The 45,726-nt window shown below is 56.5% G+C and carries 38 protein-coding genes (1 of these 38 cut by a window edge); 18 read left to right on the forward strand and 20 right to left on the reverse strand.

The annotated features are described in order from the left end of the window. From mtlR to ACF8PE_RS09715, 3 genes are all read right to left on the reverse strand, one after another. Window positions 1-31 carry the beginning of a mannitol operon repressor MtlR gene (gene mtlR / locus ACF8PE_RS09705; RefSeq protein WP_032615761.1) on the reverse strand. Its footprint begins 560 nt before the window's first position, so only the first 31 of its 591 coding nucleotides appear in the window; the start codon lies at window positions 29-31; the stop codon falls past the left edge of the window. Further along, window positions 28-1,176, reverse strand: a complete 1,149-nt coding sequence (gene mtlD / locus ACF8PE_RS09710) for a mannitol-1-phosphate 5-dehydrogenase (RefSeq protein WP_032615763.1) — start codon at window positions 1,174-1,176, stop codon at window positions 28-30. The genes mtlR and mtlD overlap by 4 nt, the downstream gene beginning before the upstream one ends. A 108-nt stretch (window positions 1,177-1,284) precedes the next feature. Next, on the reverse strand, window positions 1,285-3,198 hold the full coding sequence (locus ACF8PE_RS09715) for a PTS mannitol transporter subunit IICBA (RefSeq protein WP_032615765.1): 1,914 nt from the start codon (window positions 3,196-3,198) through the stop codon (window positions 1,285-1,287). Between the two features lie 658 nt (window positions 3,199-3,856). Here ACF8PE_RS09715 and ACF8PE_RS09720 point away from each other — a divergent pair. The 5 genes from ACF8PE_RS09720 to selB all read left to right on the forward strand — a co-directional run bounded on the left by ACF8PE_RS09720 (window position 3,857) and on the right by selB (window position 9,394). Continuing rightward, window positions 3,857-4,213: a DUF3302 domain-containing protein gene (locus ACF8PE_RS09720; RefSeq protein ID WP_144839415.1), complete on the forward strand. Its 357-nt coding sequence runs from the start codon at window positions 3,857-3,859 to the stop codon at window positions 4,211-4,213. Window positions 4,214-4,215: 2 nt separating this feature from the next. Further along, window positions 4,216-5,352, forward strand: a complete 1,137-nt coding sequence (locus ACF8PE_RS09725; RefSeq protein WP_130588010.1) for an HlyD family secretion protein — start codon at window positions 4,216-4,218, stop codon at window positions 5,350-5,352. Window positions 5,353-5,444: 92 nt separating this feature from the next. After that, complete coding sequence (locus ACF8PE_RS09730) at window positions 5,445-6,053, forward strand: glutathione S-transferase (protein ID WP_032615771.1); 609 nt, start codon at window positions 5,445-5,447, stop codon at window positions 6,051-6,053. 102 nt (window positions 6,054-6,155) lie between these two features. Beyond that, a complete protein-coding gene (gene selA, locus ACF8PE_RS09735) occupies window positions 6,156-7,541 on the forward strand; it encodes an L-seryl-tRNA(Sec) selenium transferase (RefSeq protein WP_059308996.1) in 1,386 nt (461 codons plus the stop codon). After that, window positions 7,538-9,394 (forward strand): selenocysteine-specific translation elongation factor, encoded by a 1,857-nt coding sequence (gene selB / locus ACF8PE_RS09740; RefSeq protein WP_392494805.1) that lies wholly within the window; start codon window positions 7,538-7,540, stop codon window positions 9,392-9,394. Before selA ends, selB begins: the two co-directional genes overlap by 4 nt. Here selB and ACF8PE_RS09745 read toward each other — a convergent pair. Further along, complete coding sequence (locus ACF8PE_RS09745; RefSeq protein WP_059308994.1) at window positions 9,391-10,278, reverse strand: ROK family protein; 888 nt, start codon at window positions 10,276-10,278, stop codon at window positions 9,391-9,393. The two genes, selB and ACF8PE_RS09745, sit on opposite strands and share 4 nt — an antisense overlap. 166 nt (window positions 10,279-10,444) lie before the next feature. Here ACF8PE_RS09745 and aldB point away from each other — a divergent pair, with 166 nt between their 5' ends. Further along, on the forward strand, window positions 10,445-11,983 hold the full coding sequence (aldB, locus tag ACF8PE_RS09750; protein WP_032615779.1) for an aldehyde dehydrogenase AldB: 1,539 nt from the start codon (window positions 10,445-10,447) through the stop codon (window positions 11,981-11,983). Here aldB and ACF8PE_RS09755 read toward each other — a convergent pair. After that, the gene (locus tag ACF8PE_RS09755; RefSeq protein WP_191153257.1) at window positions 11,980-12,942 is read right to left on the reverse strand and encodes a LysR family transcriptional regulator; all 963 of its coding nucleotides are present in this window, start codon (window positions 12,940-12,942) and stop codon (window positions 11,980-11,982) included. The genes aldB and ACF8PE_RS09755 overlap by 4 nt on opposite strands. Before the next feature lie 119 nt (window positions 12,943-13,061). Here ACF8PE_RS09755 and ACF8PE_RS09760 point away from each other — a divergent pair, with 119 nt between their 5' ends. Then, window positions 13,062-13,802, forward strand: a complete 741-nt coding sequence (locus tag ACF8PE_RS09760; protein WP_103793353.1) for a MipA/OmpV family protein — start codon at window positions 13,062-13,064, stop codon at window positions 13,800-13,802. Between the two features lie 108 nt (window positions 13,803-13,910). On the opposite strand, the gene ACF8PE_RS09765 is transcribed toward ACF8PE_RS09760, so the two are convergent. Beyond that, window positions 13,911-15,869 (reverse strand): glycoside hydrolase family 127 protein, encoded by a 1,959-nt coding sequence (locus tag ACF8PE_RS09765; RefSeq protein WP_392494806.1) that lies wholly within the window; start codon window positions 15,867-15,869, stop codon window positions 13,911-13,913. A gap of 10 nt (window positions 15,870-15,879) precedes the next feature. Continuing rightward, window positions 15,880-17,280 (reverse strand): MFS transporter, encoded by a 1,401-nt coding sequence (locus ACF8PE_RS09770; protein ID WP_032615784.1) that lies wholly within the window; start codon window positions 17,278-17,280, stop codon window positions 15,880-15,882. 225 nt (window positions 17,281-17,505) lie between these two features. Here ACF8PE_RS09770 and ACF8PE_RS09775 point away from each other — a divergent pair, with 225 nt between their 5' ends. Both ACF8PE_RS09775 and ACF8PE_RS09780 read left to right on the forward strand, forming a co-directional pair. Then, window positions 17,506-18,324: a helix-turn-helix domain-containing protein gene (locus ACF8PE_RS09775; RefSeq protein ID WP_151583428.1), complete on the forward strand. Its 819-nt coding sequence runs from the start codon at window positions 17,506-17,508 to the stop codon at window positions 18,322-18,324. Between the two features lie 125 nt (window positions 18,325-18,449). Further along, the gene (locus ACF8PE_RS09780) at window positions 18,450-18,920 is read left to right on the forward strand and encodes a 4Fe-4S binding protein (RefSeq protein WP_151583429.1); all 471 of its coding nucleotides are present in this window, start codon (window positions 18,450-18,452) and stop codon (window positions 18,918-18,920) included. A gap of 4 nt (window positions 18,921-18,924) precedes the next feature. Here the strand turns inward: ACF8PE_RS09780 and avtA are convergent, their stop codons facing one another. Both avtA and ACF8PE_RS09790 read right to left on the reverse strand, forming a co-directional pair. Further along, window positions 18,925-20,181, reverse strand: a complete 1,257-nt coding sequence (avtA, locus tag ACF8PE_RS09785; protein ID WP_059308989.1) for a valine--pyruvate transaminase — start codon at window positions 20,179-20,181, stop codon at window positions 18,925-18,927. A gap of 225 nt (window positions 20,182-20,406) precedes the next feature. Continuing rightward, window positions 20,407-22,437: an alpha-amylase gene (locus tag ACF8PE_RS09790; RefSeq protein WP_392494807.1), complete on the reverse strand. Its 2,031-nt coding sequence runs from the start codon at window positions 22,435-22,437 to the stop codon at window positions 20,407-20,409. Window positions 22,438-22,750: 313 nt separating this feature from the next. Between ACF8PE_RS09790 and ACF8PE_RS09795 the strand changes: the two genes are divergently transcribed. Further along, on the forward strand, window positions 22,751-23,575 hold the full coding sequence (locus ACF8PE_RS09795; RefSeq protein WP_032615794.1) for a protein bax: 825 nt from the start codon (window positions 22,751-22,753) through the stop codon (window positions 23,573-23,575). 39 nt (window positions 23,576-23,614) lie between these two features. On the opposite strand, the gene xylR is transcribed toward ACF8PE_RS09795, so the two are convergent. The 4 genes from xylR to xylF all read right to left on the reverse strand — a co-directional run bounded on the left by xylR (window position 23,615) and on the right by xylF (window position 28,600). Next, complete coding sequence (gene xylR, locus ACF8PE_RS09800) at window positions 23,615-24,793, reverse strand: D-xylose utilization transcriptional activator XylR (protein ID WP_032615796.1); 1,179 nt, start codon at window positions 24,791-24,793, stop codon at window positions 23,615-23,617. A 42-nt stretch (window positions 24,794-24,835) separates the two neighbouring features. Then, window positions 24,836-26,017, reverse strand: a complete 1,182-nt coding sequence (gene xylH, locus ACF8PE_RS09805; protein WP_032615798.1) for a xylose ABC transporter permease XylH — start codon at window positions 26,015-26,017, stop codon at window positions 24,836-24,838. Then, the gene (locus ACF8PE_RS09810) at window positions 25,995-27,536 is read right to left on the reverse strand and encodes a xylose ABC transporter ATP-binding protein (protein ID WP_392494808.1); all 1,542 of its coding nucleotides are present in this window, start codon (window positions 27,534-27,536) and stop codon (window positions 25,995-25,997) included. Before ACF8PE_RS09810 ends, xylH begins: the two co-directional genes overlap by 23 nt. A gap of 71 nt (window positions 27,537-27,607) precedes the next feature. Beyond that, window positions 27,608-28,600, reverse strand: a complete 993-nt coding sequence (xylF, locus tag ACF8PE_RS09815; RefSeq protein ID WP_032615802.1) for a D-xylose ABC transporter substrate-binding protein — start codon at window positions 28,598-28,600, stop codon at window positions 27,608-27,610. Window positions 28,601-28,970: 370 nt separating this feature from the next. Here xylF and xylA point away from each other — a divergent pair, with 370 nt between their 5' ends. Next, on the forward strand, window positions 28,971-30,293 hold the full coding sequence (gene xylA / locus ACF8PE_RS09820; protein ID WP_098946276.1) for a xylose isomerase: 1,323 nt from the start codon (window positions 28,971-28,973) through the stop codon (window positions 30,291-30,293). A gap of 59 nt (window positions 30,294-30,352) precedes the next feature. After that, window positions 30,353-31,807 carry a xylulokinase gene (xylB, locus tag ACF8PE_RS09825; protein WP_262658475.1) on the forward strand — a complete coding sequence of 485 codons (1,455 nt, stop codon included), beginning with the start codon at window positions 30,353-30,355 and terminating at the stop codon, window positions 31,805-31,807. Window positions 31,808-31,875: 68 nt separating this feature from the next. Here xylB and ACF8PE_RS09830 read toward each other — a convergent pair whose 3' ends face one another. Further along, window positions 31,876-32,871: an acyltransferase gene (locus ACF8PE_RS09830; RefSeq protein WP_336995097.1), complete on the reverse strand. Its 996-nt coding sequence runs from the start codon at window positions 32,869-32,871 to the stop codon at window positions 31,876-31,878. Window positions 32,872-33,054: 183 nt separating this feature from the next. Between ACF8PE_RS09830 and ACF8PE_RS09835 the strand changes: the two genes are divergently transcribed. The 4 genes from ACF8PE_RS09835 (at window position 33,055) to ACF8PE_RS09850 (ending at window position 38,383) form a co-directional block, all read left to right on the forward strand. After that, window positions 33,055-33,357 carry a YsaB family lipoprotein gene (locus ACF8PE_RS09835; RefSeq protein ID WP_032615810.1) on the forward strand — a complete coding sequence of 101 codons (303 nt, stop codon included), beginning with the start codon at window positions 33,055-33,057 and terminating at the stop codon, window positions 33,355-33,357. A gap of 159 nt (window positions 33,358-33,516) precedes the next feature. Next, the gene (gene glyQ / locus ACF8PE_RS09840) at window positions 33,517-34,428 is read left to right on the forward strand and encodes a glycine--tRNA ligase subunit alpha (RefSeq protein WP_338534222.1); all 912 of its coding nucleotides are present in this window, start codon (window positions 33,517-33,519) and stop codon (window positions 34,426-34,428) included. A 9-nt stretch (window positions 34,429-34,437) separates the two neighbouring features. Continuing rightward, the gene (glyS, locus tag ACF8PE_RS09845) at window positions 34,438-36,507 is read left to right on the forward strand and encodes a glycine--tRNA ligase subunit beta (RefSeq protein ID WP_032615812.1); all 2,070 of its coding nucleotides are present in this window, start codon (window positions 34,438-34,440) and stop codon (window positions 36,505-36,507) included. 256 nt (window positions 36,508-36,763) lie between these two features. Next, window positions 36,764-38,383, forward strand: a complete 1,620-nt coding sequence (locus tag ACF8PE_RS09850) for an ATP-binding cassette domain-containing protein (RefSeq protein WP_392494809.1) — start codon at window positions 36,764-36,766, stop codon at window positions 38,381-38,383. Between the two features lie 41 nt (window positions 38,384-38,424). On the opposite strand, the gene ACF8PE_RS09855 is transcribed toward ACF8PE_RS09850, so the two are convergent. Beyond that, complete coding sequence (locus tag ACF8PE_RS09855) at window positions 38,425-38,715, reverse strand: HTH-type transcriptional regulator (RefSeq protein ID WP_032615816.1); 291 nt, start codon at window positions 38,713-38,715, stop codon at window positions 38,425-38,427. A 332-nt stretch (window positions 38,716-39,047) separates the two neighbouring features. Between ACF8PE_RS09855 and ACF8PE_RS09860 the strand changes: the two genes are divergently transcribed. Both ACF8PE_RS09860 and cspA read left to right on the forward strand, forming a co-directional pair. Continuing rightward, entirely contained in the window at window positions 39,048-39,758 is a 711-nt protein-coding gene (locus ACF8PE_RS09860) for a DUF3053 domain-containing protein (RefSeq protein WP_032615819.1), read from the forward strand. A 337-nt stretch (window positions 39,759-40,095) separates the two neighbouring features. Then, complete coding sequence (gene cspA, locus ACF8PE_RS09865; RefSeq protein WP_032615822.1) at window positions 40,096-40,308, forward strand: RNA chaperone/antiterminator CspA; 213 nt, start codon at window positions 40,096-40,098, stop codon at window positions 40,306-40,308. Between the two features lie 55 nt (window positions 40,309-40,363). Here the strand turns inward: cspA and ghrB are convergent, their stop codons facing one another. The 5 genes from ghrB to ACF8PE_RS09890 all read right to left on the reverse strand — a co-directional run bounded on the left by ghrB (window position 40,364) and on the right by ACF8PE_RS09890 (window position 45,565). Further along, complete coding sequence (gene ghrB / locus ACF8PE_RS09870) at window positions 40,364-41,338, reverse strand: glyoxylate/hydroxypyruvate reductase GhrB (protein WP_032615824.1); 975 nt, start codon at window positions 41,336-41,338, stop codon at window positions 40,364-40,366. Between the two features lie 27 nt (window positions 41,339-41,365). Continuing rightward, the gene (locus tag ACF8PE_RS09875) at window positions 41,366-42,646 is read right to left on the reverse strand and encodes an MFS transporter (RefSeq protein ID WP_032615826.1); all 1,281 of its coding nucleotides are present in this window, start codon (window positions 42,644-42,646) and stop codon (window positions 41,366-41,368) included. A 108-nt stretch (window positions 42,647-42,754) separates the two neighbouring features. Beyond that, on the reverse strand, window positions 42,755-43,693 hold the full coding sequence (locus ACF8PE_RS09880) for a sugar kinase (protein ID WP_077226491.1): 939 nt from the start codon (window positions 43,691-43,693) through the stop codon (window positions 42,755-42,757). Window positions 43,694-43,697: 4 nt separating this feature from the next. Continuing rightward, window positions 43,698-44,447, reverse strand: a complete 750-nt coding sequence (locus ACF8PE_RS09885) for a sugar phosphate isomerase/epimerase (protein WP_103793562.1) — start codon at window positions 44,445-44,447, stop codon at window positions 43,698-43,700. 101 nt (window positions 44,448-44,548) lie between these two features. Further along, window positions 44,549-45,565, reverse strand: coding sequence for a LacI family DNA-binding transcriptional regulator (locus ACF8PE_RS09890; protein ID WP_059308976.1), 1,017 nt, complete (start codon window positions 45,563-45,565; stop codon window positions 44,549-44,551). Window positions 45,566-45,726 lie beyond the last annotated feature (161 nt).

Here is a 45,726-nt window from a genome sequence, read left to right on the forward strand (position 1 = left end):
GCAGGATGACCTGCGCCAGTTCCTGCATCATTTGGTTGCGTTATATACGTTAACCGCCTCCACAACCACATCGCTGTTGGCATCCAGACCGGATACCTGCGCCAGCGCGGCCTGTGGACCTTGCTCGTCAATCAGTTGCGCCAGCTCCTGCGCCTGCGGATCTTCTTCGCTGCGGTAGTGCATCGCGGCGGCAATGCCTTTGACCAGACTGGTGTGTGGCAGGTCATATTCCAGGGTGCCGAGCAGCGGCTTGATCAGACGATCGCCCGCACTCAGCTTGCGCAGCGGCTGACGGCCTACACGCTCAACGTCATCTTTCAGATACGGGTTTTCAAAACGACCGAGGATTTTCTGAATATATGCCGCGTGCTTATCGGCATCAAAACCGTAGCGTTTAATCAATACCGCGCCGCTCTCGTCCATTGCACCTTTTACCACGGCGCGAACGTTTTCATCGAGAATAGCGTCACGAATGGTCTGATGACCGGCTAACTTACCGAGGTAGGCGGTTATAGCATGCCCGGTGTTCAGCGTGAAGAGTTTACGTTCGACAAATGCCATCAGGTTATCAGTTAATTCCATGCCCGCGATCTCAGGCAGCGCGCCTTTGAACTGGGTTTTATCGACGATCCACTCACTGAAGGTTTCCACGGTCACTTCCAGCGGGTCATGGGTGGCCGACGCTGACGGCGGAACGATGCGGTCAACGGCAGAATCCACAAAGCCGACGTGCTCTTCAACCCAGGCTTTATCTTCATCAGCCACAGCCGCCATCACATGACCTTTCAGCTGGGTGGTGCCGCGCACCATGTTCTCACAGGCGATGATGTTCAGCGGGGCATCGTTACCCTGGGCCTTGCGTTTTGCCAGCCCTTTGGCGACGGACGGGGCGATACGCTCCAGCACCACCGGACCGACCGCGGTGGTCACCAGGTCAACGCTGGCAATCAGGTCGATAACATCGTCGCCAATGCTGCTGACCGCATTCACGCCGGTCACGGTTTCGACCTGTTCGTTTTCACCCACGACATGCACCTGATAGCTATGACGCGCATTCAGGGCGTCCAGTACCGTCTGATTCACATCCGCAAATGTCAGCGTAATGCCGGCGTCTGCCAGCAGTTTGCCGATAAAACCACGACCGATATTACCTGCGCCGAAATGTAATGCTTTCATCGTATTAACCTTCATCAATGTTGTTACCCGAGAGGGCTGGGGTGAGGAACCACGCGAATTTCCCCTCACCCTAGCCCTCTCCCCAACGGGGAGAGGGAAGGGAAAGACTTACTTGTTCAGCAGCGCCAGGACCTCTTCGACGCTGGTGGTGTTTGCCAGACGTTCGATCACGGTCTCATCGTCCAGCGCATTGGTCAGGCTGGTAATCACCTGGATGTGCTCGTTGTTGCGAGCCGCGATACCAATCACCAGACGGGCAATGTCATCTTCTTCTTCACCGAAGCGCACGCCTGCCGGGTACTGACAGAACACCACGCCAGTTTTCAGGACGCGATCTTTCGCTTCAACCGTACCGTGCGGCACCGCAATGGATTCGCCCAGGTAGGTTGGCGTCAGTTTTTCACGATCCAGCATCGCCTGAACATATTCTGGCTGTACGTAGCCGCCTTTTACCAGCTGCTCACCGGCAAAGCGAATCGCTTCTTCTTTATGGCTCGCGGTACGGCCAAGGAAGATGTTCTCCGCACCCAGACGGAACAGGTGACTGTTGCTCTCGTCGAAGCTGTCCTGCAGGCTGGTACGCACTTTGACTTCGTTATCTTCATGACGCTGTGCCGCAACCAGACGTTCGGTCAGATTGGTGTACAGGCCGCTGTCGAGGAAGTTGGTCAGCGAAATATGCTGCGCCTGCGGAACCTGGCGCATCGCACGCTCGGTCAGGTCGCGGTGGGTGATGACCAGGTCAACATCCGCCGGCAGGCTGTTAATAGCGCTGTTGGTAACGGAGATCTGCGACAGACCGGCATCCGCTACTTTCTTACGCAGTACGCCTGCACCCATGGCGCTGGAACCCATACCGGCATCACAGGCGACGATGATTTTACGCACGTGGCTCAGGTCGTTAGACACATCACCCGCAGCCAGCGGCGTTGCAGCAACACCTTTAGACTGAGATTTCATGTCCTGCATACGACGGGTAGCCGCTTCGATATCGTCTTCTTCTTTCACTTTGCTGGTTTTCAGCAGGATAGCCGACACCACGAAGGAGACCGCCATGGCCGCACAGATCGCTGCGATGTTAGCGAAGTAGGCACCTTTCGGGGTCATCGCCAGTACCGCCAGGATAGAACCTGGGGAAGCAGGGGAGACCAGACCACCGCCCAACACGCTCAGAGTGAACACGCCAGTCATACCGCCGAGGATAACGGCCAGGATCAGACGTGGGTTCATCAGCACGTACGGGAAGTAAATTTCGTGGATACCGCCGAGGAAGTGGATGATAGCCGCACCGCCAGCAGACTGCTTAGCGCTACCGCGACCAAAGAACATGTACGCCAGCAGAACACCCATACCCGGACCCGGGTTCGCTTCGATCAGGAAGAAGATGGATTTGCCGAGGTCGTGAGACTGCTGAATACCCAGCGGTGAGAAGATACCGTGGTTGATGGCGTTGTTGAGGAACAGGATTTTCGCCGGTTCAACAAAAATGGACGCCAGCGGCAGCATGTCGTGGGCAACCATGAAGTTAACGCCCGCTGCCAGCAGTTTGGAGAGCACTTCAACTGCCGGGCCAATGCCGAGGAACGCCAGAATAGCCAGGATCATCCCGATGATGCCGGCAGAGAAGTTGTTCACCAGCATTTCGAAGCCGGATTTGATTTTGCCATCAACCCAGACGTCGAACTTCTTAATGGCCCAGCCGCCCAGAGGACCGGCAATCATTGCGCCGAGGAACATTGGCATATCCGCACCGACGATAACGCCCATGGTGGTGATCGCACCGACCACGCCGCCACGGTCACCGCCCACCAGACGACCACCGGTATAACCGATGAGCAGCGGCAGCAGATAGGTGATCATTGGGCCAACAAGTTTCGCCAGCGTTTCGTTAGGCAACCACCCTGTCGGAATAAATAACGCAGTGATGATACCCCACGCGATAAACGCGCCGATATTTGGCATCACCATGTTGCTAAGGAATCGACCAAAGCTTTGTACTTTGATCTTGAAATCGGATGACATAAAACACCCCTTCTTCTGTTGATGCAGGCCTTAAGCCCGAGGTTTGTTGTTAATGTGGTGGCAGAGGTTGCCCAACCTGTTCTGTTGACGTGAAATTTGGCACTTAATGGTTTAACTGTCCAGACAGGCAAAATTTATGTGATCTGAATCACGTAAATGCAGGGGGTGCAGCCACGATTGAAGTGATGTGCGTCACAAAATTGAAGTGTAAAAAAAATACAACGACCGTTAAAACGGCAGTTTGACCCATAAAATGTGAATCAAATCACATTTTGTTGTCGTGAGTTTGTTTCTGTAGTGTGATCAAAACCACAAAATATTTTTATGCAGAATTCTCTGGATGTGATCAACTGCAACATCTGTTTCACCCATCAACGCCAGGATGTAAGTCAGCAACACGTATTGTCCAAAAAAGAGCATCAATATGTGGTATGGCAAAAAATGCCAGGCTAGTTTAAGCTCATTTTGTAAACAGAACGCTATTATTCTTCAGGCTATATTTTGACACGCTTATAAACTTGCATGGAGATATAAGGAAAAATCATATTTCCCGGCTCTGAAATAGTTAGTACATCTTCGTGTGCTTAATCATAAATTAATTTGGCTGCTTACCATTTAATTATTTTTATGCGTTTGCGATTTACTGAGTGAGGCAAATATGTTTCTCAACTATTTTGCGCTGGGTGTGTTGATTTTTGTCTTCCTGGTTCTTTTTTATGGAATCATCGCCATCCATGATATTCCTTACAATATTGCCAAAAAGCGCAACCATCCGCATGCCGATGCGATCCATACGGCGGGATGGATAAGCTTGTTTACGCTCCATGCTATCTGGCCGTTTCTGTGGATTTGGGCCACCCTCTACCAGCCAGAGCGTGGCTGGGGAATGCAGAACCACATTCAGCCGCCAGAACGCCATCCCGACGTTGATGCGCTTGCAAAGCGCGTCGCCGAGCTGGAACAAAAACTGGCTGCAGTGCCCCCCACTGCTGATAAGAACATGCTGGAGCACTAATCATGGATCTGTTGATCATTTTGACCTATGTCGCCTTTGCATGGACCATTTTTAAAATATTTCGCATTCCGGTAAACCAATGGACCTTAGCGACCGCGACGCTAGGCGGTGTGTTTATTGTGGCCGGGCTTATTTTATTAATGAACTATAACCACCCGTATACCTTTACGGCGCAGAAAGCGGTTATTTCTATTCCCATTACCCCGCAGGTCACAGGGGTGGTGAGTGAAGTGACGAATAAAAATAACCAGCTCATTAAAAAGGGCGAAGTATTATTTAAAATCGATCCGACCCGATATCAGGCACGTGTCGATCGTCTGAAGGCTGACCTGGTCACCGCGACGCACAATATAAAGGTGCTGAAAGCGCAACTTTCGGAAGCACAATCGAATACCACCCGCGTCTCTGCTGAGCGCGATCGTCTGTACAAAGACTATCAGCGTTATTTGAAAGGCAGCCAGGCGAAGGTGAATCCCTTCTCTGAGAGCGATATCGATAATGCGCGACAAAACTACCTGGCGCAGGACGCCATGGTGAAAGGCTCTGTCGCGGAACAAACCCAGATTCAGAGCCAGTTAGACAGCATGTCTAACGGTGAGCAGTCGCAGATTGCCTCGCTGCGCGCCCAGTTGACCGAAGCCACCTATAACCTGGATCAAACCGTTATCCGTGCACCCAGCAACGGCTATGTTACCCAGGTGCTGATTCGCCCGGGAACCTACGCGGCCTCTCTGCCGCTGCGCCCGGTGATGGTGTTTATCCCTGAGCAGAAACGCCAGATCGTGGCGCAGTTCCGCCAGAACTCATTACTGCGTCTGAAGCCTGGTGACGAGGCCGAAGTGGTGTTCAATGCCCTGCCAGGGCAGGTCTTCTCCGGTAAGCTCACCAGCATTCTGCCGGTCGTGCCGGGCGGCTCCTACCAGGCGCAGGGCGTTCTGCAATCTCTGACGGTGATCCCGGGCACCGATGGCGTGCTGGGCACCATCGAGCTGGATCCAAACGCCGACGTGGACGCGTTGCCTGACGGCATTTACGCCCAGGTTGCGGTTTATTCCGACCACTTCTCGCACGTGTCGGTAATGCGTAAAGTCCTGCTGCGGATGACCAGCTGGATGCACTACCTCTATCTCGACCATTAATCCCTTAAAGGCAGGCATGGGATACGCAGAGCCTGCCTTTTTTCTTTGCCTGGGCCATACTTATCCTTTTGTTGGCGAACAAGGAGCAGGCAATGAAACTCATCGGCAGTTATACCAGTCCTTTCGTGCGTAAAATCTCCATTCTCCTGCTGGAGAAAGGCATCACTTTTGAATTTGTGAATGAACAACCCTATCAGGCTGAAAACGGTGTCGCGCACTACAATCCGCTGGGCAAAGTCCCGGCGCTGGTGACCGATGACGGGGAGCACTGGTTCGACTCGCCCATCATTGCCAGCTATATCGAGTTGCTGGATATTGCCCCGGCGATGATCCCCCATGAGCCAAAAGCCGCGCTGGTTATCCGGCAAATCGAGGCGCTGGCGGACGGGATCATGGATGCCGCGCTGGCTTCAGTGCGCGAGCAGGCGCGCCCGGCGGCACAGCAGTCTGAGACCGAGCTGCTGCGTCAGCGCGAGAAAATCACCCGCAGTCTGGATCACTGTGAGGCGCTGATCCGTGAAGGAAAAATTGCCACCGACAGCGTTAACCTGGCGACCATCGCCATTGCCTGCGCTATCGGCTATCTCAATTTCCGTCGCGTCTCGCCGGGCTGGTGCGTTGATCGCCCGCTGCTGGTCAAACTGGCGGAAACCCTGTTCCAGCGTGAAAGCTTCGCCCGCACCGAACCGCCAAAGGCTTGATGTCGTCGATAACACTTCCTTGACGGACGCGGTACAATCGCCCTGACATTGACTCCCTCTCCCGTCGGGAGGGGGGAAGATACCCAACCGTCAGGCGCTTTCATGACTACTCAGCACGCTCTTTATAGCCAACTTCCCGCGACCGATCGTCTGCTTCGCGACGCCCGTCTTACCGCTGTTATTGCCCGGTTTGGCCACAGCCGAACGGTGGATACCTTACGCCTGTTGCAGGATGAAGCCCGCGCCGGGATCCGCGCAGACAACCGTCTGCCGGCCTGGTGTGATGACTGGGCGCAGGAGACCGAAAAACGGCTGGCAATGGCTGACGCTCCGGGTCTGCGGCCGGTGATAAACCTGACGGGCACGGTACTGCATACCAATCTGGGCCGCGCGCTGCTGGCTCAGGAGGCGGTAGAGGCGGTAACCCAGGCGATGCAGACGCCGGTTACCCTGGAGTACGATCTTGACGGCGCCGGGCGCGGCCATCGCGATCGGCCGCTGGCGGCGCTGCTGTGCCAGCTCACCGGTGCGGAAGATGCCTGCATTGTGAATAACAATGCCGCAGCGGTACTGCTGATGCTGGCCGCGACCGCCAGCGGTAAAGAGGTGGTGGTCTCCCGCGGCGAACTGGTGGAGATCGGCGGGGCGTTTCGCATTCCCGACGTGATGGCGCAGGCCGGGTGCCAGCTGCGGGAAGTGGGCACCACCAACCGCACCCACGACCGGGATTACGCGGCGGCGATCAACGACAATACCGCCCTGCTGATGAAGGTCCACACCAGTAATTACCAGATCGAAGGCTTTACCCATGCCGTTGACGAGGCCGGACTGGTACGCATCGGGCAGGAGAGGGGCGTGCCGGTCGTCGTCGATCTGGGCAGCGGTTCGCTGGTGGATCTCAGCCGCTATGGCCTGCCGAAAGAGCCGATGCCGCAGGCGTTAATTGCCGCCGGTGTCAGTCTGGTAAGCTTCTCGGGCGACAAACTGTTGGGTGGCCCGCAGGCCGGGATCATCGTCGGTAAACGCGACCTGATTGCCAGATTGCAACGGCACCCACTGAAACGCGCCCTGCGCGCGGATAAAATGACCCTCGCCGCGCTGGAGGCCACTTTACGCCTCTATCTCCACCCGGAGACGCTGGGTGAACGCTTACCGACGTTGCGCCTGTTGAGCCGCGACGCTGCCGCGATCCATCGTCAGGGGGAGCGCCTGCTGGCGCAGGTCGCGCCGCATTACCCTGATTTTGAGGTTCGCGTGGAAGAGTGCCTGTCACAGCCTGGCAGCGGTTCGCTGCCGGTGGACCGCCTTCCGGGAGCCGCCCTGACCTTCGCCCCACGCGACGGGCGCGGCGCGCAGCTGGAGGCGCTGGCGTTACGCTGGCGAGCCCTGCCCGTGCCGGTACTGGGTCGGATAAAGGACGGACGTTTGTGGCTGGATTTACGCTGTCTGGAAAATGAAGCACAGTTTCTGGAGATGTTGCTGAAATGATTATTGCCACCGCCGGTCATGTTGACCACGGCAAAACCACCCTGCTGCAGGCGATCACCGGCGTCAATGCCGACCGTCTGCCGGAAGAGAAAAAGCGCGGCATGACCATCGATCTGGGTTATGCCTACTGGCCGCAGCCAGATGGCCGGGTACTAGGGTTTATCGACGTCCCCGGGCACGAAAAGTTTTTGTCCAACATGCTGGCGGGTGTCGGCGGGATCGACCATGCCCTGCTGGTGGTGGCCTGTGATGACGGGGTGATGGCGCAGACGCGCGAGCACCTGCAAATCCTCCAGCTGACCGGCAACCCGCAGCTGACGGTAGCCCTGACCAAAGCCGATCGCGTTGACGACGACCGGGTAGAGGCGGTGCGCGAAGAGGTGCTTGCCACCCTGCAGGAGTATGGCTTTGCCGATGCGACGCTGTTTGTCACCGTTGCCACCGAGGGGCGAGGAGTAGATGCTCTGCGCGCCCATCTGCAACAGCTCCCGGCCCGCGCCCACGCGGAACACCATCGCTTCCGTCTGGCCATCGACCGCGCCTTTACCGTAAAAGGGGCCGGTCTGGTGGTCACCGGTACGGCGCTCTCGGGCGAAGTACGGGTGGGCGATAACTTGTGGCTGACCGGGGTTAACAAACCGGTGCGTATTCGTGGGCTGCATGCGCAAAACCAGCCTGTTGAGCAGGCCCATGCCGGGCAACGCATTGCCCTCAACCTGGTGGGCGACACGGAAAAAGCGGCGCTGAACCGCGGGGACTGGCTGCTGGCCGACGCGCCCCCGGAGCCGACCACGCGGGTGATCGTCACCCTGCAAGGCGATGTGCCGCTGGCGCAGTGGCAGCCGCTGCATATTCACCATGCCGCCAGCCACGTTACCGGCCGCGTTTCGCTGCTGGAAGGAACGCTGGCGGAGCTGGTCTTCGATTCTCCGCTGTGGCTGGCCGACAACGATCGGCTGGTGCTGCGCGATATTTCTGCCCGCATGACCCTGGCCGGGGCGCGGGTGGTGACCCTCAATCCGCCGCGTCGCGGGAAGCGTAAACCAGAATACCTTCAATGGCTGGCGATGCTGGCACCGGCAGAAGATGACCACGCCGCACTGCGGGTGCATCTGGAGCGCGGGGCGGTCAATCTGGATGCGTTCGGCTGGGCACGCCAGCTCAGCGGTGAGGGGCTGCGTCAGTTGACCCAACAGCCGGAGTTTATCCAGGCCGGTTCCAGCCTGTTAAACACCGCTGTCGCGGCGCGCTGGCAGCGTAAAATTCTGGAGGTGCTGACGACCTACCATCAGCAGCATCAGGATGAACCTGGCCCTGGACGGGAACGCCTGCGTCGTATGGCGCTGCCGATGGAGGACGAGGCCCTGGTTCTGCTGCTGATCGAGCAGATGCGCGAGAGCGGCGAGCTGCACAGCTACCACGGCTGGCTGCACCTGCCGGATCATAAAGCGGGCTTTACCCCGGCGCAGCAGGCCGTGTGGGAAAAAGCAGACGCCCTGTTTGGTGATGAACCCTGGTGGGTGCGCGACCTCGCCCGCGAAACCGCCACTGACGAGCAAACCATGCGTCAGGTGCTAAAACATGCGGCGCAGCAGGGGCTGATTACCGCCATCGTCAAAGACCGTTATTACCGTCACCATCGGATCGTCACCTTTGCCAACCTGATCCGCGAGCTGGATCGCGAGCGCGGCTCCACCTGCGCGGCGGATTTCCGCGACCGGCTGAACGTCGGGCGTAAGCTGGCGATCCAGATCCTCGAGTACTTCAACCGCATTGGCTTTACCCGCCGCCGCGGTAACGATCACCTTCTGCGGGATGCGCTACTCTTTGCCGACGAGACGCAGCAGCGTTAATCCTTTTTGCTGGCGAGCTTCTGTTTCGCCAGCCATACGGCGCCCAGTCTGCCCGCCTGGTTCCCTAACTGGCAGGGCAGGATGGGCACCTGCAACGCTTCCCACTCTTCAAAGGTTTGCAGGTGTTTATCGAGTAGCCGATAAATTTTCTCCTGCTCGCTGATACCGCCGCCGATCAGGACCACCTGCGGATCGAACATCGAGATGACGCTGTAGACCCCGCGGGCGAGGAACAACGCCCACTCTTCCACCGCTTCGCGCAGGTGCAGATCGTTCTCCATCAGCTCGAACAGCTCTTCGCCTTTCGGCATATCATCCCCGGAGACCCCCAGCGCCCGGCGGCAGGTCTCCATCAGCCCTTTGGCCGAGGCGACCTCATGCATCCCTTCGCCATGCTTACCGACCGGCATCACCCCGAACTCCCCGGCGCGATAGTGTGAGCCGCGATAGAGATCGCCCCCGAGTACGATCCCGCCGCCAATGCCGGTGCCAAGCGTCATGCAGACAAAATTCTCATACTCTCGTCCTGCGCCGCACCAGCGTTCGCCGAGGGCAGCGCAGCTGGCGTCATTATCGGCCACCAGCGGCAGGTCGGTCAGCTCTGCGAAGAGGTCGTACAGGTTGACGTTATCCAGATACTCCAGCGCGCCAGCCTTCGCCGCTTCGCCGGTATGGGTATTGATGTGGCCGGGGATGCTCACCCCGATCGCGGCAATCTCGTGTTCGTTCTGGTAGGCCTCGACCACCTCGCGCCATTGCTGCTTAAAGCTCTCTTCATCCTCCGGCGTATCAAACTGATCGGTGGTGAGTTCGTTTCCGTCCTCGTCGATCACGCCGTGTTTAATGTGGGTTCCGCCCACGTCGAAGCCGATAAAAAGCCGCATTTAACCTTCCCTCTGCCAGTGTTGTGCGCTTTAAGTATGGCTCAGGGCGGAAAACCAAACGTAAAGTAAGGTAATGCGTGAAGAGGCTCGCAAAGCAAGCGATGGCTGGCGAAAAAAACACCGCCGCGGTCTACCTTTGAAGGACACTTCACGCAAGGAGATAGTCATGACGAATAACCCTCCCTCAGCACGTATCCTGCCCGGCGAATATGGTTTCCCCCTTAAACTGAAAGCCCGTTATGACAACTTTATCGGCGGCGACTGGGTTCCTCCGGTCGACGGCGATTATTACCAGAACCTCACCCCGGTCACCGGCCAGCCGCTGTGCGAAATCGCCAGCTCCGGCAAGCGCGATATCGATCTGGCGCTGGATGCTGCCCACAAGATAAAAGAGAAATGGGCGCACACCTCGGTGCAGGATCGCGCCGCGATCCTGTTCAAGATTGCCGATCGCATGGAGCAGAACCTGGAGCTGCTGGCCACGGCTGAGACCTGGGACAACGGCAAACCGATCCGTGAAACCATGGCCGCCGACGTGCCGCTGGCGATTGACCACTTCCGCTATTTCGCCTCCTGTATTCGTGCCCAGGAGGGCGGGATTAGCGAGGTGGATAAAGACACTGTTGCCTATCACTTCCATGAGCCGCTGGGCGTGGTCGGGCAGATCATTCCGTGGAACTTCCCCCTGCTGATGGCGGCCTGGAAAATGGCCCCCGCGCTCGCCGCCGGGAACTGCGTGGTACTGAAACCGGCGCGCTTAACGCCACTGTCGATACTGCTGCTGATGGAAGTGGTGGGCGACCTGCTCCCGCCGGGGGTGGTGAACGTGGTCAACGGCGCCGGGGGCGAAATTGGTGAGTATCTGGCGACCTCCAAAAAGATCGCCAAAGTGGCCTTTACTGGCTCCACCGAAGTGGGCCAGCAGATCATGCAGTACGCCACCCAGAACATCATTCCGGTGACGCTGGAGCTGGGCGGGAAATCCCCGAACATCTTCTTCGCCGACGTGATGGATGAAGAGGATGCCTTTTTTGATAAGGCGCTGGAAGGGTTTGCGCTTTTCGCCTTCAACCAGGGCGAAGTCTGCACCTGCCCAAGCCGGGCGCTGGTGCAGGAGTCGATCTACGAGCGCTTTATGGAGCGCGCCATCCGCCGCGTAGAGGCGATCCGCAGCGGCAACCCGCTGGACAGCGTCACCCAGATGGGTGCCCAGGTATCACACGGGCAGCTTGAGACCATCCTCAACTACATTGATATCGGTAAGAATGAAGGCGCTGAGATCTTAACCGGCGGGCGGCGTAAGCAGCTGGATGGCGAGCTGAAAGAGGGTTACTACCTGGAGCCAACCATTCTATCCGGCAAAAACAACATGCGCGTCTTCCAGGAGGAGATCTTCGGCCCGGTGCTGGCGGTGACCACCTTCAAAACCATGGAGGAGGCGCTGGAGCTGGCCAACGACTCGCAGTATGGCCTGGGAGCGGGGGTCTGGAGCCGTAACGGCAATCTGGCGTATCAGATGGGACGCGGGATCCAGGCCGGACGCGTGTGGACCAACTGTTATCACGCTTACCCGGCCCATGCCGCGTTTGGTGGATATAAGCAGTCGGGCATTGGCCGTGAAACTCACAAGATGATGCTGGAACATTACCAGCAGACCAAATGCCTGCTGGTCAGCTACTCCGATAAGCCATTGGGCCTGTTCTAACCTTTGAGAGCAGACCGCCCCCGGGGGGTCTGCTCAATCTGTTTACGCAGCGTATTCAATACCCCATCCAGAACAAACTGCACCCGCCACGGCTGATAGTCACGTTTACGGAAGATAGCCACCAGATCCAGCCACCACTCCTCCTGCTGAATGAAACAGGGCACCATTGACCCCTCTTCTATCTCCCGTGTCAGGCTCTCTTTTGGCGCAAAGACGATCCCCAGATGGTTGCGGGCCAACTCCAGCGCCGTCTGGGTGTTGTCGCAAATATAATTGCCCGAAACTTTATAATCGAGAACCTGCTCGCTATTATTCACGCGAAAACGCCAGATATTAGCGTCATCAATTATCATTGAGTCGATAAGAATGCAGGAGTGATTAATAAGGTCGTCGGGTTTGCTAATAGGGTGTTTTTTTATATATTCCGGGGTAGCGAAAGCGGTAAGAGAATATTTGGTTAAGGTGGTGGCGACCAGGTTTTCATCTTTGGGTTGGGCATAGGTAATTAAAATGTCGCAATCGTCGGGAAAGGTCACCCCTTCGAAAAATTCATTCCTGTCGAGGTTATAAGTTTTCAGGCTAATACGGATATCGCCAATATCCTTGATCTCATGAATCACCTGGCGGGCAAGGTAAGACATGATCCCCGATGGCCCATAGATAGTGACCTTGCCGCGTTTTTCGTGCTTATAATCAGCAATGAAATTAATCAGTTGCTCATTTTTTTTCAGCGATGCCTCGATGAAAGGCAGTAATGATTCACCGAACTGGGTCAGCGCCAGGTGGCGGGTGGTACGCTCAAAAACCTTCAGCCCGACGCGGGTTTCGAAATCAGCAAGATATTTACTGACGTTGGCCTGGGCCATCCCTAATAACGCGGCAGCATCACCAATACTGTGGGTCGCGGCAATAACGGAAATGATTTTTAATTCTCGTGGCTTGATTTGCATTTTGTTCATTGCCTGACGCCCATCTATATGAATTTATATATAATATTATACAAATAACGGCATTGCATCGCCATTTTTGTAACCATTATTATGCGCCGCGTCGTATGACATTTAATGGATTGCAAACAATGAAGTTTAAAAAGAATTTCCTCATCGCGGCCGCTTTATTTACGGCAACGTCCGCAATGGCCGATGACTTTTCAATTGGCGCTGGCGCATTTTTTAATGAATCACCCTATAAAGGCTATAACGAGAACGTCTCCGCAGTCCCGTTCATGAGCTACGAAGGCCAGTACGTCTACGTGCGCCAGACCACCGGCGGCTGGATCGTCTGGAAAGATGCCAAAAACGAACTGAGCCTGACCGCCTCCTGGATGCCGCTGCACTTCGACCCGGACGATAACGACGACCATGGGATGAAGCAGCTGGATGAGCGTAAAGCCTCTGTGATGCTGGGCGGAGCCTACTACCGCCACGAAAGCTGGGGGAGCCTGAAGTTTGCCCTGGCCGCCGATGCGATGGACGAAAGCGGTGGGGCGATGGGCGAGATGACTTACTTCCGTCCGATCCGCATGGAGCGCCTGACCCTGACGCCGTCGGTGGGCGTCTTCTTCCACGACGAAAGCTTCAATGATTACTACTACGGCGTCTCAGAAAAAGAGTCCCGCCGCAGCGCTCTGCAGTCTTATACCGCGGGCGACACGGTCACCCCGTATATCGGCCTGGCGGCGAAATACCGGCTGACGCAGAACCTCTATTTGAACGCCAGCGCAGTCTATACCGTACTGCCTGACGACGTGAAAAACAGCCCGATGATCGACCGTGACGACAGCTTTATGCTGATGACCGGTCTCTCCTGGAAATTTTAACAGGCCAAAAATCTGCCCTCAGGGATGAAGGCAGCCTCAATTGATCCGGGTGGCGCTGCCCATACCTGACCTGTTTCCCGGGCTGGGTATGTGCAGCGTCGTCCGGCTTTAATTTGCCTCATCTATCCAGATGCGCATTTCCCCTTCGCCGCGGTTCGCCCAGCTAAACCACGGAATAAAGGTCAGCGTCTGCGCCTGCTGCGTGGTCGGGGCGCGATCGTACTGCCACAGCGGCTGGTGCTCCGCGTTCGCGGTGTGGCGGGTGTAACCCTGGGTCTGGAGCAGCACCTTGTGGGCAAAAATCCCTTTGCCTTCCAGGAGCTTAAATTTGCTGTCGGCGGGCAGGATCAGGTTATGCAGCCCGGCACCGTTATCGGCCTCTTCGAGACAGTAGACCAGCGGCCCGCGCTGAATCGCCACTTTCCCGGCCTGCTGGCGCACCTGCGGATTGCCGTATACCCGGCGTACCGGCATCGGCAGGGTTAACTGCAGCCTGTCGCCCTCCTGCCAGCGGCGGGTCAGGTAGAGATACCCCGCGCGCACCTCCCCGGTAACGACTTCGCCATTCAGCGTCAGCTGCGGATTGTCGCACCAGTCCGGCAGACGCAGGGCCAGGGTGTGGTCGATCGCCACCGGCGACGTGATGTCGATAGTGACCTGCTCCTGCCACGGGTAGTTGCCGCTGATCCGCACCTGCAATTCTTTGTCGCCTACCGGGAAGGCCATGCTGTTGCCGATGTAGAGGTTAATAAACAGCGCATCTTCACGGACGGTATAGAGGTAGTGACCGATGGAGGTCAGCACGCGGGCAATATTCGGCGGGCAGCAGGCGCAGCCGAACCAGCGCTGGCGAACCGGCTTCACGTGATCGTAGATATGGTTAAACGTCAGCGATTTCGGATGCACCTCCAGCGGGTTAACGTAGAAGAAGTGCTTCCCGTCCAGCGCCATGCCGCCCAGAACGGTGTTGTACAGCGCCCGCTCCATCACATCGGCGTACTGGCTGTTGGCCTCCATCTCCAGCATCCGCCGGGCAAACATCATCAGGCCGATGGAGGCACAGCTTTCGGCATAGACGGTGTCGTTGGGCAGATCGTAATCGCTGCTGAAGGCTTCGCCGCTGCTCTGGGATCCGATCCCGCCGGTAATGTACAGCTGGCGCTGCGCCATATTGTTCCACAGGCGCAGGCAGTCCTGACGTTTGCCTTCGTCCTGGCTCAGGCGCGCCAGATGCGCCACACCGGTCATCAGATAGACGAAGCGCACCGCATGACCAATCGCCATGGGCTGTTCGGCCAGCGGCTGATGCGCCTGGCTGTAGGCTTTGTCCTGCACCATCCACGCCGGACCGTAGGTGTTCCAGTACGAGGTTTTACCGCGCTTTTCATATTCGATGTCGTAGAAGTGCGGCTGGGTGCCGCGTTCCTCGACAAAATATTTCACCAGCGCCAGATAGCGCGGCTCCTGGGTGACATCGAACAGGCGCATCAGGGCCAGCTCGATCTCGGGATGGCCGGGATAGCCATGTAACTGCTGCTCGCCTGGGCCAAACACGCTGTCGATATGGTCGGCCAGCTTGCAGACCACCTCCAGCAGACGGCGTTTGCCGGTGCCCTGGAAATACGCCACGCCCGCTTCAATCATGTGCCCGGCGCAGTACAGCTCATGGCATTCGGCCAGGTTCGTCCAGCGTTCGTCGGGGGCTTTTACCGTGAAATAGGTGTTCAGGTAGCCATCGTCGCACTGCGCGGCGGCCACCAGTTCGATCACCTCGTCGGCGGTTTTTTCCAGTTCGGCGTCGGGTTTCTGGCACAGCGACCAGGCCACGGCCTCCAGCCATTTGGCTACGTCGCTATCCTGAAAGACCATCCCGTAAAACTCTCCGCTCTGCTGGCCTGCCGCAATGCGGAAGTTGGCGATCGCATGGCTCGGTTCGGCCTCGGTGATGCGATCGTTCAGGGCGTCCCACTGGTAGGGAATAACCACATCGCGCACCAGCTGTTGATACTGGCCCAAAAACGGGTCGCTGATTTTCAGTTTGTGCAGGTCGGGTTCCATTATGGACATCATGTTCTCCTCAGGCGTGAGCGTGACGCTGGCGCAGGTCGGTGGCAATGCGCGCCATCATCGGGTTATTGAGTCGGCACTTGCGGATCGCCAGTGCCAGCAGCAGGTGGAAAAGGGCAGGTAGCAGGGTTTCCATGGTGGTGATGCCCTGCAGCGAGGCGGCTGTCTGGTTGCCCGCCCCCGGCTGATAGGCGACAAAAATGAACACCAGGCTGATGATCCCGGCGCTTGAGGCCCAGGCCAGCTTGATGAAAAACAGGTTAAAGGCGAAGTTCATCCCGGAAGAGCGCACGCCGGTTTTCCACTCGCCGTAGTCGTCGGCAAAGGCCATTAACGCGAAGTGCAGCGGCAGGGTAAAGCCGAGGATCACCCCGTTCGCCAGGATAACGATCAGCCACAGGGTCTGGTGCGCCGGGCCGCCGGGCAGGAACCACATTCCCGCCGCCAGTACCGCCAGCACCAGGTTGGTGTAGTAGTAGAGTTTGACGGTATCGCTGCGGCGCGACAGCAGGTTGACGATCACCGCCCCGAGAATGGCGGCAAAGGTCACCATGGTGAAGAACAGCGAGGTATAGGCGGTGCTGCCTTCCAGCACGTAGGTGATGAAATACATGTAGCCGCCGCCACGGATGTTAAAGACGTTAATCAGCAGGAAGGACATCACCAGCATCAGCAGCAGTTGGTCGTTTTTGCGCAGACCGGCAAGGTGCTCCTTGAGGGTGAACTTGCCCATCAGCGCCAGCGGCACACGCTCGCGCACCCAGAAGAAGCAGCACAGGAACATCACTACCGCAATGGCGCACAGCACTCCCACGCCGAGCTGATACCCCTGCGCCACATTGCCCTGGCCGAGTGCCGAAACCAGCCAAGGCAGGCCGACCGAGACCAGAAAACCGGCTACACCGCACAGTACAAAGCGCCAGGACTGACAGGAGAGCACCTCGCTGTGGCGGGTGGTCATGGTGTTGATGAGCGCGCAGTAAGGCACGTTGATGGCGGTATACCCCACCGAGAGCAGCAGGTAGGTGCCGAATGCCCAGGCGATTTTGACCCCCATCCCGGCATCCGGCACGGTGAAGGTCAGGACGCCAATAATACCAATGGGGACGGCGACCCACAGCTGCCACGGGCGAAAGCGTCCCCAGCGGCTTTGGGTACGGTCGGCAATAATCCCCATCACCGGATCGGAGATGGCGTCAAAAATGCGCAGGGCGATAAACAGCGTGCCGACCAGCGCCGGGGTTAAGCCAAATACATCGGTATAGAAAAAGGTAAGAAAATTCATGATCAGACAGGTGATTACCGTCCCGCCCGCATCACCCAGGCCGTAGCCGATTTTTTCTCGCACCGAGAGGCGATCGTTGATGGCCTGTTGGGCAATCTCTGTCTGTGTAATCGGAGTGGAAGTCATGAGGTAACTCCTCGGGTTATCGGATTTTTTATGTTGTTTTGTCAGGTACCCGATTAATTTTGCACTGTTCCCTGGTGCCAACAAGGGAAGAGAAAAGTATAAAAAGGTGAGGATTCCGACCTTGTTCTCAAAATGTGATTCAGATCGGGCGATTAACAATTAACCGTTAATAATCAAGAGTAAATCGGCAATAAATGTCCATAAATAGCGGGAAAATGAATAGCGATGCTCGAATTATCCATAACACTTCCGATTAAAGTGCAGAACGGGGGATTCTTTATCTCCCGGGGCGTGGGGCGGCACCCGGCGCGTAAGCTCGACTCCTGGGAAATCATCTTTGTCGAAAAGGGGACATTAACGATCCAGGAGGAGGGGACCGTTTTCGAGGTCAATGCCGGGGAGAGTTTACTGCTCTGGCCGCATCGTCGGCATAAAGGAGTGGAGGATTTCCCCGCCAATTTACGCTTTTACTGGCTGCATTTTGAGGTCGAGGAGCAGAGTTCCTCTTCCGCCTGGAGCACCCTGTTGTCAGTACAGCAGCACGGCAAAACCGGCGATCCGCAGGCGATGATTGCGCTGTTCCGGCAATTTATGACCGAGCAGGAGAAGCTTCAGCGCAGCCTGGCGCTGGAATTTATTCTGCTGCTGATCCTGCAACAGCTTTCCCTGGCCGCCGGGCAAGAACTGCCGCCGGATGAGGCGGGGGTGAACCTGGCGTGGAAGGCCCGGCAGCTGATCCGCACCCAGTTTCATCTGCCGCTCTCCACCTCATCGTTGGCCAGAGAGCTGCACTGCAACGCGGATTACCTGGGGCGGGTGTTTCGCCGTGTGTTCCATTTGACCCTGACCGAGGCCATTCACCGCCAGCGCGTCAGGGCCGCCGAAAAGCTCTTACTCAACGATGCCGTATCGTTGAAAGAAGTGGCGACACGTTGCGGTTTTAACGACGTGGGTTACTTCCGGCAGATCTTTCGTAAGCACACCGGGTTAACGCCCGCCGTCTGGAAACGACGCTATTGTAAGGAGCATATTAATTCCGGCTGAGTTCTGGGGCAGATGGCCAGTTTTTACGGCAGAGCGCACAAATCAGGTCTTTTACCCTGTCTGATCAAAGCGCTCGTGTCGGGCACTCTGGCAACCTGACTTTTTGAGTCAGGATGGAGCAGGCGATGAATCCCTTTATTATGGCGGACCCGGCGAAATGTATTGGCTGTCGCACCTGCGAAGTGGCCTGCGTGGTGTCGCATCAGGAAGATCAGAATTGTGCGGCCGTTACGCCTGGCAACTTTACTTCGCGTATCCGGGTGGTGAAGGGCGGCACGTTTACCACGGCGGTCACCTGTCACCAGTGCGAGGATGCGCCCTGCGCCAACGTCTGCCCGACCCAGGCTATTCAGCGGCTGGCGGGTGTCTGGCTGGTAGATCAGGCGCGTTGTATCGGCTGTAAAAGCTGCATGCTGGCCTGTCCGTTCGGGGCGATGCAGGTGACCGGCAGTGCTGAACAGGTTCAGGCGCTGAAATGTGACCGCTGCGCGCACCGTAAAGAGGGGCCGGCCTGTGTCGCGGCCTGCCCAACCTACGCGTTACGCTGCGTCGATCCCGCCAGATTACGCGCCGAACGGCTGCGCTTTCTGGCGTAAAACGTCAGAGACCGTTTTCCTGCCAGGCAAGCTCGACCTCTTCCGCCAGAATTTTCACTCCGGCTTCGATTTTTTCCGGATCCGGGACATAGTTCATGCGCATGCACTGGTGAGTGTGCGGCCAGGGTTTATCCAGCCCCGGGAAGAAGTAATCTCCCGGCACCATCAATACCCCACGTTTTTTCAGGCGCTGATACAGCAGTTCAGTGGTGATCGGCAGATCTTTAAACCACAGCCAGAGGAAAATCGCCCCTTCAGGTTTGTGGATCAGGCAGCGATCTTCCGGTAAATAGCGGCGGATGGTGGCGATCGTCTCTTGTACGCGCTGATAGTAAAACGGCTTAATCACTTCATTGGACAGGCGCAGCAGATCGTTGCGCTTAATCATCTCGCACATCATTGCCGGGCCAATCCCACCCGGAGACAGGCTGATAATGCCGTTCATATTGGTGATGGCGGTGATGATTTTCTCATTGGCGATGATGATCCCGCAGCGACTGCCCGGCAGCCCCAGTTTGGACAGGCTCATGCACAGAACAATGTTCGGGTTCCACAGCGGGCGCGCTTCGCTGAAGATGATGCCCGGGAAGGGCACGCCATAGGCGTTATCAATCACCAGCGGAATGCCGTGCTGGTTAGCCAGCACATCCAGCTTCATCAGCTCTTCGTCAGTGATCACGTTCCCGGTTGGGTTGGTCGGACGCGAGACGCAGATCATCCCCGTCTCTTCACCAATATGCAGATGCTCAAAATCGACGTGATATTTGAACTGGCCTTCCGGTAGCAGCTCAATGTTAGGGCGCGCGGAGACGAAAAGGTCGTCCTCAAGGCCGGAGTCGGCATAACCGATGTATTCCGGCGTCAGCGGGAAGAGCACTTTTTTAGTGGTGCCGTCGGCACGTCGGCCCGCGAAGAGGTTAAATAAGTAGAAAAACGCGCTCTGGCTGCCGTTTGTCAGTGCAATATTCTGTGGTTCAATCTCCCAGCCGAGGGTGTCGCGCAGCATCTCCGCCAGTGCGGCAAGCAGCTCGGTTTTCCCTTGTGGGCCGTCATAATTGCACAGCGCATCAGTGGCTTTGCCATTTTCCAGCATGTCAGCGAGGAGCGTCTGAAAATAGGCGTTCATCTCTGGAATTTGTGCCGGGTTACCGCCGCCGAGCATGATGGCGCCCGGTGTGCGCAGCCCGTCGTTGAGATCCTCCATCAGGCGGGTAATGCCTGAATGGCGGGTGAATTTGTCGCCGAAAAGTGAAAAAGTCATAGCAGGTGTTCTGTCGAGCCTATTCTAAGTGTGGCTCACCATAACCCTACAACTGCCTGGGTGCAAATCAGCGTGGAAACGGAGAAGTGCGGTTTTGTGTTATCAGTTTGCCATCAGGCAGCGAATAATCCTGTGCTTCACTGCCCGCCGGGCTGCGTCATCCCGACAAAACGCTTTCCACGATCGGCCCCCTCTCCCGTGAGGAAGAGGGGACACAGGTAGACGCTAGCGATTACCCGCCCAGACCACCATCACTTTGTCGCCCTGATGTTCACGCACAAAGCCGTAGCCCTGAGGCATCGTCAGCGTGGTTTGCGTGCCTTCCCCTACCGCCGGATGGCGGGCGCGGAACTGTCCGAGCCGCTGCCAGTGGGCAACGGTCGCCGCCTGTGAACCGCTGATATCCTGCCAGTTCATGTCGGAGCGCGTCCCCTGTAGCGGATCGGAGCCGGTTGGGCCAAAGGGCCGCGCGGATTCATCGCCATAAAATATCTGTACGCTGCCCGGAGCCAGTAACAGCAGCTCTGCCGCACGTTGATCGCCCTCGCGGAACAGGCGGGTATCGTGGGAGGAGAGATAGCTCAGGACGTTAAAGCCCTGCAGCTTTTCCGCCATCTGCTGCCAGGTGAGGTCGATGTCGGCCAGGCACTCCACCGCTTTCGCCGCCTGCTCCTGGTAATCAAAATTGATCATCGCATCGAAGCCATGACGATAGTAATCGCTCTGCATCACCCCGTGCCCCCAGGATTCGCCGGTCATCCAGAAAGGCGCATCGTCGAGTTTTTTCTCCGGGTTGGCCTGCTTCCAGGCTGCCAGCGCGGCGCTGGCCTGGTCTTTTAGTTGTTTCCAGCCGGCCAGCTCAACATGCTTGGCGGTATCAACGCGGAAACCGTCGATCCCGTAATCCCGCACCCACTGGCTCAGCCAGTGGGTGAGATAATCCCGGGGCGTGTAGCCATCAACGAGTTGTGCCCCTGTGTCGGGTTTATGGCGATAGAAATTCGGCAAGCCCGACGGAGTGGTGGATTCGGTTTTCAGATCCGGCAGGAAGGCCAGCGACATGGTCAGATCGTCGAAACCGGGGTTGTCGTAATCGCCAATATCGGTGCGTATCCACTTTTTGCCCCACCAGTTTTCCCATGCGGCTTTATCGCTGAAATTAATGTAGTCGTTAAAGCTGTGCCAGCTCTGCCCGGCGGCCGGCTTCCAGTCGGTCCAGCGGTCGCCCAGGGTTTTCTTCAGCTCATCACCCTGCAGATAGAGGGTGCCGAACTGGTACTCCTGCATGTCTGCCAGGGTCGCGTAACCGGTGTGATTCATCACCACGTCAAACAGGATGCGGATCCCCCGGCGATGGGCTTCGTCCACCAGATGGCGTAAATCGTCTTCTGTACCCATGTTGGCATCAAGCCGGGTCCAGTCCTGGGTGTAGTAGCCGTGATAGGCATAATGGGGGAAGTCACCCTTGGTGCCGCCGCCGACCCAACCGTGGATCTGCTCCAGCGGCGAGCTGATCCACAGGGCGTTAACGCCGAGCTGTTGCAGGTAATCCAGTTTGCTGGTGAGGCCTTTGAGGTCGCCGCCGTGGAAGGTGCCGATCTCCTGCATACCATCTTTATGGCGTCCGTAGCTGTTGTCGTTGCCCGGATCGCCATTCACAAACCGGTCGGTCAGGACAAAATAGACGGTGGCGTTTTGCCAGCTGAACGGGGCGGGTTTATCCGTCTCTGCACGCTCCAGTAACAGCAGACCATTGCTGCCCGGCGCGGGTTGCAGGGTAATTTTGCCCTGTTGCACGGTGGCGGTCTGTTTGCTGTAAAAATCACGGACCACGCTCCCTTCCGGGAAGGTGCTGCTGACGTCGAGCGTTAAGGGATTGCCGTCCCATTTCGGACACTGGCGTACCACGCGGGTCACCGCCTTTTCGCTCTCGCTGGCGACGGTCAGCATCAGTGTGGGTGTGCCGGAGCGGGTATCAATCCGCGCCTGATAATCGCCATCGCGAAACAGGCGCCACTGCACCGGATCGCCTTCACAAGGCTTGAGTGACATCATCTCATTGAGTTTTATCGCCTTTGTGGGCTGCCAGCACGCCTTGTCAAAACTCAATGTCAGCGGGCGGGTACCCTTCGTCAGCTTTGCCTGTGCCGTGAATACCCCCGAACCTTCGGCGGTAAAGGCTGGAAAACCCGGCGCTGACCAGTCGGCGCTGGCCATGGCAGGCAAGAGAAGAAGAGCGAGAGCGGAACGTTTCATACCGGTTTCCTGTCACAGCATTTTGTTCAGTTTGCCATCTATTGTAGAGGGCTAACTCATCCCCTGGCGCTATCGCGCAGGGAGGAGCGATGAGGGTGAGTGATCTCACGCTTATCTGGCTGTTTAACTGCGATATTGAGCACGTTTTGGTGAAAATGATGCTTAAGCGAGCGATTTCCAGGTGACAGGGTTTCGGATTTAGACTATTTCTTTGAATGCTCTTCTCGTCTATTTTTGCTAGGATCTGAGATTCGCCTCTCATTTTACGAAAAAAATAAGGTGTTGGAATGTTTCTATCCGACCAGGAGACCTAATGATATCGACTCCCATTCGACGATATGGGGCCGCGATACTCATGTTACTCACCATGGCTATTTCTGGTGAGGTGCTTGCGAAGACGCACACAGATACAACGAGTAAGAAGGCCCACGTCATAAAGACGACAAGTAGTAAGGTTAGCAGTAAACAAGAGTATTCTCGCAATAGTGCAAAGAGTAGTTCACTTCCTGATTTGCGAAAATACCCTTCCGGGACACCAAGGAAAAAAGCGTTTCTCCGGACGGTAATGCCTTACATTACAAGTCAAAATGCCGCGATTACTGCGGATCGTAACTGGTTGATCTCCAAACAGTACGATAGCCGCTGGTCGCCATCCGAACGCACGCGTCTGAAAGAAATTTCAAAACGCTATAAAGTGAGCTGGAACGGAAACACGCGCCGTGTGCCGTGGAACGCTCTGTTAGAGCGCGTAGATATTATTCCAGGCAGCATGGTCGCAACTATGGCAGCCGCCGAAAGTGGCTGGGGTACCTCGAAACTGGCCCGCAGTAATAACAATCTCTTCGGCATGAAATGTGCGAAAGGGCGTTGTAATAATGCCCCGGGCAAAGTGAAAGGCTACTCACAATTTGAATCGGTAAAAGATTCCGTGAATGCGTATGTTGTGAACCTGAACACGCATCCGGCTTATAAATCTTTCCGTAAGTCGCGCGCGCAATTGCGTAAAGCAGACCAGGAAGTGACGGCAAGCACCATGATCCATAAGCTGAAAGGTTACTCAACTCAGGGACAACGCTATAACAATTATCTGTTTGCGATGTACCAGGATAACCAGCGCTTAATCGCCGCCCATATGTAATAGTAAAAAAAGGCCTTCCTTACGGAAGGCCTTTTTTATTTAAACCAATACTTCACTGTAGCGATCGCGATACTCTTTCGGCGTGGTGTCATACTCTTTTTTAAATACCGAATAGAAATACTGCAGCGACGGATAACCGCACATCTGTGAAATCTCGTGAATGGAAAGCGAGGTTGAAATCAGCAGGCTGCGGGCTTTCTCCAGCTTTTCAGCGTGAATAACCGCATGGATCGTCTCGCCCACCTCTTCCTTAAAACGCTTCTCCAGATTTGAACGCGAAATCCCTACTGCATCCAACACCTGATCCACTTTAATGCCTTTGCAGGCGTGGTTACGAATGTAGTGCATCGCCTGAATCACTGCCGGATCGTTCAGGGAGCGGTAGTCGGTTGAGCGCCGCTCCACAACGCGTACCGGCGGCACCAGCAGGCGCTGCAGGGGCAAGTTTTCGTTGTCCAAAAGACGGTGTAGCAGCTTGGCGGCCTGATAACCCATCTGACGGGTTCCCTGTGCCACCGACGACAGCGCCACCCGTGACAGGTAGCGCGTCAGCTCTTCATTATCGATACCAATAACGCACAGCTTTTCCGGCACCGGAATGTGCAGATGTTCGCAAACCTGGAGCACATGCCGGGCGCGGGCATCGGTCACGGCGATAATGCCGGTTTGCGGCGGCAGAGTTTGCAGCCAGTCGGCGAGACGGTTCTGGGCGTGCTGCCAGTTTTCCGGTGCGGTTTCCAGGCCCTGGTAAACCACGCCGCGATATTTCTCCTTTGCCACCAGCTGGCAGAAGGCATATTCACGTTCCGCCGCCCAGCCTTTGCCGCTGGAAACGGGCAGGCCATAAAAGGCGAAGCGGTGCACGCCTTTCTCTTTCAGATGGAGAAACGCGCTCTGCACCAGAGCGTGATTGTCGGTCGCGATATAGTGAACGGGAGGGTAATTTTCCGGCTTGTGGTAGGAGCCGCCGACGCCGACGATGGGAACGTCGACATCGACCAGCAACTGCTGGATAACGGCATCATCAAAATCTGCGATAACGCCATCGCCCAGCCAGTCTTTGATGTTGTCAGTCCGCGTGCGGAAATCTTCTTCAATGAAGATATCCCATTCGGACTGCGACGCCTGCAAGTATTCACCCACACCTTCTACAACCTGGCGGTCATAGGCTTTATTGGCATTGAATAACAACGTAATGCGGTGACGCTTCTCAAACATGGCGCTCTTCTTCCAGAATCAATAACAAATGATAAAGCATCCTCAGGCGCGCCTTTTAGTGGCGGAGTCCATCCATACCGCCAGCAACAAAATGGCACCCTTAACGATATACTGCCAGAATGTCGGGACGTCCATCATACTCATTCCGTTATCCAGCGACGCCATAATAAAGGCACCCATCACCGCCCCGGCCACGCTGCCGATCCCCCCTGCCAGACTGGTGCCGCCAATGACGCAGGCGGCGATGGCATCGAGTTCGGCAATGTTCCCCGCAGACGGCGAACCGGCCCCCAGTCGCGAGCTTAAGATCAGGCCCGCCACAGCGACCATCAAACCATTAATGGCAAAGACGGCAAGCTTGGTGCGCTCAACGTTGATCCCGGACAGGCGTGCGGCTTCGAGGTTGCCGCCAATGGCATAAATGCGCCGGCCAAAAGCTGTGCGGGTAGCCATAAACATGCCAGCCAGCATCAACAGAACCAGCAGCAGCACCGGTGTCGGCACACCGCGATAGTCGTTCAGCAACCAGATGGCCCCAAGAACAATCACCGCCGTCAGCGCCTGGCGTCCAACAACCGCAGTGGACGGCGCCGTGGCTAACCCTAAGGTCTGACGACGCATTCTGCTACGCCACTGCCAGGCAACAAAGGCCATCAGGCCAATCGCGCCAAGGCTAAAACCGACCCCGCTGGAGAGATAGCTTTGACCGATCTGCGACATGGAGGCGCTGGTAGGGGAGACGGTGGTGCCGTTGGTCACGCCAATCAGGATGCCGCGGAAGGCCAGCATTCCCGCCAGGGTGACAATAAACGACGGCACTTTGCGGTAGGCCACCCACCAACCGTTCCAGGTGCCGAGCAGTAAACCGAGGATCAAGGTCACGACGATTGTAAGCGGCAGCGGCCAGCCAAGCCAGACGTCGAAAATGGCCGCCAGCCCGCCGAGCAGACCCATCATTGAGCCTACAGAGAGATCGATCTCCGCCGAGATAATGACGAACACCATCCCCACCGCCAGAATGCCGGTAATGGCGGTCTGACGCAGCAGGTTGGAGACGTTACGGGCGCTGAGATACGAGCCATCGGTTGTCCAGGTGAAGAACATCATGATGACCACAATGGCGGCAATCATCACAAACACCTGCAGATTAAGCGCTTTTAACCCAGAAAACAGACCCGGTGCAGGCGCCGTGGCTTTTAATTCAGATGGATTGCTTTTCGACATGGCGTTCGCTCCTTAATGCGGCTTCCATCACCTGTTCCTGCGTCAGGTTCTGGTTGTTCAGGTTGGCTTTCAGTTTTCCTTCGTGCATCACCAGCACCCGGTCACTCAGGCCCAGCACTTCAGGCAGTTCCGAGGAGATTACGATCACCGCGATACCCTGCTGAACCAGCTGGTTAATCAGCTTGTAGATTTCGTATTTCGCACCGATATCGATCCCGCGAGTGGGTTCATCGAGGATCAGGATGCGCGGGTTGAGTAACAGGCAGCGGGCGAGAATCGCCTTCTGCTGATTGCCGCCGCTCAGACGGCCAATGGCGAGATCCGGGGAGGGTGTTTTGACCTTCAGGCGTTGCAGGGACTGTAAAATACAGTGCTGTTCGGCGGCGTCGTCCAGACTGCTCAGCTTACCGCTGAACTGATCCAATGCGGCGAGAGTGATGTTTTTACCCACCGCCATCACCGGCACGATGCCGTCTTTTTTACGATCTTCCGGCACCATCGCGATACCCTGGGCAATGGCCTGCTGACAGTTTTTGATCTCGACCGGCTTCCCGTCAATAAAGATGCTGCCTTCCCAGCGCCCGGGCCAGACCCCGAACAGGCACTGTACCGCCTCAGTGCGTCCCGCGCCGACCAGCCCGGCGACGCCCAGGATTTCACCCCGATGCAGGGAAAAAGAGACGTCATTCACCCGCTTGATATGGCGATTAACCGGATGCCAGGCGGTAAGGTGTTCCACCCGCAGGATCTCTTCCCCGAGGGTATGCTGTTCGCCAGGGTAGAGCGCGGTCAGCTCGCGCCCTACCATCATGGTAATGATGTCGTCCTCGCTCATCCCCTGCGCTTCGCGGGTGCCGATATGCTGCCCGTCGCGAATGACGCAGACCGTGTCCGAAATGGCTTTCACTTCGTTGAGCTTATGGGAGATGTAAATGCAGGCAATACCGTGGTGTTGCAGGTCACGAATGATGTCCAGCAATACCGCGGTTTCCTGTTCCGTCAGCGACGCGGTCGGCTCATCGAGGATCAGCAGCCGCACCTGTTTGTTCAACGCTTTGGCAATCTCCACCAGTTGCTGCTGCCCCAAACCAAGATCGCCCACCCGGGTGTCAGGGGAGATCGCCAGGCTCACCTGCGCCAGCAGCTTTTCGCAGCGCAGGGTCATGGTGTCGTAATCCAGCACCCCGTGACGGGTGATCTCGGCACCGAGAAAAATGTTCTCCAGCACGGTCAGGTGCTTCACCAGCGCCAGTTCCTGGTGAATGATGGCGATGCCTTTGCGTTCGGTGTCGCGGATGTGCGTGGCCTGCAGGGTTTCGCCAGCAAACACAATTTCGCCGTCATAACTGCCGTGAGGGTAAATACCGCACAGCACCTTCATTAACGTCGATTTGCCGGAGCCATTTTCACCGCACAGCGAGACGATTTCGCCGGGATTTAAGCGCAGGCTGACGTTATCCACGGCCTTCACCGCGCCAAACGCCTTAGTGATACTTTTCATTTCAAGGAGATAAGCCATAACTGCCCCACATGACCCGAAGGAAAACAGAACAAGTCGATACGCCCCCGCCAGGCAGGGGCGATGATGGATTACAGTTCGCTCTTTTTGTGGAAACCGTCTTTAACTACGGTGGCGTCAATGTTCTCTTTATTGACTTCGATAGGGGTCAGCAGTCGGGACGGCACATCTTTCAGGCCGTTGTTTAAGCTGGCGTCGGCTTTAGGCTGTTGGCCATTGCCCAGCTCAACGGCGATTTCCGCGGCGTTGGTGGCCAGCTCAGTGATCGGTTTATAGACCGTCATGGTCTGGGTGCCTGCCACAATCCGTTTCACCCCGGCAAGGTCTGCATCCTGCCCGGAGATCGCGACTTTCCCGGCCAGGCCCTGGGCGCTGAGTGCCTGGATAGCGCCGCCTGCGGTGGCATCGTTGGACGCGACAACGGCGTCAATTTTGTTATTGTTGGCAGTTAAGGCGTTTTCCATGATTTTCAGCGCATTTTCTGGCAACCAGCCATCCGCCCACTGGTCGCCCACGACCTTGATTTTGCCTTCATCAATATAAGGCTTCAGCACTTTCATTTGCCCGGCGCGGAATAATTTGGCGTTGTTGTCCACCGGTGAGCCGCCCATCAGGAAATAATTGCCCTGCGGCACTTTTGCCACCAGGCTTTGCGCCTGTAATTCACCGACTTTTTCATTGTCGAAAGAAATATAATAATCGATGTCGGCGTTATTAATCATACGGTCATAGGCCAGCACTTTAATGCCTTCGCGTTTGGCTTCTTTCACCACGTTACTTAAAACCTGACCGTTATACGGAATAATAACCAACACGTCGACGCCGCGGTTTATCATATTTTCGATTTGCGACATTTGGGTCTCTTCATTGCCATTGGCAGATTGTACAAAAACTTTTGCACCTAATGCTTCTGCCTTATTGACAAAAATATCGCGGTCTTTTTGCCAGCGCTCCAGACGGAGGTCATCAATCGCCATGCCGATTTTGACTTCTTTTGCATGACTCGCCGTACTCGCCAGTAGCAGCGATGCACAAAGAGTGAGGCACAGGTTCTTTATCTTCATAATTGTATTGCCTTTTGTAGGGTTAGGTTGCTGAGATAAAAGAAACAATCATTGCAAGAGACGTAGCAAATTCTTAACGGGGAATGGCAGACTGGCAATTACAGATTTTTATCTTCTCGTTATGATATTTGGTTTATTTGCGAATTTATGACCGCGATCTGATTTTAAATTACATAACTTATTAATTACACATGATTCTGGAATTTACGCTGTGGATTTCGTTTGACTGCAAATTAATTTTGCGAGCCAGCGCACGTTTGTGCATTCTCTCAATAGCAGAGTGAAATAACGTAATTGAGCAACTTGCGATCACTATTCAGTATTACTCCAGTATCTTCTTTTTGCCGCATCCCTGATTATGGAGCTCACTATGCAAGCTTATTTCGATCAACTCGATCGCGTTCGTTATGAAGGCCCGAAATCCTCTAATCCTTTAGCGTTTCGTCATTACAACCCGGACGAGCTGGTGTTGGGTAAGCGCATGGAAGATCACCTGCGTTTCGCCGCCTGCTACTGGCATACCTTCTGCTGGAGCGGGGCCGATATGTTTGGCGTAGGTTCGTTCGACCGCCCTTGGCAGCAGCCGGGCGATGCGCTGGAGCTGGCGAAGCGCAAAGCGGACGTCGCCTTTGAGTTCTTCCATAAGCTGAATGTGCCGTACTACTGCTTCCACGATGTGGACGTCTCCCCGGAAGGCGCGTCGCTGAAAGAGTACCTGAATAACTTCGCGCAGATGGTCGATGTGCTGGCGGAAAAACAGCAGCAGAGCGGCGTGAAGCTACTGTGGGGCACTGCCAACTGCTTTACCCATCCGCGTTATGGCGCAGGAGCTGCCACTAACCCGGATCCTGAAGTGTTCAGCTGGGCGGCTACCCAGGTGGTGACGGCGATGAACGCGACGCATCAACTGGGCGGTGAAAACTACGTTCTGTGGGGCGGGCGCGAGGGCTACGAAACGCTGCTCAACACCGATTTACGTCAGGAACGCGAGCAGATTGGCCGCTTCATGCAGATGGTGGTGGAACATAAACACAAAATTGGTTTCCAGGGCACATTGCTGATTGAGCCGAAACCGCAAGAGCCAACCAAGCATCAGTACGATTACGACGTGGCCACGGTATACGGTTTCCTGAAGCAGTTCGGGCTGGAAAAAGAGATCAAAGTGAATATCGAAGCCAACCACGCGACCCTGGCTGGCCACTCGTTCCACCACGAGATCGCTTCCGCCATCGCGCTGGGCATTTTCGGCTCCGTGGATGCCAACCGCGGCGATCCGCAGCTGGGCTGGGACACCGATCAGTTCCCGGTCAGCGTGGAAGAAAACGCGCTCATCATGTACGAAATCATCAAAGCGGGTGGTTTCACTACTGGCGGCCTGAACTTTGACGCCAAAGTGCGTCGTCAAAGTACCGATAAATACGACCTGTTCTATGGTCATATTGGCGCGATGGACACGATGGCGCTGTCGCTGAAAGTGGCAGCCCGCATGATTGAAGATGGCGAGCTGGATAAGCGCGTGGCGAAACGCTACGGCGGCTGGAACAGTGAGCTGGGCCAGCAAATTTTGAAAGGCCAGTTATCGCTGACGGAGCTGGCGAAGTACGCTGAACAGCATAATCTGGCGCCGCAGCACCAGAGTGGCCATCAGGAGCTGCTGGAAAACCTGGTGAATCATTACCTGTTCGATAAGTAATGGGTATCGCCGGGCGGCGCTATGCTTGCCCGGCCTACACTTTTTAAGGAACCCACGATATGTATATCGGGATCGATCTTGGCACATCGGGTGTGAAAGCCATTCTGTTAAATGAACAGGGCGAGGTGCTGGCAACGCAAACAGAAAAGCTGCACGTTTCACGGCCACACCCGCTCTGGTCTGAACAGGATCCTGAAGCCTGGTGGTTAGCAACGGATCGCGCCCTGAAGGCGCTGGGCGAGCAGCACTCTCTGGGAGAGGTCAAAGCCCTGGGGATTGCCGGACAGATGCACGGCGCCACGCTGCTGGACAAGGACAATCGCGTGTTGCGCCCGGCGATTTTATGGAACGATGGCCGCTGCGGTGAAGAGTGCGCTCTCCTGGAAGAGCGCGTGCCAACCTCGCGAGAGATCACCGGCAACCTGATGATGCCGGGCTTTACCGCACCGAAATTACTGTGGGTCCAGCGTCATGAGCCCGAGATTTTTAGCCAGGTGGCGAAGGTGTTGCTGCCAAAAGATTATCTGCGTCTGCGGATGACAGGTGAGTTCGCCAGCGATATGTCCGATGCGGCAGGCACCATGTGGCTCGACGTGGCAAAACGCGACTGGAGCGAGACGATGCTCGACGCCTGCCATCTCACCCGCAACCATATGCCCGCGCTGTTCGAAGGCTGTGAGCTAACAGGCACACTGCTGCCATCAGTCGCACAGCAGTGGAACATGCCAGCCGTTCCGGTCGTGGCAGGGGGCGGAGATAACGCCGCGGGGGCGGTTGGCGTGGGGATGGCGGATGCCGGGCAGGCGATGCTGTCGCTGGGCACCTCCGGGGTCTACTTCGCCGTGAGTGACGGTTATCGCAGTAACCCTGACAGCGCGGTGCACAGCTTCTGCCATGCATTACCCGGCAAATGGCACCTGATGTCGGTGATGCTCAGCGCGGCGTCCTGCCTGGACTGGGCGGCAAAACTGACCGGATTAGGCAGCGTTCCGGCCCTGCTCGATGCCGCGCAGCAGGCCGATGAAAACGCAGGCACCCTCTGGTTCTTACCCTATCTTTCCGGTGAGCGCACGCCGCATAACAATCCGCAGGCAAAAGGGGTGTTCTTTGGCTTAACCCATCAGCATGGCCCGGCCGAACTGGCGCGCGCGGTGCTGGAAGGGGTGGGTTATGCCCTGGCCGATGGGATGGATGTTGTGCATGAGTGCGGCCTTAAACCCACCAGCATTACGCTGATCGGCGGCGGGGCGCGTAGCCCTTACTGGCGTCAGATGCTGGCGGATATCAGTGGGCTGCAGCTGGATTACCGTACCGGCGGCGACGTCGGGCCTGCACTGGGCGCAGCGCGGCTGGCGCAGATCGCGGTGAACCCGGATAAACCCTTATCCGCGCTGCTGCCACAGCTGACGCTGGAACAACAGCACACCCCGGATGCCGGGCGTCATGCCCGCTATGTCGAACAACGTGACGTGTTCCGCAAGATCTATCAGCAGCTTCTGCCGCTGATGTCATGAAACAGCGCCGGGTGGCGGCTTCGCCTTACCCGGCCTGAACATTTTGCTGGCCGGGTAAGCAGCCGCAGCTAACTGACAAACCTGCGTGTATCAACCCGCTGCAACAGCATTGAGAGCAGCAGACTGACCACCAGCGTGGCCGAGAAGATCCAGACGATATCCAGCAACGGCCAGTTCTTTAACTCCACGCCTCGCGTTCGCAGCGCGTGGATCACCAGCGCATGAAAGCCGTAGATCCCCAGCGAGTTACGTGAAATTAACCCCAGCAGCGGCAGGGGGCGCGTATTGAGCGTGTTTTTCACCAGGGTAAAGAGTGACATTGCGCAGACAAAAACCATCGGGCCGCAGTAGAGATACCAGGTATCGGCGAAGGTGCCGCGCCACTGCAGCTCATGCAGCGTCCCGCGGGAGATAATGGCGACCGCAGCAATAAACAGCGCGGCGCAAATACTATTCAGCCAGCGTTTGCGGGTGTCCATCATTCCAAGGGCTCGGCCCAGCATGCCGTATAGCATGTAATAGAAAGTGTCGCCGTTGATATACAGGTTGATCGGCAGCCATTCAAAACCATCAATTTTTTGCGAGACGGTGTTCGGGTTGGCCACGATGCCAATCACGATCATCAGCGCCAGCAGCATTTTGCCGTTCGCGCTTTTTACCTGCAGCAGCGGGGAGAGCAGATAAATGACAATAATGGCGAAGAAAAACCACAAGTGATAGAACACCGGCTTTTGCAGCAGGTATTTCAGGGACAGCTCGCTGTTAATCGAGGTAAACAGCACGATATAGAGGAACGCCACGGTGCTGTAAAAGAGCAAACACAGACCGATGCGTAAAAAGTGGCGCGGCTGCGCGCTGCGCTCGCCAAAAAAGAGATAGCCGGAGATCATGAAAAACAGCGGCACGCTCACGCGCGAGGCGGAGTTGAGAACGTTAGCAATATCCCAGTTAACGAGGCTGACGCTTGCGGCATTGGTGATATACCAGGTCGTGGTATGGATCATTACCACCATTAAACAGGCAATTCCCCGCAGATTATCAATCCAGTTAATTTTTTCCTGCATCTATCCCTCTGTTTACGCATTAAAAAGAGTCTGACTGTGGTATTGCTAAAGACGCTCACTGGAAAATTCTGAGTTTGCATCACCCTGCTTGTGCCGGGGCGGTGAGATTCGCAGAATGCCGGGCGATAATCTATAAAGTTTAGAGTTTAAAAATAACAGCCACAGTGCAGGGCGGTAATAAAAATGATGATGCGTGCAATGTGGGTTTTGTTGCCTGCGTTACTGGCTGGCTGCGTGGCTCAGGAGACGGCGCCGACGCAACAAGCACAAACGAAGAAAGTCAGTCCGGTACGTTCGCTGGACATGGAGCAGCTGTGTAAGGATCGGGCGGCTCAGCGCTATAATACCGGTGCGCAAAAAATCGACGTCACCGCATTCGAACAGTTCCAGGGAAGCTATGAACTGCAGGGTTTCACTGCCCGCAATGAGAGTTTCATCTGTTCTTTTGACGCAGAGGGCCGTTTTTTACACCTTTCGATGCGTTAAGACCGCCGCGTGATGAGCTGGCTGCGCCTTGAGTGCGTTGTCAGCTATGCTTATTTCCCAATTTTCCCTAAACAACCCCGTTTCGTACTGTATATCTTGCATCCGACGGGTATACTGATCCCCTCCATTCAAAACCACACGTATCCAGCACGAAATACTATGCAAAAGTTTGATACTAAGACCTTCCAGGGCCTGATCCTGACCTTACAGGATTACTGGGCTCGCCAGGGCTGCACCATTGTTCAACCACTGGACATGGAAGTTGGCGCCGGCACCTCACACCCGATGACCAGCCTGCGCGCGCTGGGGCCAGAGCCAATGGCGACTGCCTATGTGCAGCCATCCCGCCGTCCGACCGATGGTCGCTACGGTGAAAACCCGAACCGCTTACAGCACTACTATCAGTTCCAGGTGGTGATTAAGCCTTCCCCGGACAATATCCAGGAGCTGTATCTCGGGTCGCTGAAAGAGCTGGGTATGGATCCGACCATTCACGACATTCGTTTCGTGGAAGATAACTGGGAAAACCCAACGCTGGGTGCCTGGGGTCTGGGTTGGGAAGTGTGGCTGAACGGCATGGAAGTGACGCAGTTCACCTACTTCCAGCAGGTTGGCGGTCTGGAATGTAAACCGATCACCGGTGAGATCACCTACGGTCTGGAACGTCTGGCAATGTACATTCAGGGCGTAGACAGCGTTTACGACCTGGTCTGGAGCGACGGCCCGCTGGGTAAAACCACCTACGGCGACGTGTTCCATCAGAACGAAGTGGAGCAATCCACCTATAACTTCGAATACGCGGATGTGGACTTCCTGTTCACCTGCTTCGAGCAGTACGAGAAAGAAGCCCAGCAGCTGCTGGCGCTGGATACTCCGCTGCCGCTGCCAGCCTACGAGCGTATTCTGAAGGCCGCCCACAGCTTCAACCTGCTGGACGCCCGCAAAGCCATCTCCGTGACTGAACGTCAGCGCTACATTCTGCGTATTCGTACCCTGACCAAAGCCGTTGCAGAAGCTTACTATGCGTCCCGTGAAGCCCTTGGCTTCCCGATGTGCAACCGAAACAAATAAGAGGCGGCCATGTCTGAGAAAACTTTCCTGGTGGAAATTGGCACCGAAGAGCTGCCACCAAAAGCCCTGCGCAGCCTGGCGGAGTCCTTTGCTGCGAACGTGACTGCCGAGCTGGATAACGCTGGCCTCGCACACGGTAAAATCGAGTGGTTTGCTGCTCCGCGGCGTCTGGCGCTGAAAGTGGCAAGCCTGGCGGCATCCCAGCCCGATCGCGAAGTTGAAAAGCGCGGCCCGGCCATTGCGCAGGCATTCGATGCCGAAGGCAAGCCGAGCAAAGCGGCAGAAGGCTGGGCGCGTGGTTGCGGGATCACCGTTGACCAGGCCGAACGCCTGACCACCGACAAAGGCGAGTGGCTGCTCTATCGCGCCCATGTGAAAGGCGAAAGCGCCGAAGCGCTGCTGCCAAACATGATTGCCACCTCGCTGGCTAAACTGCCTATTCCAAAGCTGATGCGCTGGGGCGCAAGCGACGTGCACTTTGTGCGTCCGGTTCACACCGTGACCCTGCTGCTGGGCGATACCGTTATTCCTGCCACCATTCTGGGTGTTGCGTCCGATCGCGTGATCCGTGGCCACCGCTTTATGGGCGAGCCGGAGTTCACCATCGACAATGCCGACCAGTATCCGCAGATCCTGCTGGAGCGCGGTAAAGTCATTGCTGACTACGAACAGCGTAAAGCCCGTATTAAAGCGGATGCGGAAGAAGCGGCACGTAAGATTGGCGGTAACGCTGACCTGAGCGACAGCCTGCTGGAAGAAGTCACCTCGCTGGTGGAATGGCCGGTCGTGCTGACCGCGAAGTTCGAAGAGAAATTCCTGGCCGTTCCGGCAGAAGCACTGGTTCACACCATGAAGGGCGACCAGAAGTACTTCCCGGTCTATGCCAACGACGGCAAACTGCTGCCAAACTTCATCTTCGTGGCGAACATCGAATCGAAAGATCCGATCCAGATTATCTCGGGTAACGAGAAAGTGGTGCGTCCACGTCTGGCAGATGCCGAGTTCTTCTTTAATACCGACCGTAAAAAGCGTCTGGAAGATCACCTGCCGCGCCTGCAGACCGTGCTGTTCCAGCAACAGCTGGGTACGCTGCGCGACAAGACCGACCGTATCGCGGAGCTGTCCGGCTGGATCGCCCGTGAAATTGGTGCCGACGTGAATCACGCCACCCGTGCAGGCCTGCTCTCTAAATGCGACCTGATGACCAACATGGTGTTCGAATTTACCGACACCCAGGGTGTGATGGGCATGCACTACGCGCGCCACGATGGCGAAGCGGAAGATGTGGCCGTGGCCCTGAACGAGCAGTATCAGCCGCGCTTTGCCGGTGACGATCTGCCGTCTAACCCGGTCGCCTGCGCCGTCGCGATCGCCGATAAGATGGACACCCTGGCGGGTATCTTCGGTATCGGTCAGCATCCGAAAGGCGACAAAGACCCGTTTGCGCTGCGTCGTGCTGCGCTGGGCGTGCTGCGCATCATCGTTGAGAAGAACCTGAACCTTGACCTGCAAACGCTCACCGAAGAAGCGGTGCGTCTGTATGGTGACAAGCTGACCAACGCGAAAGTGGTGGATGAAGTGATCGACTTCATGCTCGGTCGTTTCCGCGCCTGGTATCAGGACGAAGGCTTCGCTGTTGACACCATTCAGGCGGTGCTGGCGCGTCGTCCAACCCGTCCGGCCGATTTCGATGCCCGTATGAAGGCGGTGTCCCACTTCCGTACTCTGGAAGCGGCATCTGCGCTGGCTGCGGCTAACAAGCGCGTCTCCAACATTCTGGCGAAGTCCGACGAAAAGCTGAACGAGCGTGTAAATGCCGCGACGCTGAAAGAGCCGGAAGAGATCGCCCTGGCGATGCAGGTTGTGGTGCTGCGTGACAAGCTGGAGCCGGTCTTCGCAGAAGGTCGCTATCAGGAAGCGCTGGTAGAACTGGCTGAACTGCGCGAAGTGATCGACGCCTTCTTCGAGAAAGTGATGGTGAACGTAGAAGATAAAGATCTGCGTATCAACCGTCTCTCTATGCTTGAAAAACTGCGCGAGCTGTTCCTGCGCGTGGCGGACATTTCTCTGCTGCAGTAATGCGCACTTTGCCCGGCGGCGCTCTGCTTGCACGGGCACTGTGAGTGCTAAAAACCCGCTTCGGCGGGTTTTTTTATACCGCATAGTTGAAAATTTAACCTTGAAACGCTCAGTAAATTACCGCTATCCTTAATCCCGTTAATTTTCTCCCTCTGGAGCGCCCCCCAAAAATGAACAACCACGACTGATGAATTTCGAGCCTTGCTAAACGCCACCGCGTCGGCAGGGGATCTATTGATTTCATTCAGGAGTGCTTATGGCTCATTTTGCGCAATCCCCTTCTTTTATTTTGCATCAGGTCACCTGTCAGTTTGCGACGGGCGATACCCTTTTTGGTCCGCTGAATCTTTCGCTGGAGCCTTCACTTTGCGCGTTAGTTGGCCGCAACGGTAGCGGTAAGATCCGGCTCCTGCGGTTGCTGGCCGATCTGGACAAGCCAGCCAGCGGCCATATCGAACGTTTCGGCACGCACAGTTACGTTGCGCAACAGCACGATATCTCCCCGCAGACCACTCTGGCACAGCTGCTTGGTTATGAAGCTATCTTCGCGGCCCGGGCGCGGATCGACGGCGGTGATTACCAGCCTGACGATCTGGAGCGCCTGGACGGTTTCTGGGATATCGCCGAACGGCTGGGTGAGGCGTTCAGGGAGGCGCAGCTTCCGGCGTTTGCCCCTGACAGGCTGGCCTGCGAACTGAGCGGCGGCGAGCGGGTTCGCGCCCTGCTGTGCGGTGCGTTTGTGGCTAATGCGGATTATCTGCTACTGGATGAACCCACCAACCACCTCGATCGTCAGGGGCGGGAGTGGTTCTATGCCCAGCTGGCCCGGTATTCCGGCGGTGTGCTGGTGGCTTCGCACGATCGTGAGTTGCTGGAGCGGGTGCCGCGCATACTGGAACTCAGCGCTTCCGGTTTGCACAGTTACGGCGGAAATTATGCCGATTATCAGCGTCAGCGGGACGCGGAACAGCAGGCCGCCCGTGCGGCGCTGGAGCACGCCACAACCGAGCGCAAACGCACCCGCAGCCGCATGCAGAAAGAGCATGACGATAGCCTGCGCCGCTCAGCGAAAACCCTGCGCACGGTGGATAACCTTAATATCGCCTCGTTTGAGCGGGTGAAATACAAAGGCGCAGCAAAGGAGCGTCCGGGTACGTGGCGCAAACAGCATCATGAGCAGCAGGATGCATTGAACGCGGCGGTCAACCAGGCGCGGGAACGGGTCGAAGAGGATAACCCGGTGATGTTTACCCTGCCGGGCAGCCAGATTGCGGAGGGCAAACAGGTGCTGGTGTTAGAAGAGCTGGTGCTGCCGTATGTCTCAATGCCGGCGCTTAACTGGCGCATGGATGGGCCGATGCGGGTAGCCCTGCGCGGGCCGAACGGCTGCGGGAAATCCACGCTGCTGAAAGCGATTCTGGGTGAGTGCCTGCCTGCCGCTGGCTCCTGTCGTGTCTCTGTCAACACGGCGTATCTTGACCAGCATTTGTCGCAACTGGATCTGACGCAGTCCGTTATCAGCCATCTCAATCTGCATAACACACCGCTGGAGGAGGGCGTGCTACGGAGTCGTCTGGCACAGCTACAGTTGGGTGCGGATAAAGTCATGCTGCCGCTGGCAGAGCTAAGCGGCGGCGAGCGGTTAAAAGCGGCGCTGGCCTGCGTTCTGTGGCGGGAAGAGGCGACGCAGCTGTTGCTGCTTGATGAACCGACCAATCACCTGGATCTGGCCTCCACGCAGGGCATTGAGGCGGCGCTGGCAGGCTTTGCAGGTGCACTGCTGGTGGTGTCGCATGATGGGCATTTTCTGGATGGGCTTAATCTGACGCATGAACTGGTATGGCGTGGCGGGGAGTGGCAGGCTGAACGACGGTGACAGAAACATAAGCCCCCGCAAATGCGGGGGCGGAAACAAGACTACTCAGTCAACTGCTTGCGGAGTGCCGGGTTAGCCTGAATCAGACTCATCAGCTTCAGCTCGGTCATGGAGGGCTTCACTCTTTTAGATTCCCACTCCTGAACCATTGCTACGCTGACACCCATTGCTCGGGCGAAATCATCGGTTTTCATCCCTGTCCCTTTGCGTAAGCGCTCAAATTCCGTAAAGGGATTAGACTTTTGCGAACGGGTTACCGTTTGCGGTTTATCTTTAAAAACAATCTGTTCCAGACTGCTTAGCAGATCGAACATAGGATCTTTTAATTCCATTGAGGACTCCTCATAAATCACACTGCGGGATCGTGAACATTAGAGAGCAATTTAAGAATAGTCGCTAAAACTGAGAGGAGATCGTAACGTGCGTGATTAATTTTGCGAGATACGTTTCGCTCGCGGAATTTGAGGCCGCATGCTTATGCTAATGACTTGATTATTCAGTAGCGCCTTAGCATCAGGTATATTTTTGTAAATCGTAAGAATTTATATGGCAATAGCCGTTTTACATGAAAAGAGTATCTTGCAGGCCTGACCTGGACTATTCTTGGCAGCGTTGGGCACGCGTGTGCCGGTGTGCGCTTTTTTGGGTGAAAGGAGTAATAACAATGGCGACAGGAAAGCTCTGCTCTCGCTGGTTTGCGCCGCTTGCGGCGTTATTAATGGTAGTTAGCCTGAGTGGGTGTTTCGATAAGGAAGGCGATCAGCGCAAAGCGTTTATCGATTTCCTGCAAAATACAGCGATGCGCAGTGGTGAGCGTTTGCCAACGCTGACTGCGGATCAGAAAAAGCAGTTTGGTCCCTTCGTTTCTGACTATGCCATTTTGTATGGTTATTCACAGCAAGTGAATCAGGCGATGGACGCTGGTCTGCGTCCGGTGGTAGACAGCGTGAATGCGATTCGCGTCCCCCAGGATTATGTGACCCAGCGTGAGCCGCTGAGCCAGGCAAATGGCGCACTGGGTGTGCTGGGCCAGCAGCTGCAGAACGCTAAGATGCAGGCCGATGGCGCGCGCTCTGCGTTGAAACAGGGCGAAGACCTCAAACCTGTGTTCGACAAAGTGTATGAAAAAGTGGTGACCAAACCTGCCGATGCGCTGCAGCCGCTCATTCCAGCCGCGCAGATCTTCACTCAGCAACTGGTACAAGTGGCGGATTATATTTCGCAGCAGGGCACCCAGGTGAGCTTTGTCTCTAACGGCATTCAGTTCCCGACTTCGCAGCAGGCCAGCCAGTACAATACGCTGATTGGGCCGCTGGCAGCGCAGCACCAGGCGTTTAGCCAGGCCTGGGGCGCAGCGATGGCCGCAACGGAATAACGTCAGACGTTGTGCTCGCCTTTGCCGGGTAACGCCGTGCTTACCCGGCCTGCAAATCCGTAGGCCCATGCAAGCGAAGCGCAGGTTGGCAGATTAAAAACCCCGCTGCAAAGCGGGTTTTTTATAATGGTAGAAAATAAAGCTTGTCTTTGATCTCGTAACTATGTTTAATAGTCCTCGTCGGTTTGTTACACAGACCTAAAGCAGTTTAGTTAAGCAGTCCAGATGCGTTATCTTAGATACCCTTCGTAGTGACCCTTCCTTCATCGCTTAAAAATCTGTAACACATTCCATCATCGCGCCGGAAGGCAAAACAAATTTTTAAAAGGTAATCTCTATGTCTGGTAAAATGACTGGTCTGGTAAAATGGTTCAACGCTGATAAAGGTTTCGGCTTCATCACTCCTGACGATGGCTCAAAAGACGTGTTCGTACACTTCTCTGCTATCCAGAACGATGGCTACAAATCTCTGGACGAAGGTCAGAAAGTTTCCTTCACCATCGAAAGCGGCGCTAAAGGCCCAGCAGCTGGTAACGTTGTAAGCCTGTAAGCTTCCAACTCAGCTAAAAGAATTTAAAAACCCGCCTCTGGCGGGTTTTTTTCGTTCAGGGTTTGGCCTGCGGATTAACGCAGTTTTTATCGACCTTGCCCTGCAGGGCGTCGATCAGGTTATCCACTGCACAGGCCGCCATGTTGTAGCGCGTCTCATGCGTTGCAGAGCCAATGTGCGGCAGCGCCACGACGTTGGGCAGCTTCAGCAATTCTGAGCTGGCCGGTAGCGGCTCCTGCTCAAACACATCCAGCCCCGCCGCGTGGATCTCACCGTTTTTCAGCGCCGCAATCAGCGCCTGCTCATCCACCACTGGCCCGCGTCCCGCATTGATAAAGATGGCGGATTTTTTCATCTTCTCAAACTGCGCTTTACCCATCAGATGATGAGTTTCATCGGTCAGCGGCAGGATCAGGCAGACAAAGTCCGCTTCCTGCAACAGGGTATCCAGCTCGCAGTAGCGTGCGTTGAAACGCTCCTCTGCTTCTTTATGCTGGCGGCGTGCGTTGTAGAGGATTGGCATGTTGAAACCGAAGTGGGCGCGCTGCGCCAGCGCCAGACCGATACGGCCCATTCCGACAATACCCAGCGTTTTGCCGTGCACGTCGGTGCCAAACCAGTCCGGGCCGATGCTTTTGGTCCATTCCCCGGCTTTAACGCGTTCGGCCACTTCCACCACCCGACGCGCGCTGCTGAGCACCAGCGCCATCAGCGTATCGGCCACGGTTTCGGTCAGTACGGTTGGCGTGTGCATCAGCAGGACGTTACGGGCATTCAGCGCATCGACGTCGAAGTTGTCATAGCCCACCGAAATGGTGGAGGTCGCACGAAGCTTCGGCATTTTTTCCAGCAGCGCGGCATCCACTTTTTCGCTGGAGCCGAGCAGCCCGACGGCACCCGCGAAGGCGTCAGCATGCTGCTGTACCGTCTCCGGGCTGAGGTTGTTGACCCGGGTGACGGTGAAATGATTTTCAAGGCGCTGCTGTAACGCATCAGGCAGGGCTTTATACAAAATGACGGACGGCTTCATGCTAATCTCCGTTGATATTTAAAGGGTTCAGGCGTGGCGTGCGCCGACGGGAATGTTTTGATTATTAGCAGGCTTAACAATCAAAGTAAGCCATACAGAGGCAAAAAGCGCCACCCCCATAAAGATGTACGAGGCCGACGGGCTGCCGGTTGCACCGTTCAGATACCCCACAAACCACGAACCGAAGAAGGAACCCAGCGCACCCATGCTGTTGATCAGCGCCATCGCGCCGCCTGCTACGTTACGCGGCAGCATCTCCGGGATAATGGCAAAGAACGGACCATAAGGGGCGTACATGGCGGCACCGGCAATCACCAGCAGCGTGTAGGACACCCAGAAGTGGTTTGCCCCCACCGCCCACGAGCCGATAAAGGCGCAGGCAGCAATTAACAGCAGCGGCCAGACGAACAGCTTACGGTTTTGCAGCTTATCCGATGCCCAGGAGACCACGATCATGGCGATGGTCGCCGCCAGATAGGGTACGGAAGAGAGCCAGCCCACCTCGACCATACCGAGGTTATCGCCCGCGCTACGGATGATGGACGGCAGCCACAGGACAAAACCGTAAACCCCGATGCTCCAGGTGAAGTACTGCATGCACAGCAGGATCACGTTGCGTGAACGGAAGGCTTCACCGTAATTACGTACCGCTTTCAGCCCCTGCTGCTCTTTATCCAGCTGCGCCTGCAGCGCCGCTTTTTCATCTTCCGACAGCCATTTGGCCTGTGCGGGTTTGTCTTTTACCAGTACCCACCAGCAGAAGGCCCAGATCACCGCCGGAACGCCTTCAATAATGAACATTTCGCGCCAGCCGAAAGACTGGATCAGATACCCGGAGACTACCGACATCCACAGCACCGTCACCGGATTACCGAGAATAAGGAAGGTATTGGCGCGCGAGCGTTCGGATTTGGTAAACCAGTTGCTAATGTAGATCAGCATCGCGGGCATTACCGCCGCTTCCACCACGCCGAGGATAAAGCGAATGGCCGCCAGCGCCGGGATATTATTCACCACCCCGGTGAGGGAAGCACAGGCACCCCAGAGGATCAGGCAGATAAAGATCAGTTTGCGCACGCTACGGCGTTCAGCATAAATCGCGCCGGGGATCTGGAAGAAGAAGTAGCCGAGGAAGAAGAGGGCACCCAGCAGCGAGGAGACGCCTTTGGTGATCCCCAGATCTTCGGTGATGCCTGCGGCGGATGCGAAGCTGAAGTTGGCGCGGTCGAGATACGCCAGGCTGTACGTGATGAACACGACAGGCATGATGTACCACCAGCGTTTTACTGCATTTGTTGCACTGTTCATAGGCTTGCCTCTGTGATGGAGGGGGTAACCGCCGCTGTCTGTAGGGTACAGGGTGGTCTGTTTGTTTATTTCCTCTCCCCTGTAGGGAGAGAGCCAGAGCGAGAGGACTTATGCTTCCAGTTGTTCTCGCGTCGGTAATCCTTCGCTGTCGCCCTGAACCTGAATCGCCAGCGAGCCGATGATATTGCCGCGGGTGATGGCCTGATGAAGCGTTTTACCTTCCAGCAGAGCACTGACCACGCCCACGGCAAAACCGTCTCCAGCGCCGACGGTATCGACAACGTTCTCGACCTTCACCGCTGCCACGGCACCTTGCTCGCCGTCGGCGGTTTTAAACCAGGCGCCGTCGGCCCCGGTTTTCAGGATCACGGCTTTCACGCCCCGGTTCAGATAAAAATCAGCGATCCCTTCCGGCGTCTTTTCCCCGGTCAGGATCTGGCCCTCTTTCACGCCGGGTAATACCCAGTCGGCCTGGAAGGCGAGGTGGTTCAGCTTCTCCACCATCTCCGCTTCGCTTTTCCACAGCACCGGGCGCAGGTTCGGATCGAAAGAGATCGTCTTGCCCGCCGCTTTCATTGCGCCGGCAGCGTGATCGAGCAGGGCGTAAGAGCTGTGGGACAACGCTGCCGCCACGCCGCTCAAATGGAGATGCCTTGCTGCGGTAAACCAGACCGGGTTGAAATCCTCTACCGACAGGTGGCTGGCTGCCGAGCCTTTACGGAAATACTCCACGATGGGATCGGTTCCATCGGTGACCTTCGATTTAAGCTGAAAGCCCGTTGGATAACGGCCATCCAGGGTCACGCCTGCGGTCTCGATCCCCTCTTTTTTCAGGGTGTCGAGCACAAACTGGCCGAAGCTGTCATTGCCGACGCGGCTCACCCAGCCCACCTTCAGGCCGAGACGCGCCAGGCCGGTGGCGACGTTGAGTTCTGCACCGGCGACGCGCTTCATAAACTGATCGACGGCGCTAAGTTCGCCGGTCTTCGTGGCGACAAACATGGCCATGGCTTCGCCGATGGTGATGACATCCAGAGCATGCGGCATGGCGTTACTCCTCGCGCAGTAAATTGACGTAATGACGGGTGACAGCCGTCAGGTCTGGGCCTTCCAGAGGAAACTCAATTCCGCGTGGGGCGTCGGCAGGTAGCTGATCCAGCAGCGCCTGCCAGCGGGTGCTGTCATGATCCGGCGGCACGGCGCGATACTGTTGCTGATGGGGAACGGCGGCTTTTACATGAATATAGCTGACCGCAGGTGCCAGATGCTTCGCCGCCTCTTCCGGTGATTCTCCCACCCACAACCAGTTGCCCATATCAAAGGTCAGGGTCACCGGGAGATTCATCACCCGGCAGGCAGCTTTGAAACGCTGCATAGGGGCCAGCTGGCCATAGTTCGTCTGGTCATTTTCCACCACCAGCGTCATGCCGGTTTCATCCAGCAGGGCGCGCAGCGCATCGAGCTGCTGCCTATCGCTGAAATGACCGAGGGAGACTTTCAGCCACAGGGCATTGAGCGTCGCGGCTTCTTCAAGATAGCGGGGCAGCATGGGGTTGAGGATGCCATCCGGGGTAAACAGGGCATCGGGTGCGGAGTAGCAGGCCAGCAGGCCGAGCAGTTCAATGGAGCCAGCCAGAGTGGATAACGACGCCAGTTCGGCTTCGTTAAATAACTCCCGGCGGATCTCGACCCCGTCGGCACCCGCACCGGCGATCACGTGCAGGATGGCGCGTTGCCCCCCGGCTTCACGGACTTTGTCAGCGCCATACGCGGCGGTGACAACAATAATTTTTCTGCCCATTGGTGGACTCCATCACGTAGCTGATACTCTTTACGCTAGATGGAACCGGTTCCAAAGAAAAGTTCAGGATGCTGGATTTATGATCGCCATCACGAAGGGGGTTATCGGGCCGTGGAACCGCGGACGATCAGCTCGCCGGAGAAGACCTGCTCGCGCACCGCATCATCGGCGCCATTGATCCGGCGGACCACCTGCTCGACAGCGGCGAAACCAATCTGCCAGGTGGGCTGCTTAAGAGTGGTAATGCCCACGCCCGCCAGTTCGGCCCACTCCAGCTCGTCAAAGCCCAGCAGGCCGATGTCGCTCCCCCAGTGCAGACCAATGCGCTTCAGCGACCGGGCGACCTGCAGCGTTAACGCGCCGTTAGCGGAAATAACGGCTTTACGCATCCCGCGATGGCGGGTATGAAACTGGCGCAGGGCGTTGTCCAGCTGCTCAGACTCGTGAAGGGGAATTTCGACGTTTTCAGCCACCACGCCAGTATAGCGGGCGAGGGTGGTGCGAAAGGCGGTCAGGCGTTCGCGGCGGGTGTTGACCATCCCCAGGGGTTCGCTCAGGAACAGGATCGCTTCAAACCCTTGTTCAATAAGGTGTTCGGTGGCGGTGGTGGCGGCCTGGGTGTTATCCAGTCCCACCACATCGCAGGCAAAATCGGGAATTTTACGGTCAATCAGCACCATCGGCAGGGCAGACTGTTGCAGGCGGTTCAGTCCCTCTTCGCGCATCCCGACGGCGTTAACCACAATGCCTTCCACCTGATAACTGCGCAGCAGATCGAGATAGTGCAGCTCCTGGTCGACTTCGTTGTTGGTGTTACACACCAGCGGGGTAAAGCCTTTTTCCCGGCAGGCGGCTTCGATGCCGCTGAGGACATTTACGGAGTAGGGATTGGTGATATCGGCGATGATCAGGCCGATCAGGCGCGTGCGGCCATGCTTCAGGCCCCGGGCCATCAGGCTTGGGCGGTAATCGAGTTCGGCGATAGCCTGTTCAATACGGGCCAGCAGCGCGTCGGACAGCAGGTGTTTTTCGCCGTTGAGATAACGGGAAATGCTGGTTTTACCGGTTTTTGCGGCTTTCGCCACGTCGCTGATGGTGGGCCGTGTTGATTTGCTCATCGCTGATGTCCTTGCTTAGGGTGAGCATACCTTAACGCGAAAATGCCCGGTGGCGCTACGCTTACCGGGCCTGGGGAGTGTGCGGCCTGATGCCCTCACCTCGGCTCTCTCCCATAGGGAGAGAGAAAACCATCCCGAGCACGGTCTGCTCCCTCCTCCTT

This window comes from Leclercia sp. GLN_9 (assembly GCF_043105735.1).
GTDB classification, from domain to species: Bacteria; Pseudomonadota; Gammaproteobacteria; order Enterobacterales; family Enterobacteriaceae; genus Enterobacter; species Enterobacter adecarboxylatus.

Bases quoted from the DNA above. Each gene is read 5' to 3' on its own strand.
- xylA (WP_098946276.1), top strand. From the start codon at position 28,971: ATGCAAGCTTATTTCGATCAACTCGATCGCGTTCGTTATGAAGGCCCG.
- ACF8PE_RS09795 (WP_032615794.1), top strand. From the start codon at position 22,751: ATGATATCGACTCCCATTCGACGATATGGGGCCGCGATACTCATGTTA.
- cspA (WP_032615822.1), top strand. From the start codon at position 40,096: ATGTCTGGTAAAATGACTGGTCTGGTAAAATGGTTCAACGCTGATAAA.
- ACF8PE_RS09890 (WP_059308976.1), bottom strand. From the start codon at position 45,565: ATGAGCAAATCAACACGGCCCACCATCAGCGACGTGGCGAAAGCCGCA.
- ACF8PE_RS09775 (WP_151583428.1), top strand. From the start codon at position 17,506: ATGCTCGAATTATCCATAACACTTCCGATTAAAGTGCAGAACGGGGGA.
- ACF8PE_RS09755 (WP_191153257.1), bottom strand. From the start codon at position 12,942: ATGAACAAAATGCAAATCAAGCCACGAGAATTAAAAATCATTTCCGTT.
- ACF8PE_RS09855 (WP_032615816.1), bottom strand. From the start codon at position 38,715: ATGGAATTAAAAGATCCTATGTTCGATCTGCTAAGCAGTCTGGAACAG.
- xylB (WP_262658475.1), top strand. From the start codon at position 30,353: ATGTATATCGGGATCGATCTTGGCACATCGGGTGTGAAAGCCATTCTG.
- ACF8PE_RS09760 (WP_103793353.1), top strand. From the start codon at position 13,062: ATGAAGTTTAAAAAGAATTTCCTCATCGCGGCCGCTTTATTTACGGCA.
- ghrB (WP_032615824.1), bottom strand. From the start codon at position 41,338: ATGAAGCCGTCCGTCATTTTGTATAAAGCCCTGCCTGATGCGTTACAG.
- ACF8PE_RS09880 (WP_077226491.1), bottom strand. From the start codon at position 43,693: ATGCCGCATGCTCTGGATGTCATCACCATCGGCGAAGCCATGGCCATG.
- ACF8PE_RS09790 (WP_392494807.1), bottom strand. From the start codon at position 22,437: ATGAAACGTTCCGCTCTCGCTCTTCTTCTCTTGCCTGCCATGGCCAGC.
- ACF8PE_RS09875 (WP_032615826.1), bottom strand. From the start codon at position 42,646: ATGAACAGTGCAACAAATGCAGTAAAACGCTGGTGGTACATCATGCCT.
- selB (WP_392494805.1), top strand. From the start codon at position 7,538: ATGATTATTGCCACCGCCGGTCATGTTGACCACGGCAAAACCACCCTG.
- ACF8PE_RS09720 (WP_144839415.1), top strand. From the start codon at position 3,857: ATGTTTCTCAACTATTTTGCGCTGGGTGTGTTGATTTTTGTCTTCCTG.
- ACF8PE_RS09725 (WP_130588010.1), top strand. From the start codon at position 4,216: ATGGATCTGTTGATCATTTTGACCTATGTCGCCTTTGCATGGACCATT.
- ACF8PE_RS09730 (WP_032615771.1), top strand. From the start codon at position 5,445: ATGAAACTCATCGGCAGTTATACCAGTCCTTTCGTGCGTAAAATCTCC.
- mtlD (WP_032615763.1), bottom strand. From the start codon at position 1,176: ATGAAAGCATTACATTTCGGCGCAGGTAATATCGGTCGTGGTTTTATC.
- xylH (WP_032615798.1), bottom strand. From the start codon at position 26,017: ATGTCGAAAAGCAATCCATCTGAATTAAAAGCCACGGCGCCTGCACCG.
- ACF8PE_RS09860 (WP_032615819.1), top strand. From the start codon at position 39,048: ATGGCGACAGGAAAGCTCTGCTCTCGCTGGTTTGCGCCGCTTGCGGCG.
- glyQ (WP_338534222.1), top strand. From the start codon at position 33,517: ATGCAAAAGTTTGATACTAAGACCTTCCAGGGCCTGATCCTGACCTTA.
- ACF8PE_RS09885 (WP_103793562.1), bottom strand. From the start codon at position 44,447: ATGGGCAGAAAAATTATTGTTGTCACCGCCGCGTATGGCGCTGACAAA.
- ACF8PE_RS09715 (WP_032615765.1), bottom strand. From the start codon at position 3,198: ATGTCATCCGATTTCAAGATCAAAGTACAAAGCTTTGGTCGATTCCTT.
- glyS (WP_032615812.1), top strand. From the start codon at position 34,438: ATGTCTGAGAAAACTTTCCTGGTGGAAATTGGCACCGAAGAGCTGCCA.
- xylR (WP_032615796.1), bottom strand. From the start codon at position 24,793: ATGTTTGAGAAGCGTCACCGCATTACGTTGTTATTCAATGCCAATAAA.
- ACF8PE_RS09850 (WP_392494809.1), top strand. From the start codon at position 36,764: ATGGCTCATTTTGCGCAATCCCCTTCTTTTATTTTGCATCAGGTCACC.
- ACF8PE_RS09835 (WP_032615810.1), top strand. From the start codon at position 33,055: ATGATGATGCGTGCAATGTGGGTTTTGTTGCCTGCGTTACTGGCTGGC.
- ACF8PE_RS09765 (WP_392494806.1), bottom strand. From the start codon at position 15,869: ATGTCCATAATGGAACCCGACCTGCACAAACTGAAAATCAGCGACCCG.
- ACF8PE_RS09745 (WP_059308994.1), bottom strand. From the start codon at position 10,278: ATGCGGCTTTTTATCGGCTTCGACGTGGGCGGAACCCACATTAAACAC.
- aldB (WP_032615779.1), top strand. From the start codon at position 10,445: ATGACGAATAACCCTCCCTCAGCACGTATCCTGCCCGGCGAATATGGT.
- avtA (WP_059308989.1), bottom strand. From the start codon at position 20,181: ATGACTTTTTCACTTTTCGGCGACAAATTCACCCGCCATTCAGGCATT.
- xylF (WP_032615802.1), bottom strand. From the start codon at position 28,600: ATGAAGATAAAGAACCTGTGCCTCACTCTTTGTGCATCGCTGCTACTG.
- selA (WP_059308996.1), top strand. From the start codon at position 6,156: ATGACTACTCAGCACGCTCTTTATAGCCAACTTCCCGCGACCGATCGT.
- ACF8PE_RS09810 (WP_392494808.1), bottom strand. From the start codon at position 27,536: ATGGCTTATCTCCTTGAAATGAAAAGTATCACTAAGGCGTTTGGCGCG.
- ACF8PE_RS09770 (WP_032615784.1), bottom strand. From the start codon at position 17,280: ATGACTTCCACTCCGATTACACAGACAGAGATTGCCCAACAGGCCATC.
- ACF8PE_RS09830 (WP_336995097.1), bottom strand. From the start codon at position 32,871: ATGCAGGAAAAAATTAACTGGATTGATAATCTGCGGGGAATTGCCTGT.
- ACF8PE_RS09780 (WP_151583429.1), top strand. From the start codon at position 18,450: ATGAATCCCTTTATTATGGCGGACCCGGCGAAATGTATTGGCTGTCGC.